Raw genomic sequence first — 44,131 nt, 5'->3', positions numbered from 1 at the left:
TCCACACGGTTCGGCTCAGGGACGGCCAACGATGTTCTCGAACGACCTGATCTGTCCGTGGTGCCATCGGGTGTCCGGCACGAAAAAGGAGCTGTCCCGCAAGGCGGTCCGAAAATCCCGCCGGTCGCGCATCAGCCACCGCGTCGATAGCAGGCAGATCGACCGGGACTACTGGATAGAAGCCATTGTCTTGTTTACCTCCTTGGGAGGCAGAAAATGAGCTCATTGGGTTTATATGTGTACACAAGACATTCGCGTTCCGTTTCGGATTTGCCGTAGAGGAGGGGGGCAAAAACACAAACCTCCCATTCACCGCCGTTTACCTGTCTCCATGCTCGGGGCCCTAGACGACGACATTTGCTGTGTACTAAGTGTGCAACATGGCCGCACGAAACCAGTTCGTGGACCATAGGAGACTTAAGAATGCCCAATAACGCAGCCACCCAGGCAGCGCGCCTCTCTTCTGCGCCGATGATGGATGGGACTGTTTCCCGTTTGATTGCAACAAGTTAAGCCGCTTCTTGTGCAGGCTGTGTGCAACCTGAAATCGCCTTCTGGCGCACTCTGTCGGGCGTTTGGCGATTTTGCGGACTTGGTCAAACTGAAGCGCATTTGAACCAGAACGGCAAATGGGCCTCCCCAAGCCTGCAATGAGACATGGCTATTTGGCCTCCAGTACAGCGATCAAGGGTTAAGTGAGTTGCAGGTCGGTTTGGGACAGGGCGCAACAGCGGGTTTTGCTCGTCGGTTTTGAACCACTGTTTGACACACGACTGATCGCGTCTCTTCAAAAGCCGACCATCGCTGCGCTCGACGCAGATGTCTCACATGCGGACGAAGGATGAATTCGCTGCGCCTGCGCGAATGTCTGCATTGATTGAACAAATCCATTTCAATTCTGTCCTTCGAAACATTGATTTTTATCTATCCGAACGGCGCTCGATAGAACATTTTGACTAACTGCCTGGATCCAAGCCCTTCATTAATTCGAAGACTTGGCTCCGCATCCAGGCCGCCATCGGGGCGTTGTCGGAACGCTTGTGCCAGATGCCGATGATCAACGCAGGTTCAATCTCCATTGGAGGTTTGAACACATGCAACCCAAATGCTTTAGCCACTTTCTCAGCAAGTTGCGCGGGTACAAGCGCAATGAGGTCGCTTTCGCTCACCGCGCGGCAGATGCCGCTGAACACAGGAACAGTCATCGCGACCTGCCGACGTTTGCCAACGCGTGTCAGCGCGGCATCACCCATCGCAGCGAGATTTCCTTCAGGAGAGAACAGAACGTGGTGAAGCGCGCAAAAGGTATCCATTGGCATCTGCGTCCCGTTCTTAAGCCCCACAACGCCCGGATTGCCTTTGCGGGCGATAACCTGGAACGGTGAGTGGAAGAGCGGTTCCCGATTGACCCAGTCCGGCAGTACCAAATCAGGGATCAGCGCTATGTCGGCCTTGCGTCGTTCTAAGCTGGCCACATAATCGTTCGGAACCAGATCAACGAGCTGTGCCCGCAGATTGGGCGCGGACTTTTGCAGGAGATCACCCAAAGGCGGCATCAGGAGTTCCGCGAAAAAATCGCTGGCTGCAATCCGGAAAGTCCCTTCAGCAGTTCGCGGCTCAAAGGTAGCCGATGGGGCGAGCAACGCCGCCAGACGTTCGAGTTCCTCGTGCAAACCGGTTTCGAGCCCCGCTGCATAATCCGTTGCAACCAATCGGTTTCCCTGCCGGACAAAAAGTGGGTCATGCAAGGCATAGCGAAGACGTGACAGGGCACCGGAGACAGCGGATTGCGACATGGCCAGCCGATCGGCCGCCTTTACGGTTGAGCCTTCGCGAAAGAGGGCGTCGAGCACGCGCAAAAGATTGAGATCGAGTGTTGCGAAATTCACTTGGCCGATACCCAATATCAGAAAATGCGGTTTGCCTGATAGGTTGGCTAGAATGTAGCTATCTGTCAACGAAAGCGCATTCGTTTCAATCCAATACCAAGGGAGCGAAACAATGGAAGATCTGGCCCAAATCGACGGAGCCATCGAATGGCTTGGCGTACAATACAAAACAATCCTCCGCCCAGAACAGACCGGTGGCGCGATGTCCATTGTGGACAGCTGGTCCCCCGCAGGCAGCGGCCCGCCGCGACATATGCATCAGAACGAAGACGAAACCTTTGTGATCGTTACCGGGACCTGCAAGTTCTGGCTGGAAGGCGAAGAGTTCACCGCCGGTGCGGGCGAAAGCGTGTTCATCCCGCGCGGCAATGAACATACATTCAAGGTGACCGATGACGGCCCTTGCCGCCACTTCGTGATCCTAACCCCCGGCGGTTTCGAAGGCTTCTTTGCAGACATGGCAGCCGGTCAATGCCGCATCCCCGAGGACATGCCCGCTATCGAAGAGAGCGCCAAGCGGCACAACATGGCCTTCACCGGCCCCCTGTTGGATTGATCCCATGACCGAAAAGCACATCGTCTATCACATCCCCGTCTGCCCATTCTCGCAGCGTCTGGAAATCCTGCTGGCTCTGCGGGGGCTAACAGATGCAGTAGAATTCCGGGTCGTAGACATCACCAAGCCGCGCGATCCTGATTTGCTCGCCAAAACCCGAGGAACCACTGCCCTGCCGGTGCTGGAAACCAGCGACGGGCAAATTTTGAAGGAAAGCCTCGTGATCCTGCGCTATCTTGACGAAGCCTTGCCGGGCGCCCCGTTGCGCCGCAGCGACCCGGTCGAACATGCCATTGAGTCGATGCTGATTGCCCGCGAGGGCCCGTTCACGATGGCAGGTTATCTCTTTGTCATGAATCAGGACCTGGCACAGCGGGACGTACATCAAGACAAGCTCTTGGCGCTGTATCGGGACATTGATGATTTCCTGGGGCATCACAGCCCAACCGGTCCATATCTGTTTGAGGATTTTGGTCTGGCTGAGGCCGTCTTCACCCCAATGTTCAAGCGGTTTTGGTTCCTTGACTACTACGAAGGTTTCAAGCTCCCCGAGGGCAAGGACTATGACCGTGTTCGAGCTTGGCATGGCGCATGTATGGCGCATCCGGCGACACAGCAGGTGACCGATGAAGAGATCGTCAAGCTGTACTACGATTACGCGCTTGGAGCAGGAAATGGTGCTTTGCCAGAGGGGCGCAGTGTTTCAAGCTTCACCTTCGAGCCGCCTTGGCAATCAAGACCCATGCCCCCAAGGGAAAAATATGCGGCAACAGCCACCGACAAAGAACTCGGCCTTGTCGCCTGACCATGGCGTCAAAAATCAGAACCGGACATTCGTGCGCCGCGCGGCATCGGACAAATTGGGCTCGTCCCGGTCATTCGCCGCGCGAAGTACGAACGTCCGCTACCCGGCTCCCGTCGGCGACGAGCATGATCAAGGTTTGGGACACGACCGAAACCAGTTTCAGAAGTGGGATTGAAGTCGGACCCTTCCAACGACCGCCGAACGCCTGTCTTTGCACGGGGTAGGGTAGCGGCATGTCTCACGTGTGCGTATGGTGTGCACTGAGCGTCCGTCCCACATGTTGGCGGCCCGAAGGAGACACTTGATGACCTTGAACGCTGCCACCGAGGCAGCGCGCCTCTCTTCTGCCCCTATGATGGATTGGACTGGGTCTTTATAGATTTCAGCGGCTTAAATGGCGCCGTGTGTACTGTGTGTGCAAATTGAAATCGCCTTCTGGAACTTCATAGCGAGCGTTCGGTGGTTGCGAAGTTTTGGGCAAATTGAAGCGCTGGAACTGGATCGACTTACGGTTTCCCGCACCCGGCACCGGGACGCGGTCATTCGCTCCAGACTGCGCCGATCAGCAGTTTGGAGCGATAAAGGATCGCTTGAAGCCGGGCGATATTGGTGGTCGATCCCATGACCGGTGAAACCCGACAATTGCGGTGCTCGCGGTCAAGGATCTAGTTGCGCACTTGGCTGCCGTAGGACGATTTGACCGGATTGTAGGTCCCTGACACAGAGCTGCCGCTCGAAACCACAAAATATCTTGGCTTGCAGCGTGCTCAGTTTCGGTCAGCGACACGCGCCTGGTATTGGTCGAGTTCTGAGATAAGAGATAGACCGTTTGCAACGCCCATCCGGTTGCAGAACTCGGCCCAAATGGTTGCGTAAGGCAAGTCCTTGATCTCTTCGGTCACAACCAGACGAGACGTGTAGTCGAGGTTGTTTTCCGCTGACTTCAATTCATCCCAAGGGGCCAATAGAGCGCGCAAAAGTGCCTTTTGCATGTTTCGTGTACCGATGACCCAGGCCGCCGTCCGGCTTATCGTGGCATCAAAGAAATCGAGGCCGATATGGGTGCGTCCTAATAAATCGGCGCTCACCAATTCTTGCGCTATTTGCAGGATTGCATCGTCGAGAAGGATTACGTGGTCGCTGTCCCAACGCATGGGACGGCTGACGTGGAGCAGGATTTCGCCAACTGATAAGGCAACCGAACTGAGTTTGTCGGCCACGTTTTCTGTTGGATGGAAATGGCCCATGTCGAGGCACAACAAGGTGCCTTTGCGGATTGCGTAGCCCATGTAGAATTCGTGGCTGCCGACAGTGCAGGCCTCGACCCCGATCCCGAACAGCTTGCTTTCGACGGCATCCAGCATCTTTGCCTTGTCATGTGGCGTTGCCATCATCGCGTCGAGCGAGGCCTCCAGCCGCCTGCGCGGTGCCATGCGGTCAACCGGCGTGTCTTTATACCCGTCTGGTACCCAGATGTTGTTGACGCAGGTCGTGCCTAGGGCCGCGCCCATCTGAGCCGCAATGTCGCGTGACCGTTTTCCGTGCTCGATCCAGAAATCGCGAATGCCCTGATCGGGATGGCTGAGCGTCAGATTGTCGTCTGCTTTTTCATGGGCAAAGAACGTCGGATTGAAATCAAGCCCGAGGCCCTGATCTTTCGCCCAGTCGACCCAAGGGGCAAAGTGGCTGAATTCGATTTCATCACGGTCAGGTTTCTGGTTGGTGTCTAGGTAGAAGGCATGCAGGTTAAGGCGGTGATTGCCGGGGATCTGGCGGTAGGAAAACTCAAGGTCCGCGCGTAATTCGTCCGGTGTGCGGGCGCGGCCGGGGTGGTTGCCCGTGGCCTGAATGCCGCCGCCCGAACTGCCAGATTTTTGCTCGAACCCAACGACGTCATCCCCTTGCCAGCAGTGCATGGAAATCGGGATGTCAGCCAGCCGCGTTAGGGCGGCTTCGGTGTCTACGCCCCAGTCAGCAAAGGCGGCTTTTGCGCTCTCGTAGCTCATGTTCTGTCCTCCCTGCGGCGTTCAGCGTGTGAACGCTTCTTTGTTGCCGGCATCGACGTTGATAATATTGCCTGTCGACTTGGCAGACAGATCGGAGGCGAGGAAATAGGCGGCCTCAGCGATGTCCTCTGGCAGCACAGAGCGTTTTAGCATGGAGCGATCGCGGTACATCTCTTCGAGTCCGTCCTTGTCAGTGCCATAGGTGCCAGCGCGCTGATCAAGCCATTCGCCTTGCCAGATCTTGGAGCCCTTCAACACCGCATCCGGGTTCACGACGTTGACGCGCACGCCCATGGGCGCACCTTCGAGGGCGAGGCAACGGGCAAGGTGAATCTCGGACGCTTTGGCGGTGCAATAGGCCGACGCATTGGGCGATGCCGCAAGGCCGTTTTTGGAGGCTACGAACACAATCGCGCCGCCCATGTTTTGAACCTTGAACAGTTTGAACGCCTCGCGGCTGACAAGGAAATAGCCCGTGGACAGGATCGACATGTTCTTGTTCCACAGATCGAGGCTCGTGTCCTCGATTGGGGCCGAGCTTGCGATCCCTGCGTTGGAGACGAGAATGTCGATGCCACCGAATTCTGCGGTGATATCACTGTAGGCAAATGCGACAGCGGCCTCATCGGTGACATTCATGTTTATGGTGCGCACCACATCGGCGGAGTATTTCGCGCTGAGGCTCTCGTGGGTTTCAGCAAGGGCTGCATCATCAATATCGGCCAGCATCACGCAGGCTCCTTCCCGCAAGTAGCGCTCAGCCGTGGCCGCCCCGATCCCGCCAGCGCCACCAGTGACCAAGGCCACGCGGCCCGCCATGGATTTCGGCGCGGGCATGCGTTGCAGTTTGGCTTCTTCAAGCAGCCAGTATTCGATGTCGAAGGCCTCTTGTTCGGGTAGCCCTTGGTATTCGGACACGGCGTCCGCACCGCGCATCACGTTGATGGCGTTGACGTAGAATTCACCCGAGATGCGGGCTGTCGCCTTGTCCTTGGCGAAGGTGATCATGCCGACGCCGGGGATCAGGTACACGACTGCATTGGGATCACGGATAGCAGGGCTGTCGTCGCGTTTGCAGCGATCGTAGTAGGCCTGATAGCCGACGCGGTATTCGGCGATGGCATCCGCAAGACCCGCGATGGTGGCATCAATGTCCGGCTTTGCGGGGTTGAAATCGACCACCAATGGGCAGATTTTGGTGCGCAGGAAATGGTCGGGACAAGACGTGCCAAGAGCGGCCAGACGTTCCATGTCTTTGGCGTTGACGAACTCCAGCACCGCATCGCTGTCGGTGAAATGGCCCACCATATGCTGCTGGCCAGACACATAGCCGCGAATAGCAGGCATCAGGCGTGCGGCTGTGGCGCGGCGTGCATCTGCATCAAGGCTGGTATGAACTGGACCGCCAAATGCATCCCTGCCAGCGGTCTCGGTGGCGAACCAGTCCATCGCCGTTTGGATCACATTCAGCGTCAGCTCGTAACAGTCCTTCGCGTCATCCGCCCAGGTGAACAACCCATGGCTTTCAAGCACGACACCTTTGGCGTCAGGGTTCTGTTTACAGAAATCCGACAACCAGAGACCCAATTCGTAGCCCGGTTTTTTCCATGGCAGCCAACCAATCCTGTTCCCGAAAATCTTTTGCGTCAGCGCTTTGCTGTCCTTGGCGGCTGCGATCGCAATTATTGCATCGGGGTGCATGTGATCGACGTGTTTGGCAGGCACATAGGCATGGAGCGGCGTATCGATTGAGGCTGCGCGCGGGTTCAGATTGAAGGTGCAGTGGGGAAGGTAGGCAACCATCTCATCCTCGAACTCGACCCCGCGATACAAGCCCCGCAGCGCGTTCAGTTTGTCCATATAGAGCGTTGAGAACCCATCCATTTTGATCGACCCAACGTCCCCACCAGAGCCCTTCACCCAAAGCACCTCGGTCACGTCACCCGTCAGCGGATCGTCTTGCATCACCTTCGCAGATGTATTGCCACCGCCGTAGTTCGTGATTCTCTTATCCGAGCCGAGCAAGTTGGAGCGATAGAGCAGCTTTTCAGGCTCGCTCATATCCTGAGCGCGGGCGTCATCCCATTTATTTTCAAGACGTTGGCTGGTTTGGGAAGGTGTCATCTGTCTCTCCGTGGGCGACGGTTGGGGCGTGGTGTTCTACTGCACCGTGACGCTGTGATCTTTGCAAGTCAATCAAATTCAATCATCTTCAATCATGCTGCGGCGCAGAATGATTGAAGATGACAAATAATGATTGACATGGCGACACGACTCGCTCCACGGTCGTCCCAGTCAAAGGGGCATTCCATGCACGAAAAAGATCGCCACAGAGTCATCCTATCCGCAGTTCAAGACCGGTCCCTGGTGACCGTCATAGACCTGTGTGCATTGACCGGCGCATCCGAAGCGACCGTGCGCCGCGACATCAATACGCTGGACGAACAGAAAAAACTTCGCCGCGTGCGCGGAGGGGCAGAGGCTTTGACCACGAAGCCGTTTGTTGGCCTCGCGGGTCGGCCGTTTTCCGTCAACGAAACGATGAACATCGCTGAAAAGCAGGCCATTGCTGCAGCTGCAGTGGAGCTGTGCGAGGATGGTGAACCAATCATCATCAACGGTGGCACCACGACGTTTCAGATGGTCCACCCACTGGCATCGCGCCGAATGCAGGTTTTTACCAATTCGTTTCCGATTGCCGAACATCTGCTGAAGAACACCCAAAATACGGTGATGCTGTCTGGTGGGATCATTTATCGCGAGCAGAACATTATCCTGTCCCCGTTCGATAATGACGTCACACGCAACTTCTACGCCAGACGCATGTTCATGGGTGCCCAGGGCGTCGGCCCGTTGGGCCTGATGGAAGGCGACCCGTTGCTGATCCAGGCCGAACAAAAGCTGATCGGGCAGGCCGAAGAGCTGATTGTTCTGGTCGACAGTACGAAGTTTGAAAATCGCTCCAGCCTTGTGCTGTGCCCACTTGAGCGGATCGACACAATCATCACCGACGAAAAGATCGATGACCGCACTGCGGCCATGTTGGAGTCGGCGGATGTGACGCTGATCGTAGTGCCTTCTGGCGCTGCGCAGAAAGAGGGGGTGGCGCATCTGCCAGCCTGACCGCAACCACTCCAGGGAGGAAAACCATGAGTGTACTGAAGAAACTGGCAGCATCCGCTGCGATGGCCGCCGCGATGATCGCGACCCCAGCATTTGCTCAAGACGATGTTCGTATAGCCCTTGTCGTTAAAGCGCTTGGCATTGGGTTCTTTGAAGCGGCCGCTGAAGGCGCTGAAGAAGCTGCCGCAGAACTCGGCAATGTGGAAATCATCTACACTGGCCCAACCGACACCACGGCTGAAGGCCAGATCGAAGTCATCAACTCGCTTATCGCACAGCAAGTCGATGCAATTGCGATTTCCGCGAACGACACCGACGCATTGGTTCCAGCTCTGCAGCGCGCCATGCAGCGTGGCATCACTGTTATCAGCTGGGATTCTGGTGTGGCACCTGAGGGCCGCCAGATGCATCTGAACCCGTCTTCTAACGCGCTGATCGGCAATATGATCATCAAGTTGGCTGCAGACCATCTGCCGGATGGTGGCGAGGTCGCACTGCTGTCCGCAACAACCACGTCGACCAACCAGAACATCTGGATGGAAGAGATGAACAAGGTGATGGGCGACTATCCCGGCATCGAAGTCGTCGCGACCGTATACGGCGACGACCTTGCGGACAAATCCTACCGTGAAGCCACGGGCCTGATGCAGACCTATCCTGATCTGGACGCAATCATTGCCCCGACATCTGTTGGGATCGTGGCTGCTGCGCAGGCTGTCGTGGACGCCGGAAAGGTTGGTCAGGTGAACGTGACCGGCCTTGGTTTGCCGTCGGAAATGGCTGGCGCGATCGAAAGTGGTGCGTCTCAGTCCTTCGCGATTTGGAACCCCATTGATCTGGGCTATTCCGCCACGATGCTGGCTTATGAGCTGAGCCAGAACGGTGTCGAAGCCGCCCCGGGTGCGGAAATCCCCATGGGCCGCATGGGCAGCCTGACGCTGGATGACAACAACGAAGGCGCAATGGCAGATCCATTTGTCTACGATGCCAGCAACATCGACGAGTTCAAGTCGATCTTCTAAGACAACTCCCTGATTAGGCCCGGTACATCACGCGCGCCGGGCCTAACTGCCCCAGCCCTAAATCCTGAGAGTGTGTTCGGATGTCGACCCGCCCTGCGCCCGCCGTATCGCCTGACGTGTCTCCCATGGTCTCCATGGACATGATCACCAAAACATTTCCCGGTGTGAAAGCGCTGGATGAGGTCAAACTGGACCTGTACCCGGGCCAAGTGACTGCCCTTGTCGGTGAGAACGGCGCAGGTAAATCGACGACCGTCAAAATCCTGACAGGCATTTACCAACCGAACGGTGGCACAATCCGTATAGACGGTGAACCGATTTCCTTTGCCTCACCAAATGACGCCGCGAAAGCAGGCATCACGGCCATTCACCAAGAGACCGTGCTGTTTGATGAACTTTCCGTGGCAGAAAACATCTATATCGGCCATGCGCCCCGCACACGGTTCGGCCTAATTGATACCGCGCAAATGCACCGCAACGCGGGCAAACTTCTGGCTGACATCGGTGCGCCCTTCAGTTCCCACACCCAACTGCGCGACCTTGGCATTGCCAGCAAACATCTCGTGGCGATTGCCCGCGCACTGTCGGTCGACGCTCGCGTGGTCATCATGGACGAGCCGACTGCGGCTCTGTCCCACAAAGAAATCGAAGAATTGTATGAACTGGTCGAAACCCTGAAGTCACAAGGCAAGGCGATCCTGTTCATCAGCCACAAGTTCGACGAGATTTTCCGTATCGCCGACCGCTATACCGTCTTTCGCGACGGGGCCTTTGTTGGAGACGGTCGTATCTCTGACATTTCCGAAGGGGAATTGGTGACGATGATGGTCGGGCGATCCGTCGACCAGATTTTCCCGCAAAGCGACCATGACATCGGCGAAGAAGTCCTCAGGGTCGTCGGCTACGATCACCCGACCGAATTCGCGGACATCGGTTTCACCCTGAACTGTGGCGAGATTCTCGGTTTCTACGGGCTTGTTGGCGCGGGCCGGTCCGAATTTATGCAAGCCCTGTTCGGGATCACCAAGCCCTCCAAGGGCGTCTGTCTGGTCAACGGCGACATCAAGGTCATCCGCTCCCCCGCTGACGCGGTCTCAAACGGGATCGTCTATGTCCCCGAGGATCGCGGCAAGCAGGGTGCGATCATCGGCTTGCCGATCTTCCAGAACATCACTTTGCCGTCCTTGGGTAAGACATCCCGCAGCGGGTTCTTGAAACTTGCCGAGGAATTCAAGCTGGCGCGTGAGTATTCGCAGCGGCTGGACCTTCGCGCAGCGGCGCTCGATCAAGACGTGGGCAATCTGTCGGGCGGCAACCAGCAAAAGGTTGTCATCGCCAAATGGCTGGCCACCCAGCCGCAGGTGATCATCCTCGACGAACCGACCAAAGGGATCGACATCGGTTCCAAGGCGGCGGTGCATGAGTTCATGTCTGAACTCGCCGCGCAGGGCCTGTCCGTCATCATGGTCAGCTCTGAAATACCGGAGATCATCGGGATGTCGGACCGAGTGATCGTCATGCGTGACGGTCGCATCGCCGCCGAACTGTCGAAGGGCGAATTGTCCCCCGAGACACTCGTGCGTCATGCGGCGGGGATCACATCATCGACGGAAGGGGCCGCAGCATGACCCGTCTTATTCCCGTGCGCGAAACCATTTTGGCCGGTGCGATCCTGGTGCTGCTCCTTCTCATTTCTTCCCGCTTTGCAGGCTTCGTTGCGCCCTCAAATCTGGCCAATGTGTTCAATGACACGGCCCCGCTGATCATCCTCGCGCTTGGACAGATGGTCGTGATCCTGACCCGTTGCATCGATCTTTCGGTGGCCGCGAACCTTGCTTTGACGGGCATGGCCGTGGCGATGATCAATGTTGCGATGCCCGGACTTCCAATCCCAGTTATCATCGCAATTGCCATCTTTCTGGGGGCGATCATGGGCGCGATCAACGGCGTGCTGGTCTGGAAACTGGCCATCCCACCGATCGTTGTTACCCTTGGCACGATGACCATCTTTCGCGGCATCATCTTCCTGATTTCAGACGGCAAGTGGGTAAATTCCCATGAAATGTCGCCCGCCTTCACGGGCTTTCCTCGCATGGAGTTATTGGGCCTGCCTGTGCTCTCATGGGCGGCCATTATCACAATCATCATCTTCGGGATCATGATGGCGCGCGCACCCTTCGGACGGTCCATTTTTGCAGTCGGCGGCAACCCACATGCCGCCGTCTACACCGGAATCGACGTAGGCAAAACGCAGTTCTGGGCCTTCGTCGTCTCGGGCGCGTTGGCCGGCCTGACCGGCTACCTCTGGGTGTCGCGCTTTGCGGTGGCTTATGTCGATATCGCGGGCGGCTTCGAACTTGAGGTGGTCGCCGCCTGCGTTATCGGCGGCATCTCCATTGCTGGAGGGGTCGGCTCTGTCGGGGGCGCAGTCCTGGGCGCGATCTTTCTTGGTGTCGTCAAGAACGCGCTTCCGGTCGTGAATATCTCACCTTTCTGGCAACTCGCCATCTCTGGCAGCGCGATCCTCATTGCCGTGGCCTTCAACGCCCGTTCTGGCCGCAACAAGGGTCGAATTATCCTAAAATCGGCGGAGGCCACCCAATGACGGACGCTACCCAAACCCGCCATGTCCCTGACCATCTGAACAGCCGCGCGACGCGGATCTTCAAAAGCTGGGAGGCTTTGCTGCTGGCCGTTGCCATTGCGATCTTCGTGATCAACAGCTTCGCCTCGCCCTATTTCCTGAGCGCTTGGAACCTGTCTGACGCAACATTCAACTTTACCGAAAAGGCCATGATCGCCTTCGCCATGGCGCTTCTGATCATCTCGGGTGAAATTGACCTTTCTGTCGCCTCCATCATAGCGCTGTCCAGTACGGCGATGGGGCTAGCATTGCAATACGGTGCTGGCACGCCGGAACTTGTCATGATCGGTCTGACGGTTGGTTTGCTTTGCGGAGCCTTCAACGGGTTCTTCGTCACGGTGCTTGGCCTGCCATCCATCGTCGTAACCATAGGCACAATGAGCCTGTTTCGTGGCATCAGCTACATAATTCTCGGCGATGATGCTTTCCGAGGGTATCCGGCCAGCTTTTCATGGTTCGGACAAGGCTACATCTACTGGGTCTTCACGGTCGAGATGCTGTTGTTTGTCATCATCGCGATCATCTACGGGGTGCTGCTCCACAAAACCAACTTCGGCCGCGCCGTCTATGCGATAGGCAATAACCCGACGGGAGCATTGTTTAGCGGTATCCGCGTAGCCCGCGTCAAGTTCATCCTGTTCCTGCTGACAGGCCTGATGTCTGGCATTGCCGCTGTCTGCCTTACGTCGCGCCTTGGCTCGACGCGGCCCAGCATCGCAACCGGGATGGAGCTTGAGGTGGTGACAATGGTCGTCCTTGGCGGGGTTAACATCCTCGGTGGGTCTGGAACGATCCCGGGTGTCGTGATCGCGGCCTTCGTGATGGGGCTCGTGACCTTCGGGCTGGGCCTGCTGAATGTCCCGGGCATCGTGATGTCGATCTTCATCGGCCTATTGCTGATCGGGGTGATTGCCCTGCCACGTCTATGGGCGATGGCTGCCGCAGGGCGCAAGGCATGAGCGAACGTTACGTCTTTCGCATGCGGCTGAACGACGGGATGGCCGAGGAATACAAGCGCCGCCATGATGCGATCTGGCCCGAACTTGTAGAACTGCTGCACGACGCCGGTGTCAGCGATTATTCGATCCATCTGGACGAGGAAACGGGCCACCTTATTGGGGTTCTGACGCGCGCAAACGATCACAGGATGGACGCCTTGCCCAAACATTCGGTGATGCAAAAATGGTGGGCTTACATGGGGGACATCATGGAAACAAACGAGGATAATTCGCCCGTCGCGATGCCGCTTACACCGCTGTTTCACATGCCATGACTTTACTGACCAAGACGGGGCCACGCCATATCGCTGTTATAGACATCGGTAAGACCAACGCGAAACTCGCGCTGGTTGATCTACCCACCCTGACAGAAATAGCGGTCGTCACGCGCCCGAACATCGTGCAAACCGCGCCCCCATATCCGCATTACGATGTGGAGGGACACTGGGCGTTCCTTCTGGATGCTCTGGCACAGTTCCATAGAGACCACCGTGTCGACGCGATTTCGATAACCACCCACGGCGCCTGTGCCGCATTACTTGATGCGACGGGCGCATTGGCGACACCTATCCTCGACTACGAACAGAATTATCCCGACGATATTATCGACGCCTACGATGCCCTTAAACCCGATTTTGCGCAGACCGGATCGCCCAAGCTTGCAGGTGGTCTGAACATTGGCGCGCAGCTGCACTGGCTTCTTGCCGGTGATCCAAGCCTCAAAGACCGCACCGCCCAGATCGTCACTTACCCGCAATACTGGGGGCATCGCCTGACAGGCGTGACCGCAACGGATGTCACATCCATCGGCTGCCACACCGATCTGTGGAATCCCTATGAAGGGAGGTTCTCTGACCTGACGGACAAGCTCGGCATTCGCGACAAGATCGCACCCGTGCGCCGCCCCGGCGACATTTTGGGGACGGTTTTGCCCGAGATAGCCAAGGCCACCGGCCTCACACCCGCAACGCCGGTTTGCGTGGGCATCCACGATTCAAACGCGTCGCTTTATCCCTATGTCACCTCGCAAAACGGCCCGGTGTCGGTGGTCTCAACAGGTACTTGGGTCATCGCTATGTCCTTGAATGGCGGCAATGCGGTTACGCTAGACCCGTCTCGTGACACCCTCGTCAACGTCAACGCGCACGATCAAGCGGTGGCAAGTGCGCGCTTTATGGGCGGACGAGAATTCGAACTGATTCAGCAAGGACAGCCGGTCGACCCAACGGAACGCGACGTGTCTGCAGTGCTGGAGGATTGCCGTATGCTCTTGCCATCGGTCGAACGCTGTTCGGGGCCGTTTCAGGGGCGGCAGATGCAGTGGCACGGCGGTGAGCCAAAGGTCGGAACGGGTCAACGGTCGGCCGCGCTTTCGTTCTACTTGGCTTTGATGACAGGCACCTGCCTGAGACTCGTCAAAGGCGCCGGCCCCACGATTGTGGAAGGCCCTTTCGCAAGAAATTCCGCATACCTCGCAATGCTGAATGCAGTAACTGCACGCCCCGTTCTCACGAATGCAGCCGTTACAGGTACAAGCATCGGCGCAGCCATGTTGCTTGCGGATGAAGCGTTCTCACTCGGGCTAGACACGGTAGAAACAAAATTACCTTTGAACAGACTCAGGGCTTATGCCGATCAGTGGTGCGGGTTGGCAGACGCCGACTAGCCGCGCGGGGCAGCAAGCGACGTCTCTGGTCAGAAACCATTGCCGGATTGATGTTTGACGTTTTGATTGTCGCGCCGCTGAAACCGTCGGCGACGTTGCGCAGAACATGTGCGCCTATGTGCGTGCCTTCTCAAAACTGGCCCAGAGGGCCTTGAAGGTTTCAAAATCAACGGGTCCTTCTTTCAAAGGGTCCAGAACCACGGCTTCGGCAGCGAAGAGCCGGTCGAGCGCGACGTTCATCTTTGGGATCACGTCTGCGGGGATGCAGACCGCGCCGTGGCGGTCCGCGTGGATCAAGTCGCCCTCGGTTACGGTCATGCCAAAGATGGTGACGGGCGTGCCAATGTCGCGAACGTGGACAAAGTCGTGGCTTGGGCCGACCGATCCGGCAAGGACCGGAAAGCCATCGGGCAAGTCACCCAGATCACGAACGACCCCGTTGGTCACCGCCCCGCTAAGGCCAAAGACGCCCTTGTGGACAAGCGCATGGACCTCACCCCACCAAGCGCCGATCGCGGCGTCGCCGTCAGTATCTTCGATGACGGCCACGCCAGGGCGGGGGCCTGCGTTCATCGCCTCAAAATAGGCCATGCGGCGGCGGCGGATTTCGTCGGGTGGTTCGGTGGGCGGGCGGGTCCCTGCGATGCGTGCTGTGCGGGCAAAGCCGACGATCCGCGCGTCTTTGTCGCCCGCCCATGTGATTGTGCGGTGGGTGAAGCCCGCGAAGCCGCGCTGGCCTTGGGCAGCTTCGATGGCGTTGCAGACGGTGGGCGTGTCGCAGTTGTGCAAACGATCTATGAGCGTGGAGATGTCAGAAGTGTTCATGATTTGCCTCCTACCAGTCTCGCATCACTTTGGCGCAGGCACTTGGGTCTTCCAGCGGGGCAAAATGCCCCAAGCCGTCCAGCCTGCGAAATTGCCCGTTGGGCGCATTTTGTGCGGCGGCCTGACCTTGCGGAGGCGGAGAGGCCTGATCCTGCGTGCCAGTTGCGGCCAGAACGGGCATTGCGGCCTGTGTCAAAGCAGGCAGCGCGCCCGGGCGGCTTAGCGCCAGCTGGGTTTGCGCGCCTATTAATGGCGCGGTCTCTTCGGCCATCTGGCAGATTGCAGCCCGTGTTGCATCAGGGGCGGGGCCAAAGATGTCCGCAAGGCGGGTCTTGAGAGCCGCTGCCCCGCCAAAGGTGCGGACATCCTGCAACAGAGCGTGGCGCAACGGGGCCTTGGCAGGGTCATCGGCGTAAGGGTTGAGCCCGAAAAGGATCAGGCGGTCTGCGGTCATGCTGTCTGCAAAATGGGCCGCCACGATTGCCCCTAGGGAAAAGCCGCAGACGATCGTATCGGTTGCAAGGCCATCGAAATCCACGCGGTAGTCTTCGATGGAAGGACGGTCCAGTGTTACAAAGGTCCGAGCGGTGTGTGCTACGCCAAGCCCATCCAGAAACCTGTCAAAGACCGCCCCGGTGCACAACGTGCCGGGCAAGAGCAACCAAGGTTTGTTTGACAATCCCTCAATAGCCATTTTGAACGGCGGTTCCGGGGCTCGTCTCTTCAAGGGTGACACGCACGGCCTCGCGCATGCTGCGGGTCAGATGGGCAAAGTCGTTGCCGGGTGTCACAAGGCGGAAGCCCTGTTCGATACGGGTGCGTGCTTCTTCGCCGGAACCGCAGAAAATTCCGGCAGGTATGCCGCGTTTGGTGGCTGCGGCCAGCACATGAAGCAAGCCAGCCTCGGATTTCGGGCGGGGATGGCCGGAATGACCATCCATTTCAAACGCCAGATCGTTGGGGCCGATATAGACCATATCGACGCCGTCGACATCTAGGATATCTTCAATACGCTCGACCGCTTCGGCGGTTTCGATCATCGGGATGGCCATCACAGTTTTATCCGCCTGCGCCACATAGTCAGGCCCGCCATAAAGCAGCCCGCGAGAGGGGCCGAAGCTGCGGTTGCCCAGGGGCGGGTAGCGGCAGGCATCGACCAGCGTTTTGGTTTGTTCCGGCGTCGAGATCATCGGGCAGATGATACCGTAGGCCCCTGCATCCAGAAGGTGCATGATGTTCGCTGGATTAAGCTCGGGCACGCGGACCATAGGCGTTGCAGGCGTTGCGGATAGCGCTTGCATGATCGCCAGTGCGTCCGAAAAGCCCAGCATGCCGTGTTGCAGATCGACGGTGACGGCGTGGACGCCGCTGTGGCCGACGCCTTCGGCGGAATAAGCTGAGGCAATCGAGAGCCAGCCGTTTACAACGATCTGCGAGGCCGCGAGGCGGGTTCTGATGGCGTTGGCGCGCATTATCCTGCCCGCCCGTAGCTGGGCAAAAGGCTAACCTTTGCAACAAACCCGCCTGCATCAAGCCCAAGCCCCGCATCCGTCGCGCCGTTGAGGGTTTCAGGGGTGAATACGGGCCGTTTGCGGTGATCACCGCTGAGAACGACAAGGGCTTCGACCGGCGTATCGCCGGTTGCCGTCAGGGTGCGGAAAACACTCGCAGGGACAGAGTAGGTGTCCCATGCATTCAGGATGACAGAGGCGTCGCCCTCGACATAGTCCAGCCGTGCTTGGCCCTCATGCATCATCAGGACCATCTTTTCATCTAGCAGGAACGGGCCGACGGACTGGCCCGGCTCGATCCGCAACCATTCGGCGGAGAACCCATGGGGATTGGTGATAGGGGCAGCGTGATTGCGGTTTTGCGTCATGCCATGACCGATCACAGGGGCGATTTGGGCGCCACCCGTCGGCAGGGCCTGATCGATGAAAGCGGGCCGGAAATCGCGGGCGTCCGCGGCGACGATCCGCGACATCATTTCATCGCGCGACACATCGCGAAGTGCTGCAACGTCTTCGTCCGGCATGGGTGGGATGCGGCCGCTTTCGGGGGGGACGGCGTCCCCGCGCGATGTGTCGATGAGGCGATTGTCGGACGAAATATAGAGGCCGTAGTCGGCGGCTTCCCGAATGATTTCGGGGTGAAAAATCACGCCGCCCGTGTTGTCGCCGCCCAGAATGGTGAACAGCCAGCCATCGTCAGGGCCTGCATTGGTGAAGCCCCGGAAAATCCATGTCGGCACGGATACGATATCACCCTTGGTGCCCTTGATTTCGTTTTCGCCATTCGACCCCCAACGGAAGGTCCATTCGCCCGCCTGCACGATGAACACCTCGGCGGTAAAATGGATGTGCAGGTTGTTGGTGATCCCGTGGGGCATGGCCGCCGCACCGATGTTGAAGCCATGCGCCTCGGGCAGATTGATGACCTGATCGTCCGAAGACGTCACGCCGGGCCCAATGATCGAATAGTTTTCCTTGGTGTCCGAACCGGGCTTTTTGCAGTCGATGAAGGCGACGGTGCAGGACACATAGTCGTCCCGCTTAATGTGGCGCGCGTCGGCGATGTCTTGGGTGATGGTCGTCATGATGTGTCCTCTTTTTATCTGAGACGCTCGCCGGTCGCGCGGTCAAACAGATGAATGCGCGCGCCATCCTTAGGTGCCAAATGACAGGGTGAATTGATCTCTGCTTCGAAATCGGCATGACCGCGTGCGCAAACTGAAGACGGCCCGTTGCGCAGGGTCACCAGCGTGGATTCCCCCGTCAGTTCAAGAGCGTAGAGCTTGCCGCTGATGGCCGCTCCTGCGTCCTCGGTAATATCGAGCTCTTCGGGGCGAATGCCCAACACAACCCCTTTGCAGCCCGCCAGATCGACGGGGAGTTCAACGCCGTCGGCACGGAACACGCCGCTCTGCACAGCGCCATCAATCAGGTTCATTGATGGCGATCCGATAAAGCCAGCCACAAACAGATCAGCCGGTTCGGCGTAGATTTTCTTGGGTGTGTCCAATTGTACGATCTTACCGTCACGCATGACAGCCACGCGTGTGGCAAGCGTCATCGCCTCCATTTGGTCGTGTGTCACGTATACTGTGGTGACGCCGAGTTCATGATGCAGGTGTTTGAGTTCAGCCCGCATGGTCACGCGGAGTTTGGCATCCAGATTGGATAGCGGCTCGTCCATCAGGAAGATGCTTGGCGTGCGCACGATAGCACGGGCAAGAGCCACGCGTTGACGCTGACCACCGGACAGTTCGGACGGGCGGCGTTCCAGCAGGGCGTCCAGTTCGACCTTTTCGGCGGTTTCCTGCACCCGTGCCTTGCGATCAACCTTGGACATGCCGCGCAGTTTCAGCGGATATTCGATGTTCTGGCGTACGGTCATATGCGGATAAAGACCGTAGTTCTGGAACACCATCGCGATGTCGCGGTCCTTGGGCGGCTTGTCGTTGACCCGCTCGCCCTTGATCATGATGTCGCCCGAGGTGATGTCCTCAAGCCCGGCGATCATGCGCATCGTCGTGGTCTTGCCACAGCCTGATGGCCCCAACAGCACCAGAAACTCACCGTCATGAATGGTCAGGCTTTGCTTCGGGACGGCAAGGAAATTGCCATACTTCTTTTCGATATCAACAAGACGGACTTCGGCCATGTTTCGTTTCCTTTTATTTGACCGCACCGGCCGTCATGCCGCGCGTAAAGTGTTTCTGGATGAACAGGGCCATGATAAAGATCGGCACGGTAATCATGACGCCGGCCGCGCTCATCAATTCCCAAAGATCGCCGCGTTCGGTGCGGAAACTGACAAGGCCGACGGGCAGGGTGACAGCATCGCGGCGCGACAGGATCAGCGCAAACAGAAATTCGTTCCACGTCAGGATAAAGCAGAAGATCGATGAGGTCATGATGCCGGGGGCGGCCATGGGCATGACGATGTCTTTGATCACCCGCAGGCGGGATGCACCGTCGATCATCGCCGCTTCTTCGCTGTCTGTCGGGATCGCGTCGATGAAGCCCTTGATCATCCAGATCACAAAGGGCGTCACAATGGCCAGGTTGACGATGATCAATGCGATACGCGTGTCCAGAAGGTCCAACTGCCGGAACATTAAGAAGAACGGTAGCACGATCACCACGGCAGGAATGAACTGTGTGGACAGGATGAGAAAGAACAGGAACTTGCGTCCTTTTACCCTAAACCGAGAGAACGAATAGGCCGCCAGCGCCGCGCAAGGCACCGCAATCGCAACCGTCACCGTGGCTACGATGACCGAGTTCAGAACCATCGACCCAAGGTTCCACGGCTCCGAGAACACGGTGACGAAGTTCTGCACCGTCGGTTCAAAAATCAGCGATAGGGAATAGGCGTCGCGGGGCTGTTTGAAGGCGGTCAGAAACATCCACGCGATCGGGAACAGGACCACAAACGAGATCAGGGCAAGAAGGGCGCGTTCGCCCAGATATGCGAGCGTCTTTCTCATGCGGTTGCCATCTTTCTTTCGCTCAGCAGCATGCGGACATACCAGATTGAGATGAACATCATGATCGCCGTCAGGATCCACGCCAGCGCCGAGGCATAGCCCATGTCGAACCAGCGGAAGCCTACGTTAAAGATGAAATAGGCCAGCGTTTCGGTCGATGTGCCTGGTCCACCCCCTGTCAGCGTGACGACCTGATCAAACATCTTCAGAGCAAAGATCGTTTTCAGAACCGCCATCACAAGGATTACACCGCGCATCTGCGGCAGAATGATGCCAAACACGATGCGCAGGTTGGATGCACCGTCGATGCGCGCCGCTTCCTCGGTTTCGCGCGGGATGGAGGCAAGGCCGCCCAGACACATGAAGGTCATATAAGGCGTCCAGTGCCAAACATCTGTCAGCACCAGAATGCCCATGGCCAGTTGCGGATCAGCCAGCCACGGCACGCCCTGCAACGCGGGGAACACAGCGCCCAAGCCATTGGCGATGACGCCGAATTCGGGGTTGAACATAAAGCGGTAGCTGACACCGATCAGCGCGGGGCTCATCGCGAAAGGCAGGATCAGGATGATGCGCGTGAAGGTATGCATCGGCCCCTTGCGGCGCAGCAGCAGCGCAAGCGCCATGGCCAGCACCACCGTCAGGATCACGCTGGTGATCACAAAGACAAACGTCACCCAAAGCGAGTTCAGAAATTGGCTTTCGCCAGCGGCATAAAGGTAATTATCGAGGCCGACGAAGCCTTCGGGGCGGCGGCTTTTGGTGAGGTCCCAGGCGCGAAACGACGTGATGAACGAATAGGCAAGAGGGTAGATCGTTGTCGCCAGCACGATGATGAAGGCCGGGATCAATAACCAATAGGGCAGTAGCCGATCTTTCACGGGGGCACCTCATCACGATCTAGGAAAAGAAAGGGGCCGGGCGACAGATGCCGCCCAGCCCTGGGGAGGCTAGCGGATTGCCGCGATATCCTCGGCGGCTTTGTCGAGTGTCGCCTGCACGTCGGTTGCTTCGCCGGACGCAAGGCTGGAGATCGCTGTCTCAAGGATCAGCACGATGCGCGGCCAGTTGTCGCCGAACTCCACACCGTCTGCCGTCGCCAGAGCGTCAGCCGCCGCCTGGTGCATGCCGCCCCAACGCGCGTTGACCTCAGGATCCGTCAAGTTGGACATGTGAACGGCAACAACCTCGGACAGATCAGGGTCCATCAGCACGTCACGCTCAAGTGCAGGATCGGTCAGCCAACCAAGGAATTCCGTAGCGGCGTCCTTGTTGTCGGATTCGGCCGTCACACCAAAGATCCAGGTGTTGGTGAAGGTTGTGCGGTCTGCACCGGCGACCGATGGCAGGGCCGTAAACCCGATCTGGTCGGCCGTCAGCGTGGATTGCTCAGGATCGCTCAGTTGCGAACGCACCCACCACCAAACAGGAAGCATCGCGGAGTTGCCCTGCTTAAAGCTGGTCACGGCATCCTGCTCAACAAACACGGCAGAACCTGCAGGAACGATTTCTTCCTCGGTCAGGTAGCTGACGTAGGTTTCAGTCGCCGCAACACCAGCATCGGAATTGAAGATCGCATTGCCGCCTGCATCAAACAGATCGCCACCATTGCCCCAAAGCAGGTTCATCCAAACCATCAGGTTCTGACCATTGAGCTTGCCATACGGCAGTGCCACGCCAGCGGCGTCGGTTTTCTCCTGAATGGTTTTCGCGGCTGTGACCATGTCTTCCCAGGTCTGTGGGGGCGTCACGCCAGCTTCTTCCAGAAGATCCGTCCGATAGAACATCAATTGAACGTGGCCGCGCACCGGCAGGCCGATCAATTCACCGTTCAGCATGCCATGACGAATGTGTGCCGCAGGGAAATCACTCAGGTCGGTGCCCTGTGCCTCAATGCCCGGCCCAATCGGCGCCAACAGCATTTGCAGCGATGACACCCACTGATCCATCACCGACACAACATCATAATCGCCGCCCGCAACCATTTCGGTTGTCAGGGCTTCTTTCATGTTCGGGAACGGCACGTAATCGTACACGACGTCGATGCCCGTGGCCTCTTCGAATTCGGCCAGCCGGGCTTCGTGCGCCTCGAACTGGCTGGATTTCACGGCCAATACATTCACGGTCTGACCGTCGAATGGCCGACCTTCTGTTGCCTCCCATGCGAAAGCCTGAGCGCCGCACAGTGAAGCTGCGATCGCAATCGCGCTGGTAAATAGTTTCATAGTTTCCTCCCTTGACTGTCCCCAGCGTAGACGGACGACGAAAGTTTCGTCAATAAGATTATTGATAATTTGGAATGGACAGATTTTCCTGACCTGCTAAGTTGGTTTTATTGAAGGAAACGGAGTGTCCAGTATGTCCGACCTGCTGACACAGGACCTAGAGAACGACGTTATTTTCGGTGTGTATCCGCCTGGCGCGAGAATCATCGAAGACCGGGTTATGGAGATCTATGGCGCCAAACGGCATGCGGTGCGCAACGCTTTTGCAGAGCTCGAAGCGCGTGGGCTTCTGGTACGACGGCCCAATCGCGGGGTTGAGGTGGTGGACTTCACCCCAGATGAGGTTGATGCGCTATATGACGTTCGGATCATCCTGGAAACGGCTGCCGCGGAACGTACGAACCTTCCCTGTAGCCAACAGATTGCGACGCGGTTGGAAGACATCGCACGTCGCCATGAAAAGGCGGTTAAGGAGCACGATTTTCGATCCGTCTTCTGGCTCAATCAAGAGTTTCACGAAGTGCAGTATTCGTGCTGTGGAAACCCGCGCCTTGCTGAATTGATCAGCAAACACGCCCGCGCAGCGCAGCCTATTCGCGTTGTCAAATACGACGATGAGACTCATATGGAACAAATCGTCAGCCAGCACTTTGACATCATCGCGGCCTTGCGCGGCACGTCAGAAGAGGCGCTTGTCGCAGCGGTTCGCGCCCATTTGCCTGCATCGGCCGAGGCTTACCGCACCCTTTACAACCGCCGGTTCGGAGCGCGAGCCCAAACCGCATAAGGCCACCATCGTACCCAAGGCACACCCGTTTGAGAATACTCGAACCAAGACACCCAGGATGCCCTATCGTGTGTTCAGATAAAACAATGCTAGGAATGACGATCACTTTGCATTCAAGGCTTCAAAGGTGGGCATCGGCGCAGTTGTAGCCAAAGAGTCGCTGTTCTCGCGAAGCGTAAATTTGGCTGCTGATCTATGCTGCGTCATAGACCAATGGCCGCATCATCCGCTGTGCGGCGGCATCGGATTTCTCGCTGACGTAGTATCGTCCAAGTAGCAAGCGCACGCCGCATAGAATTAGAATTCACAGAATGGGTTCGTTCCTGTCATTTCCCGCCTGGGCGGCGACGGTCGGCAGAGGCAAATTGATATGAGATCAATGCAGATCGGTTGATTGGAAAGCGCAGCCAAATCGGCTCTATTTGAAGAGCCACGCATTGTTTTACAGAAATGAGCCGCCCAAAGTGAGCTGCTTTCTTTGCCTTTGGAAGTCGCGTGCGGTTTTGGCTTTACGACTGAGCAGAGGCGCAAGAACACAAACCTACCTATTCACCGCCGTTTACCTGCCTTCCCTTTCGGGGGGCTGGACTGCCCCAATTCCCGTACAGTATGTGTGCAACATGGACGCGACGCGGACCATAGGAGAGCGATAATACCTTACAACGCAGCAACCTCGGCAGCGCGATTATCCTGTGCTCCCATGATGGGCGGTGGCGATTTTCAAGTTAATTCAAGTATTTAAAGTGCGTCGTGTGTAGTACGTGATCATGTGCTAATCGCTTGATTTCGCATGATTTTCGTAGCGGATATTTGAAATCCTACCCTGTCGGTCGACCCATTTGATCAAAATCGCACGCGACCTGTGTAAACAGAGGGTTGATCGTGCAGTGACAATTTTTTCCTTCGACTTTTGCCAGCTTTCAATCTGAGCGAGGTACTTATTGCTTGGAACCCGATGGCGCATAGCCGCGGGTTTGTTTTCGGTGGTTGCCCCAGGTTTGAGCATGCTCGCGTCGCGCGTCGGCATGCCCGCTGACTGCAAAAACGCGGTTGGCCTCTGCTTCAGCCTCGGCAAGAACATCGTTGGGCAATATCAGAAGCGGCTTTCGGTCATCCAACAGCACCCGGCCGTTGACGATTACAGTATTCACATCGGCCGCATTGGCAAAATGTGTGATCCGGTTCAAGGGCATGACAGGCGGCCATAGATGTGCGCGTCGCCCGTCCAGCAACACGATGTCCGCCTTTTTTCCAACCTCCAACGACCCGATTTCAGTCTCGAGGCCCAATGCGCGAGCAGCGTCGATCGTGCACATTTCCAGCGCCTTACCCTCGGGCAGAATGCCTGCATCTTGGAAGTGGCGGCGGTGGTAGTGCATCGCCTGTGCCATGTGGCGAAACATGTCGAACCCGCGATCTGGCGCGCCGGCATCAGAGCCAAGGCAGACAGTGATCCCTGCGTCGATCAGTTCCGGAACCGGGCATCTGCCGCGGATCGACATGATGGCCGACGGATTGTGTATAATTGCTGCCCCGGTGAGGGCGAGCGCCTCGAAGTCCGCAGGGCTAAGGTCAATGCTATGACTGAGCGCGGCTTTTGTTGACAGAAGACCAAGCTCGGCAGCTAGCGCGATTGTATCCGTTCGGTGACCATCTTGGGTGAAGAGAACGCCGCTGCGATCCTGCAGGTCGCGCATGGCCCGCGACATGGTTCGGATCTCGGGGGCATTCTCTTTCATGTGGTTAGGGGTATAGACTGGGAAGATTAGAGCGACTCCAGTGCCTTGCATAAGAACATCGTCATGGCGACTCATCAGGTCTTCACAAACAGCCATTTGCTCTTCGAAACTGACAGGTGCCCGATCCGGCCCAAACTGCCGTGGAAAGGGAAGGCGGCCCGGACCCACCGCCATGATGGTACGCAATCCAGATGCACGTGTCGCCGCGCAATGGGCATCGCCAGCCTCGGGCGTGTCGGTTCGATAAATGTCGGCACCACCGCCCAAGAGCGAAACTGCGGTGGTCACGCCACCCATTAGCCGCTCAAGCAGTGCCAGCTGCGCTTCGGCCCGCCAGAAAGCGGGTGTGGCCGCACCAGCGTAAATGTCTTCGCAGATGCGGAACCACAGTTCGCCGTCGCCATCGCCCGCGCCGCGCACAAGCCCGTGCCCTGCATGAGAATGCGCATCGATAAGACCGGGCAATGCAATCATGCCCGGTCGATCTATGACCGTTGTTGCTGCAGGTGGCTCGCCTGTGCCGATTGCCGCGATCCTGTCATCAGTGATCGCGATCCAGCTCTTTTCCAGAACCCTGCGGTCCACGTCCATGGTCACCATGGTGGCGCATGTCAAGATCAGGTCATATGGGGCATTCACGAGCGGTCCTCCTGAAATACGCATGTTTCACGCGTCCTCTCCAACCCTGCTTCTGTGCGGCGACAGGCGAGTGTCGGAAAATAACACTTCGCTAGTCTGGGTTAATCTTGCTCCCGACGTTCAGATCGGTTTGCGCCAAGCTGGCATGACCTTTTGCCATGACGTCTTCAACCGATGGTGTCGGTAGGTCGAAGGCGTTTCGTGTCATTGAATAGCCATCGCCACCCATGCGTCCGATTGCGTCAAGCTTCTCTGAGTTCGAGTAGTATGTTTCGAGGTCGATGATGTCTTCGCGTACATGCGCCATCTCGATCCGTCCGAGAATGATTTCGCGGGCACTGCTGACAGAGATTGAGGTATGTCGACGACATTCAAAGGCCACTGGCGCTTCGGCGATCCTTGGGCAGGCCACCATCGTGCCGTCCACTGCCGTAAGCCCGGCCATCTCCAACTCGTCGACCTCTGGACCAAAGGGTGCAGCCGTTGCTGCCATGGCTTCGACATTGGCGAAATCCACGATATTTACAGTGAATACCTCCGTGTGGCGGATATTGTAGGCCGTGTCCTTGAAGCTCAGGTCCGGTTTGTTTTCGACACCCAATGCAAGGATGGGCGGATCGGCCGACAGGCAATTGAAAAACGAATAGGGTGCTGCGTTCACGACGCCATCAGGCGAAATCGTAGTCACCCACGCGATGGGGCGGGGAACCACAGTTCCAATCATGACCTTGTAGGCCTGTCGAGCCGTTAATTCCGAGAACCGTATGGCGTGATGGATCAATGTGCCAATTCCTTGCCATATCGCGATAGAATAGATTCAACGGTATCCGGTGCTTTCTTGAACGCGGCGCGCTCTGCAACTGCTCCGAGGTGATGTTCCATCAATGAAACAGCGAGGTCGGCGTTGGCTGTGCGAAGTGCCTCGATGATTTGTGAGTGCTCGTCGACCGCACAGTCGGAAGAATGCGACTTCGCATACATGGCCATGATCAAAGAGCATCGCAGAACAACCTCTGTGACGTATCGCGCCAACACCTCATTGCCGCTCAACTGTGCAAGCAGGATATGGAACTCGCCTGAAAGTCGGATCGAGACGGGCCCGTCCTTGCCCCTAATGGCCTGTTCGCGGCGGACATGTGCGTCGAGCTGTTCAAAGTCCTCTTCGGACATCGTCTCGATGCCGATGCGGATGACTTCGGTTTCAAGACATCGGCGGACCTGAAATATCTGTTGCGCCTCTTCGATCGATGGCTCGGCGACGAATGCCCCGCGGTTGCGTCGCGAGACGACAAGACCCATAGTTTCCAGCCTGACAAGGGCGTGCCGGACGATTGTACGGCTCACGCCAAATTGCTCGCCTACAGTGTCTTCTGGCAGCCGCATGCCAGGCTGCAGGGCCTGCTCAATGATTGCCCTGCACAGCAGTTCATACACAGCATCGGTCGTGGTGCTTTGCTTTTGCTCTCTCATGTAAGTCCCTTGCCAGTTTTTCTGGCAGAAGTTCAAGCACGTATCCATAGAAGGTATCGATTGGATACAAAAAACTTGCCAAACCGCAATGTGATCCGCAATAGTTATCTCATAAAGTTGTATACGATCCGCATGCGCTTTCTTGCTCAAATCTACCTCAGGGGGTTTTCATGAATCTTAAATCTGTACTAATCGCATCCGTTGCAGTGGGCGCTCTTTCTCTGCCTGCGCATGCAGAAAATATCCTGAACTGGGGCTCCAGCCGCGACATCGGCTCACTGGATCCCTACTCGTACGGGGACAGCTTCACGATCAACGTCCTCAATCATGCTTATGAAGGCTTGGTGCGCTACAACCTCGACTTGAAGATCGAACCAGCGTTGGCGACCTCTTGGGAGATTCTCGAGGATAATGTGACTTGGCGGTTCAAGTTGCGGGAAGGCGTGTCCTTCCATAACGGCAACCCCTTCACGGCCAATGATGTTCAAGCGTCATTGGCTCGTGTCAGTCACGAGAATTCGCCTTTGAAAGGCAATCTTCCAGCCTATGTTTCGTCTTCCGTTGTGGACGACTACACCATCGACATCACCCTGAATGGAACATATCCGCTTCTTCTTAACGATCTGACAAATATACATATATTTGATGAGGAGTGGTTGGTTGAGAATGGTGCCGAGTTGCCGACCGACATCGGTGCGGGTGTCGAGGGCTTTGCGACTTATAATGCAAACGGAACTGGGCCTTTCATCGTTGAAAGCCGCCAACCGGATGCGCAAACGGTTTTTGTCGTTAACCCTGACTGGTGGGATGAGCCGGCACATAACCTTGACGGGTTCGTATTGAGCCCGATCAATTCGGCGGCCACCCGTGTTGCAGCGCTTCTCTCTGGCGAAATTCAGTTCACCGAAAGCGCGCCGGTGCAGGATCTGGATCGTCTCGCGGCGGCTCCGGGGGTCAATCTTCTAGAGGGTGTCGATCTTCGAACCATCATGCTTGGTTTCAACTTTGGTGAAACCCTTATGTCGGGCGCGCCAAATCCCTTTTCAAAGAATGAAGTCCGTGAGGCGATGTACAAGGCCATTGACCTGCAGCTGATCCACGAGCGCGTAATGCGTGGCAAAAGCCGCGTTGCCGGCGCTGTTGTCGCACCTCCGATCCCCGGATATGTGCCTGAATTGGATACAATTCCAGAGTACGATCCGGAAGCTGCCAAGGCAATGCTCGCAGCGGCGGGGGTGCCCGAGGGGCTGGAATTCGAATTCAATTGCATGTCCGACGGCTACGTGAACGAAGAACAGCTGTGCCAAGCCATCGCGTCAATGTGGAGCCGTGTCGGTTTGGCCCCGAAGCTGGATATCGCGCCCCGTGCGGTTCAATCGCCGAAACGTACGAACGGGCAGACCGATGTCTACACGTTGGGCTGGGCGACGTTGCCGATGCTGGATGCCTATTCGCCGCTCTTGCAGATCTTCCACACCAAGGAAGGCAATTCCGGCGTCTTCAATTGGGGCGGATGGTCGTTCCCCGAGCTCGATGCGCTGGTGCAGAAGGCGGGCAAGGAGCTCGATACGGAAACTCGTCTTGGCTATGAAACCGAGGCTCTGCAGATCGTGAAGGATGAGAATATAATGCTTCCACTGCATCAGCAGCCGATGGCTTGGGCGGTTTCGGATAAAGTGGCTGAAATGCCGCTGTTCCCTGACAACAAGCCGCGTCTCTGGTTCACCCAGATGTCCGAGTAATCTTTGGATTTTGAACTTCCACAAACAAGAGGACGCCTGACACAGTGCTTGCGTTTCTGATCAAGCGGACCGCCAATGCTTTTTTTGTGATGTTGGCGGTCGCCTTTCTTGCGTTCCTGATCTTCCGATCCTTCGGCGATCCCGTCGAAATGATGGTGAATGAACAGGCAACGCAAGAAGACCGCGCCGCACTCCGTGAACGGCTAGGACTGAATGATGGCTTCCTGACCCAATATGTCCGGTTCGTCACAAATGCGGCCCAAGGAGATTTCGGCATCTCCTACAGAAACCAGCAAGACGTGATGGTGCTGATTTCCGAACGGTTCCCTGCGACCATCGAACTGGTTTTGGTAGCGACGATCATTTCTCTGGTGGTTGGCATGCCGCTTGGCGTTTTGACAGCCGTTCACCGCAATAGTCGCCTTGCGAATTTTCTCCAGTTGGGCTCCATCGTCGGCGTATCACTTCCAAGTTTCGTGGTTGGCATCCTGCTTATACTTGCGTTTTCGGTTTCGCTTGGTTGGTTGCCTGCATTTGGCCGGGGGGAAACCGTAGATGTCGGGTGGTGGTCTACCGGGCTTTTGACGCCTTCTGGTCGACAGGCGCTCATTCTTCCCGCGATCTCGCTGTCGACGTTCCAGATCACACTTGTGATGCGGCTGGTCCGAGCCGAGATGCTCGAAACCCTGCGTACCGATTATGTCAAGTTTGCAAGGGCGCGGGGTGTGCCGCGCGCGCGGGTCCACTGGGTGCATGCGCTGCGGAATTGCCTGATGCCAGTGATCACGTTGACCGGCATGCAGATTGGAAATCTCATCGCCTTTGCCCTCGTGACCGAAACGGTTTTCCAATGGCCCGGAATGGGCTTGTTGTTTATCCAAGCCGTCACCTTCGTGGATATTCCCGTGATGGCAGCTTACCTGATGCTGGTGTCCCTGATCTTTGTGACGCTCAATACCATCGTCGATGTCACCTATGCTTGGGTCGATCCCCGATTGAAGGACGACAGCGCCAAAGCAGGAGCTGCAAATGGCTGAGCCTGAACAGACGGCGCCAGCAGCCAAAGATGACTTGCGTGCGCGTCAGGCGAACGGTGTCTGGTCACGATTGCGCGAAAGCGACCTTGGCTATTCCTTCGTGCGCCACCCGAGTGCGATCTTCGCGGCCGCTCTCTTGGGGCTGATCGCACTCAGCGCCCTTTTGGCGCCGTGGATCACACCGCAAAACCCGTATGATCTGGCAGCTCTAGAGCTGTGGAACTCCGAGATTCCGCCGATTTGGGACGAGCGGGGTCAGTTGCCCTACCTTTTGGGCACTGACGTTCAGGGTAGGGACATGCTGTCAGCGATCCTCTACGGGTCGCGGATCTCGCTTATCATCGGATTTGCGTCAGTCATCCTCGCTTTGTCGGTCGGCCTCACCCTTGGACTGATTGCTGGCTACTTCGGAGGCTGGATCGACAACGTCATCATGCGCATCGGTGACATCCTTTTGTCGATGCCTTTCATCCTGATTGCGATCCTGATCTCTGCCATGGCCACGGCTTCCTTGCCGCCGTCGTTGAAAAGTGCGTTGGCCGCACCGATCCTGATCTTCGCCATCGCGGTTCCGTCTTGGGTCCAATACGCTCGTACCGTGCGCGCATCGACCATGGTGGAACGGCGAAAGGAATACGTTCAGGCGGCCCGGCTGATCCGGGTGAAGTCGTGGCGGATCATGCTGCAGCACATCCTGCCAAACACGCTGACCCCGATCATGGTCGCCGCCACGTTGAATTTCGGCCTAGCGATCCTGTCGGAAGCAACGCTTTCGTTTCTCGGCGTTGGCATGCCGTCGGACCAGCCATCGCTTGGAACGCTGATCCGGTTTGGTAACGAATACCTGTTCTCGGGCCTGTGGTGGATCGTGGTGTTCCCGGCGGTCCAACTGTGCCTCATCGTGGTTTCGGTCAACATGATCGGCGACTGGCTGCGCGATGCCCTCAACCCCAAATTACAGTGATGACATGACAAACTTGCTTTTGAAGAATGTGCGCCCGATGGGGCAGACCGCGACAGACTTGGCGATCACCGACGGTCTTTTCGCCAAAATGGCCGCACCCGGTGCAGAAGAAATTGACTGCGGTGGGCGCATCCTGATCCCCGGTCTTGTCGAGGCGCATACCCATCTCGACAAATCGCTGCTTGGGCTGCCTTGGTATCGCAATGAGGTTGGCCCGAGGTTGATCGACAAGATCACCAATGAGCGCGAGGTGAAAGTCGCGCTTGGACTTGACCCAAGGGTGCAATCCGAACGCCAGTCGATCCAGTCTATGGGGTTCGGCACAACCCACATCCGCAGCCATGTGGACGTTGATACACATCACGGTTTGGCCGGGATCGAGGGTGTCATGGCCACCCGTGAAAAGCTTGCGGGCTATGTCGATATCGAAATCGTGGCGTTTCCGCAGTCGGGCATGATCACACGCCCCGGCACGGTCGAGATGATGGACGCGGCACTTGCGATGGGTGCAGAAGTTGTTGGGGGGCTGGACCCCTGTGGCATTGACCGCGATCCCCGTGCGCATCTCGATGCGATTTTCGGTCTGGCTGAAAAGCACGGCAAACCGATTGATATCCATCTGCATGAACGCGATTTGCTTGGCGGGTATTCTACCGAAGAGATCATCGCTCGCACCCTCGCGCATGGAATGCAAGGAAAGGTGACCATCAGCCATGCCTTTTGCCTTGGCGGAATGGATCGTTCCTATGTCGGCGCCCTACAGGAGCAATTGGCTGAAGCGCGCATCCACATCATCACGACGGCACCAGCCTCGGCGCCGGTGCCTGCAGTGAAGGAATTGAAAGAGCTGGGTATCCTGACAGGTTCGGGATCGGATGGGTTCCGCGATACTTGGGGACCCTATGGCAATGGCGACATGCTGGAACGCGCCATGTTCATTGGCCAGCGCAACAACTTGCGCCGGGATGACGAGGTGGAAATTGCCCTTGATATCTGCACCTTTGGTGGTGCTGCGATCATGGAGTTGAAGGGCTACGGGCTCGCCCCGGGCGACAAGGCCGACGCCGTGCTGGTTGAAGGCGAAACCCTCACAGACGCCGTGGTCAGCCGCGCACCCCGCAAACTTGTCCTGAAGGGCGGCAAGGTCACCGCCCGTGACGGCACATGTGTCCTTGAGGCGCCATGACACGAACGCTTCTGACAGCGCGGTGGGTGATCGGCTTTGACGGCGACTCCCATGTCATCCATGAAAATGGCAGCGTTCTGATCGAAGGGGACCGGGTGGCACATGTCGGCCCGGTGCCGGAATTAGATGCCGAGCGTGTTGACTATGGCGAAGCGATCCTGTCGCCCGGGTTCGTTGATCTGGATGCGCTGTCAGACCTCGACACCACGATTCTTGGCTTCGACAACTTTCCAGCATGGCGCAAGGGCCGTGTTTGGCCGGAAAGCTATGTCGAACGCGGTCCGTACGAGATGTACACACCTGAGGAACTGGCGTTCCAAAAACGCTTTGCCTTTGCCGAGTTGATCCGAAACGGGATCACCACAGCCTTGCCGATCGCGTCGCTGTTCTACCGTGAATGGGGCGAGACCGTCGCCGAATTCGAAGCGGCTGCAGATGCCGCCGAAGAACTGGGCCTCCGGGTTTACCTTGGTCCGGCCTACAGATCGGGCGGGCAGGTCACCGATGAGGCCGGAAACATCCGCGCTCTCTACGATGAAGCGCGTGGCCTTGCAGAACTGGACGCGGCTGCAGATTTTGCCACCCGCATCGAGGGACGGGCAGGGGGGCGCATCAAGGCGATGTTCGCACCGGACCGGATTGAAACTTGCACCCCGAACCTTGTCCGCCGGACTGCCGAACTAGCCCGCGAGATGGGTGCTCCTGTCCGTCAGCATTGTCTGCAGTCCGAAATTGAATTGCGTCTGGTCAAGGACCAGCACGGGATGACGCCAATCGAGTACCTGGCCGCGCAGGACGCGCTTGGGTCTAACTGGCTGTTGCCTCATGGGACACAGGCCACCCCACTCGATTTCGAGATGATCCGCGATGCGGGCGCAACCATCGTGCATTGCCCGCTGGTCTCGGGTCGCCATGGTGGGATGCTGCGCAGCCTGCCGCGCTGTTTGGCGATGGGAATAAACATCGGCATGGGAACCGACACTTGGCCCGCCGACATGATCCTGAACCTTCAGATCGGCATGATGACGGCTCGGTTGGCGGATGGCATGCCGGCGGCGACGTCAGACATGCTTTACGATGCGGCCACTCTTGGCGGTGCGCGAGCGCTTGGTCGCGATGATATCGGACGGCTTGCATGCGGCGCAAAGGCCGACATCGCAGTGATTGACCTGAGACAGGCACTGCAAGGGCCGGATCCGATCCAGACGCTGATGACGTCATGTAGCGGACGGGATGTGCGCGATGTCTGGATCGACGGACGCCGTGTAATGCAGGACCGGCAAATCCCCGGCGTCGACGACGTGGCAGACCACCGGCGTGCGCAGGCTCAGTTCAACGATCTGATTGCGAAATACCCTGACCGAACGGTTGGGCATCCGCCCGTGCGCGACATTTTCCGTCAGAGCTACCGGAGGACGTCCCATGACTGATACCGTTCTGGAAGTCCGCGACCTGCGCGTCGAGTTCCCCACGAGGACTGGTATACTGACGGCGCTGGACGGCGTTTCCCTTTCGATCCAGCGCGGCGAAATCCTTGGCGTCGTTGGGGAAAGCGGTGCTGGCAAGTCGATGACAGGCCTTGCCATTCTGGGCCTTCTGGAGCCGCCGGGCCGCATTGCGGGTGGTGAGATATGGCTGTCTGGCGATCGTATCGACACCCTTTCAGAGCGTGAAATGGAAAACGTGCGCGGCGGTCGGATCGGTGCAATCTTCCAAGACCCACTGACGTCGCTTAATCCCTTGTTCCGCGTGGGCGATCAACTGGTCGAGACCATTCGCCTGCACACGGACCTGGGCAAGGAACAGGCGCGTGCGCGGGCACTGGAGCTGTTGCGCGAGGTTGGCATCCCTGCACCGGAAAACCGTATCGACGCCTATCCGCACCAGTTCTCAGGTGGCATGAGGCAGCGCGTGGTCATCGCGTTGGCATTGTGCGCTGAGCCGGAACTGATTGTGGCGGATGAACCGACAACGGCGCTTGATGTCTCGATTCAGGCGCAGATCACGGCGCTTTTGCGCCAGTTGTGTCGCGAGCGTGGGACTGCGGTGATGCTGGTCACGCATGACATGGGGGTGATCGCCGAAACGGCTGACCGCGTCGCTGTGATGTATGCTGGGCGGATCGCCGAAATGGGTACAGTCGAAGACGTAGTGAGACGCCCACGTCACCCTTATACCGAGGGACTCATGGGCTCGATCCCCAGCATGCATGGTGACGTGGCGGAACTGCAGATGATCCCCGGGTCAATGCCCCGGTTGGACGCAATCCCACAGGGGTGTGCGTTCAATCCAAGATGCGCCCACGCTGGCACGCGGTGCCGCACCGAAGTTCCCCGGATCAACGGCACGGGGGCTGCCTGCTGGCTGGCACTGGAGGGAGCGACCGAATGAACCGGACCGATGCCATTCTCGAAGCTGTGGCGCTGGAACGCCGTTTTGATGTTTCCGCACCATGGCTGAACCGCGTCATCGAACGCAAACCCCGTCAAACGCTTCGGGCCGTTGACGGGGTCGATTTTCAGATCCGGCGGGGGCAGACCCTCGCCATCGTCGGCGAATCTGGGTGTGGCAAGAGCACCATCGCAAAGCTGGTGACCGGCCTCTATGAACCGTCTGGTGGGGCGATCCAGTTTCACGGTGATCCGAACCGCATGCAGATGATCTTTCAGGACCCATATGCCTCGCTCAATCCGCGCTGGAGGGTCGGGCGTATTATTGCCGAGCCTTTGCGGACCCTGCGGCCCGAGACCTCGGCGGTCGATCTGGGGGCCCGTGTCGACGAATTGTTGCGGACTGTTGGTTTGTCGCCTTCTGACGCTTCGAAGTATCCCCACGCGTTTTCAGGTGGCCAGCGACAGCGAATTTCGATTGCACGCGCATTGGCCGGAGACCCAGAGTTTCTTGTCTGTGACGAGCCGACATCGGCGCTGGACGTCAGCGTTCAAGCGCAGGTGCTTAACCTGATGAAACAGCTGCAAAGAGACTTCGGCTTGACCTATCTGTTCATCAGCCACGACCTATCCGTCGTGCGTCATATGGCCGATGAAATTGCTGTGATGTACTTGGGTCGCATTGTTGAAATACAACCGAAGGCCGATCTTTTTGAACGTCCCTTGCACCCGTATACGCGGATGCTGCTGGAGACGATCCCCGACCTGAAAGTGCCAAACAGGGACCGCAAGCCTATGGGCGGGGAGGTGCCGTCGCCCATTGCGCCGCCCAAGGGGTGCAGTTTCCATCCGCGCTGCCCCTTGGCCTTTGATCGCTGCATGTCAGAACGCCCAGTGCGCAACGCAGATGTCCATCAGGGGCGTGTCGCGTGCTTTGCCGCAGAGGAGACACGCAAATGAGTTATGTGGAAGCCTTGATGCGTCGCGCCATCGAGATTTCGGCCGAAGCCTTGGTAACGCCGGGAACAGAACCCTTCGGTGCCGTCGTCGTACGCGATGGTCAGATCATTGGCGAAGGCATCAACCGGTCGGTTCAAAACCATGACCCGACCTCGCATGGCGAAACTGAGGCAATCCGAGACGCCTGTCGCAAGCTTGGAACCGTCGATCTGCGGGGCTGTGAGCTTTATACCAGCTGCGAACCATGCGCGCTGTGCGTGGCTGCGATGGAAATTGCCGGAATTTCGCAATTGTATTACGCCGCAAGTATGGCGCAGGCGGGCTCCGCCTTGGGGGCCTTGCCCGAAGACGCCAGATTCCCAATCGATGTTGATCGATTGCGTCACGAATGTGCGCACTCAATCGACCAACGGCACCTTCCCGCGCAGCAGGCGCTGGACCAAGACGCGTCGACAGTTCTCAAGGAATGGGCCAACCAAGCGCTTGCGAGACGGAATGTGCCGTGATGCGTGGTCGCCAGGTGCATGACGGGCCTGACAGGACCTATGCTCTTCCTGATATCCTGCTGTTGAATGCGAACACCAATACAGCCATGACGGACAAAATGCTGGATGCCGCACGCGTCTTGCATCCAAACTGCCGCGGAGCAACGGTCGCGCGTGGCCACAAATACATTTCGGATCAGGATACTGCCTTGGTCGCAGCTGAAGCGGTCGTGGAATTTGCAGAGAAACTTGATGCCGAAACAATGCCAGATGCATTGGTGATTGCCTGTTTTGGTGATCCCGGACTGTGGACTGTGCGGGACCAATTGCCGATACCCGTAATCGGCATGGCAGAAGCGTCTTGCCATGTCGCTTGCCAGGTGGGACGCCGTTTCGCAATCGTGACGGGCGGGTCTGCTTGGGAGCCGATGCTGAGGGATTTCGTTGGAGTTACTGGACTCTCTTCACGCATGAGCGGGGTCTATACACTGGACCAAACAGGGGATGTCTTGGCAGCAGAACCTCAGAAAGCACTTCCCTTTATAGCCAAGAAGGTCGACCTGGCGCGCAAAGGCGGTGCCGACGTTGTCATCCTAGGTGGAGCAGGGATGGTAGGGTTTGCCGACCTTCTGAGGCCTTGTTTGGATTTTCCAGTTCTTGACTCGCTAACTTGTGCGATCTTGCAGTCTGTGGCTTTTGCTAACATGTAGCCGCGTGATTGATTGTGGCCAAAGTGACAGTTAACGCAGGTGGGTTAAACTTCGTGAGTGATTTCAGAGGCTTTTAGAATAGGCTTGGAACCCGTTTTCCATTGCCTACAGTTCCGGCCAAAATGGCATCAAGGTCGCACGACAGCTAAATCGCATTGCGGATGCCTTTCCAGTGCATCAGCTAGATCAAGCAGCATTGCCTCGCCGCCGTGATCGGCAACCAGTTGCATGCCGGCCGGCATTCCTCCAGCCAGTCCAGCCGGAAAGGCGAGGGCGGGCAGGCCAGTTGCGTTGACCCATCCGGTATAGACTGCGTGACCGCGCGGGCCGACCTGTTGGCCGTCGATCACTGAGGGATAGGCTTCCTCGGCAAGCCACGGCTGGGCAGCGGCCGTGGGTAGGAGAACTGCATCAAAGCCCCACAAGCCGCGCACGGCCTCCCGCATGGCAAAGACGCGTGTCATCGCGTCGTAAAGACCTACCGCGCCATGCTCGGCTCCTCGCGCCGCCATGTCGCGGTATTTCCGTGCGGCGGACGCCATGACCCGCGGATCGGCCTGCGCCAGATGCGCAAGTCCGATTTCGACGATCTGCGGCCAGAGTTTGCCCAGTGGAACGAGGTCGATCGGGAGTTCTCCGGTCTCGACGCTGTGACCCAGCGATTGTAACCGCGACGTCGTGCGGGCAAAAGCCGCGCGTATTCCCGGGTCGCACGGAGCTGCGGGCATGCGTTCCACAGCGAGAATGCGCAGCGTGCGCGATGGTGTGGATACCGGGCTGTCCGACAAGGCAGAAAAGAAGAGTGAAAGATCCCGGGCCGAGCGGGTGACCGGTCCCACGGTTTCGAAATCCAGCAACACCTGTGGAAGACCGCCACCACGGGGCACGCTATTGATACCAGGCTTCAGCCCCCAAAGACCGGTATAGCCCACGGGCCGCCGGATCGAGCCTCCGCCATCTGTGGCGAGTCCTGCCAGCGCCATACCAGAGGCCACTGCCGCCACGACGCCGCCTGAAGAGCCACCGGGCGTCAACGATGGATTGAACGGATTGCGTGTTGTGCCAAAGGTCTGGTTGCCGGTGTAGCCGTCAACGGCGAATTCCGGCGTGTTACCTTTGCCCAGCACGATGGCGCCCGCTTTGCGCAAGGCGGCGACCGGACGTTCGTCTTGGATACAGACGCGCTTGCTCAGTTCCGCATTGCCCCAGGCGGCGGGCAGACCTGCGGACATCAGGTTGTCTTTGATGATGATCGGCACGCCGTCGAGCGGTCCAAGAGGCGTGCCGTCCTGCCACCGCGCGCGCGAAGCCTGAGCCTCTTCCTGCGCGCCTGCGTTGTGGGCAGAAAACGCGTTGAGTTTGGGTTGCAGCCGGTCGATGCGTTCCAAACAGGCCTGCATTTGAGTTACGGGATCATAAAGACGTGTGCGATAGCCCTCCAACAAAGCGGAGACATCGGGGATAGCGTTCTTTTGTTCACTTGGCGTCATCGTCCCAACGCCTCTGGCAGCCACGTCGCGATGCCCGGCCAGAAGATAAGTGCAGAAGTAAATAGCAACATCAGCCCGGTATATGGGACCGCACCCGCGATCACGTCGGTGAACGGGCCCTTGTCGTTGCGTACGCCCTGTACAACGTAAAGGTTCATACCAACGGGCGGAGTGATCATGCCCACCTCGCACATCAGCACCACGAAGATGCCAAACCAGATCGGGTCTATACCGGCGGCAACAATGATCGGGACGACAATGGGGATTGTCAGCACCTGCATCGATAGCACGTCCATGAACATGCCAAGCACCAGGTAGAAAATCATCAGCGTGAACAGCAGTTCAACCGCGCTCAACCCCAGCCCGTTGACCCAAGCTGACATTACCCCGGTGATCCCGCCCAGGGCCAGCGTCACGTTCAGCGTGAAGGCGGCAACGATGATCAGCAGGATCATGCCCGTTGTCCGTGCAGTCTTGCGAAAACAGATGTCGAGAAAGGCGAGACTTAGCTTGCCCTCGAACCAGACAAAGCCAAGTGCAACGATCACCGCGAGTGCGGCGCTTTCCGTCGGTGTCGCAATGCCAAGATAGATCGAACCCATAACAATCAGGAACACGGTGGCGGCTGGTACGAGGTTTTTCAGCGCGTTCAGCTTGACCGACCACGGAACGTCTGCGTCCTGAAAGGCACCGCCGGGCGACAGGATGTCCTGTGCTGCGATGAACGCCATGAAAAGCAGCGTCAGCAGGATACCGGGGATGACCCCGGCGATGAACAGCTGGCCGACTGAAACGCTGGCCAACGAGCCGTAGACCAGTAGGTTCACCGATGGTGGGATAAGGATACCCAGCGTGCCGCCTGCCGCCAGTGAACCGAGCGCGCGTGAGGCGCGGTATTTGCGCTCCATTAAAGTAGGTAGGGCAACAGTACCAACCGTGGCTGCGGTGGCGACGGAAGAACCGGACGTTGCGGCAAAGAGCGCGCAGCAGCCGATATTGGTGTGCAAGAGGCCACCGGGGAGCCGCCCGAGCCACAACGCCAGCGTGGCATACATGCGGTCGGCCAGACCAGAGCGCAGCAGCAGCTCTCCCAGCAGGATGAAGAGCGGAATCGCGGTCAGCACTGGCTCGTTCGAGGTGCCCCAAAGCACTGGGCCCATGCTGGTCAGAAGCACCGGGCCGTAGAGGATCATGCCGCCCGCAACGCCCATGGCAACCATCACGCTGGCGACGGGAAGGCCCGACAACAGCAAGCCCATCATGATGGAAAACCCGATGAGAACGTCTAGAATGCCCATATCAACGCTCCTTGAGCTGGTCGAGCTCTTCACTCAACTCTTCCTCGGCGGACACCGGGTTGAACTCTTGCGCCAATTGGTCGTGGCGGCCTGAGAAGAAAAGCCTGCTGGCCCGAACCACCATCACGAAACTGCACAGCGCAAAGATCGCCAGTCCCGCATACCAAGCTGATTGCGGCCAGATCAGTGGCGTGCGCCATGGTGTGGCAGCGGTGGAGCCATAGGCCAGCGTGTCTGAGATGACGAACCAGCCAACGTATAGGAAAAACAGTCCCAGGACCCCCAGCGAGATGACAGACAGCCAGTCGATGGCCGCCTGTAGCCAGACCGGGAAACGTGCATGCAGCACATCTATGCGGATATGTGCACGGTCGATCATCGCGACGATGAAGGCGAGCGATGCGCCAAAGGCCAGCGTGTAGCCCGCCAGTTCGTCGGCACCTTGTAAAGAGGTGTTGAAAAGTTTGCGCATCACAGTCTCTAGCGCAACAAAGCCCGAAAGGAACAACATGGACACGCCGAAGATGCGGCTGACCCATTTTCCGAGAATATCCATTATGGGGCTCCGTGTTGGTTGGTGAGCGATCAGTGCTGCCCAGGACTGAATGCCGCCCGAGCAAGAGAAAGCCCCGGGCACAAGGCCCGGAGCAGCATGGGTCACATGTTCTTGTCTGCGCCCACAGTTTCCATCCAGGCATCAGAGCAGCCTTGATTGGTGGCATCGCAGACCTCTTTCCAAGCCGGGAATGAGACGTTGGGCACGGCTGTACCGACCAGCTGCTTGTCGGCGGCGGTCGGCTCTACCAGCACCAGATCGTATTTCGTTCCAGTCTCACACGGTTCGGAGCCCGTATTGCAGTTCACCGCGTCGATGAACAGTTCCTCGGAATAGGTCCAGACCCGTTCGCTCAACGTGTCGAAGCCAGCCTGCAACTTTTCCTGCTGATCTGTCGAAAGGTTGTTCCAGGTGTCGAGGTTGATGCCATAACCGTTCATCGCAAGCTGGAAAGCGATGGGCATCGTGAATGAACTGACCTCGGGCCAACCCGCCGAATTGGCAGAGGACGGACCGGTGATGGCGCAATCCACCACGCCGCGCGCCAGCGATTGCTGCACTTCGGGGAAGCCGATCGGCACGGGCGTGCCGCCAAGAAGGCTGACAAATTCTGCTAGGTTCTGGTCGTAAACCCGAACCTTAAGGCCTTTGAGATCGGCCAGTGAGGCGATTTCGGGTTCGCAGAAAAGCACCTGCGGACCAAATGGCCAGACGCCCAAAAGCTTCGTATTGAACGTTTCCTGCAACCGGGCGTCCACCACCGGTGCAAAGGCTTCGACGGTCTTGCGACCGGTTTCGTAATCGGGGTTCAGGCCCACCAGATCGAGGCCAAGGATGGTTGGCTCGTCGCGCGATACCTGGCTCAGACGAAGCGACACGATGTCGAACAGTCCGCTTTTGAGGATGCGTAACTGCTCTGTATCCTTGATGCCAGTGACATCGACTGGCTGGTAGTCGGCGATAAAGCCTTCAAGCCCAGTTTCCTCGGCGAAGTTTTCAAAGAATGGCTGTTCAATGTTTTTCTGGATCAGTCCGGTGGCAACGGGCTGGCCCATGACGCGCAGGGTTTCGGACGCGGCGGGCACAGCCAGAACGGCCAGTGCAGTGGCGCCGATTGCGATCTTGCGAAACATGGTTGGTCTCCTTCAGATTTCTCGGTGTAAGGTTTCAGACAGTCTCTCGTGTTCAGGGTGGATTGGTTGCTATCTTTAGGGATGCCGCCCGAAAGACGCTGCCCCAGCCAGTAACCTCCGCGGGGTCGAGCCCGACCTCGCGGAGACAATGCGCCGCCGTAACAGCGACGGAATCCAGCACCGGAATTCCGGTTGCTTTCTCGAGCTGCTCGGCGATGGGCGCACCTCGAAAATTCGTGCAGACGATGGCGATAGCGTCGGGCTTTGCCTCGGCCACCTGTTCGACAATCGATCCGACTTGTTCGGGCGGGTAGGTGGCAAAGCTGTAATTGCCCTTGTCGTCAAGGCGCGCGGCGCTGATCACCGCGATGCCCTGCGCTTTGTAGTTGGCGATCATTCGGGTTTCGATGTCCTCGATATATGGCGTGACAAGACCAAGCCGTTTGACGCGCATCGACGTGAACAGCGCGTCATAGGCAAGAATGGTCGATGTGGCCGGAACCCCAGTGCGCTCGGTAATCGCGGCACAGAGAGCCTTGTCCTTTTCAAGTCCAAGCCAGCTCGCGGAGGTACCGTTCCAGGCGATCAGGTGGGGGTTCGCTTCGGCCAGCCGTTCCGCGGCTTCAAGGATCGGTTCGAGTGTGAACTGAGATTGCGAGGCCTCAGACATAGAAATCTCGACCACCCGAAAGCGCCCGAAATGGGCGCTGGCCCGGTCGCCGAACGGTGCAAGCATCGCCGAAGTATAAGGCTCCAGGACCGTGTTCGAAGATGGCGTCAACATGCCGATGCGACGGCCGTCTATGGGATAGAAACTCATGCTGTCACCTCCGGTTTTGAACGGGCGACATGCATGCCTCGTGGATCGCCTGCGGGATGTCCGTCAAGCATCACGGTCTTGCCTCGCAGGATCGTGCGAACCGGCCAGCCAGTCACTTCGAAGCCCTCCCACGGTGTGTAATCAGAACCGTGATGTAGTTCGTCCTGCGTGATGGTGCGCGTCATCGCGGGGTCCCACAGAACGATATCGGCGTCCTTGCCGACAGCGATGGCGCCCTTGTCGTCGAGGCCGTAGATCCGCGCGTGGTTGGTGGCGGTCAACGCGGCGAACGTCTCGAGGCTCATACGCCCTTTGCCGATCCCTTCCGAAAACAGGATCGGGAGACGGGTTTCGACACCCGGAATGCCATTGGGAATGTTGCGGAACGACGCCCGCGCACCGGGTGCGTCCTTCCCTGCCGTGTCCTCGAACCGGAATGGACAATGGTCAGATGAGAAGACGTCGAATGCGCCTTGTTCCAGACCGGCCCAGATCGCGGCCTGTTCGTCAGTGTCGCGCGGCGGAGGAGAGCAAACCCACTTGGCCCCTTCAAATCCTGCGCGATCAAGGTCGTCCGCCGTGAGAGTGATGTACTGCGGGCAGGTCTCAGCGAAGACGCGGACACCCCGCGCCCTTGCGCGCTGGATTTCCTCCAGGGCCGCTCCGTTCGAGACATGCACGATCATCACCGGCACACCCGCGACCTCGGCCAGTGTGGTGGCACGGTGCGTGGCTTCGCGTTCGACCGGCACCGGGCGGCTGCGCGCGTGGTGCACTGGCTGGATATGCCCGTTTCGTTCTGCCTTGTCGCGCAGGAACTCGATGGCATCCTCGTTCTCCGCGTGCACCATGGTCAGCGCACCCTGCTGCCGCGCCACATCCATCACCTGAAGTATTTCGGCATCTGTCAGGCGCATTCCTTGGTAGGTCATGAACACCTTCAAGCTGGTCATGCCTTGCGCAATCAGCGCAGGCAGATCCTGGCCCAGCGTCACCGGATCGACCGAATTGACGATGAGGTGGAAAGAAACGTCGGTTAGGCACTGCCCGTCGGCCTTGGCCAGATAGGAGGCAACGGCCTCACGCAGGGTCTGGCCGTCTTCGGGCAGGCAGAATGGCATTATGGTCGTGTTACCGCCACAGGCTGCTGCGCGGGTGGCGGACGCAAAATCATCCGCCATCTCGATACCTGGCCCGGACGGTTGCGAGATGTGTACGTGGCTGTCGATGCCACCTGGCATGGCGATCAGGCCCTCCGCGTCGATGATTTCCACACCTTCCAAGTCTGTGCCCAATGCAGCGATGCGTCCTTCGGAGATGCCGACCTCGCAGAGAGATGTCTCGCTGGACGACACCACGCGTGCGCCGCGAATGACGGTGTCAAAAAGCATGCTGATCCTGTGAACAGTGGGTGGATTGGTAGACGGTTATCATCGGTTGCTCGTTGGTGGCTGAGTCTGTTGCCATGAGCCTAGCGACCGAATGGATTGCCAAATATGGCAAAATAGGCAATTCTGCGTTCTCGAAATTAGAATGCCCAAAAAGGTGTCGTTGCATGAAATTTCACCTTGTTCCAAGGCCTCTGCTTTATGTTCAAGCGGTTGCCGAACACGGATCGGTTCAGGCCGCATCCCGCGCACTCGGAATTGCGGCCTCGGCGATTGACAGGCACATTAAGGCGCTGGAAGAAGTGAACCGATCCCCGCTTTTCGAACGCCACCCACGGGGTATGCGCCCCACGGCCGCAGGCGAAGCGGTGGTTGTGATGGCGCGGCGCTGGAACACCGATGCCGAGCGGCTCGCAACAGAACTGCAGGAGATTCGCGGTCAGGACGGCGGTAGCGTACGGCTCGCGGCGATGGATAGTCTGGCCAATGGGATGCTCGAGGAGTTGCATGAATGGCTGCTCGACGCGCATCCCAACATCCGGTTGGCTGTAGAGATCATGACCCCATCAGAGGCCGCGCGGCAACTGGATGAAGGCACGGTGGAAGTGGTGATGGCCTTCAACATGCCGCGGCTGCGGCACCAGCATGTGGTCTGGTCGGATAAGTTGCGCTTTGGATGTATTGTGGCACCAAGTCATCCGTTGGCCGGGGCCTCCTCCACGTCTCTTGCTCAGGTCAACGGCCACGCGCTGGTCGCGCAAAGCACACTCTTGCCGACACGCCAATATCTGGACGATCGCTTCGCCTGGTTCTTCGATGAAAACGCGCCTGTGATGGCGTCGAATTCGATCCAGTTACTCAAAGGTGCGTTGCGCAAGGGTGCGGTCGCAATGATCACCTCAGAGCTGGATGCGCTTCCGGAATTGGCGCGTGGAGAGCTGTTGTTTCTTCCGCTCGCGGACAAGGGGCTTGCTGCGCCGACGATCTCGGTCGTGATTGATGCGCGCAGGTCGTTGTCCCGCGCGGCTCGGCGGATTTCTGAATTCCTGGTGTCGCGCACGCAGGAAAGGCTGGCCGACGCCCGGG

At 58.0% G+C, this 44,131-nt stretch carries 41 protein-coding genes; 21 read left to right on the top strand and 20 right to left on the bottom strand.

The features are described 5' to 3' along the window. The coding region (locus MCRY_RS23005) for a hypothetical protein (protein ID WP_217808245.1) at nt 1-220 on the top strand (220 nt) is incomplete at its 5' end. Between the two features lie 736 nt (nt 221-956). On the opposite strand, the gene MCRY_RS19755 is transcribed toward MCRY_RS23005, so the two are convergent. After that, nucleotides 957-1,958, bottom strand: coding sequence for a LysR family transcriptional regulator (locus MCRY_RS19755; protein WP_238939670.1), 1,002 nt, complete (start codon nt 1,956-1,958; stop codon nt 957-959). Between the two features lie 43 nt (nt 1,959-2,001). Between MCRY_RS19755 and MCRY_RS19750 the strand changes: the two genes are divergently transcribed. Next, a complete protein-coding gene (locus tag MCRY_RS19750) occupies nt 2,002-2,445 on the top strand; it encodes a cupin domain-containing protein (protein ID WP_085633099.1) in 444 nt (147 codons plus the stop codon). A gap of 4 nt (nt 2,446-2,449) precedes the next feature. Then, nucleotides 2,450-3,250, top strand: coding sequence for a glutathione S-transferase family protein (locus MCRY_RS19745; RefSeq protein WP_085633097.1), 801 nt, complete (start codon nt 2,450-2,452; stop codon nt 3,248-3,250). Between the two features lie 767 nt (nt 3,251-4,017). Here MCRY_RS19745 and MCRY_RS19740 read toward each other — a convergent pair. After that, on the bottom strand, nt 4,018-5,256 hold the full coding sequence (locus MCRY_RS19740) for an L-rhamnose isomerase (RefSeq protein WP_085633095.1): 1,239 nt from the start codon (nt 5,254-5,256) through the stop codon (nt 4,018-4,020). 21 nt (nt 5,257-5,277) lie between these two features. Further along, nucleotides 5,278-7,380, bottom strand: a complete 2,103-nt coding sequence (locus tag MCRY_RS19735) for a bifunctional rhamnulose-1-phosphate aldolase/short-chain dehydrogenase (RefSeq protein ID WP_085633093.1) — start codon at nt 7,378-7,380, stop codon at nt 5,278-5,280. Nucleotides 7,381-7,566: 186 nt separating this feature from the next. Between MCRY_RS19735 and MCRY_RS19730 the strand changes: the two genes are divergently transcribed. From MCRY_RS19730 to MCRY_RS19700, 7 genes are all read left to right on the top strand, one after another. Continuing rightward, a complete protein-coding gene (locus MCRY_RS19730; RefSeq protein WP_085633091.1) occupies nt 7,567-8,379 on the top strand; it encodes a DeoR/GlpR family DNA-binding transcription regulator in 813 nt (270 codons plus the stop codon). A gap of 26 nt (nt 8,380-8,405) precedes the next feature. After that, nucleotides 8,406-9,401, top strand: coding sequence for a rhamnose ABC transporter substrate-binding protein (gene rhaS / locus MCRY_RS19725; protein WP_085633089.1), 996 nt, complete (start codon nt 8,406-8,408; stop codon nt 9,399-9,401). Between the two features lie 80 nt (nt 9,402-9,481). Beyond that, nucleotides 9,482-11,029, top strand: a complete 1,548-nt coding sequence (locus MCRY_RS19720) for a sugar ABC transporter ATP-binding protein (RefSeq protein WP_085633087.1) — start codon at nt 9,482-9,484, stop codon at nt 11,027-11,029. Beyond that, nucleotides 11,026-12,006 carry an ABC transporter permease gene (locus MCRY_RS19715; RefSeq protein ID WP_085633085.1) on the top strand — a complete coding sequence of 327 codons (981 nt, stop codon included), beginning with the start codon at nt 11,026-11,028 and terminating at the stop codon, nt 12,004-12,006. The genes MCRY_RS19720 and MCRY_RS19715 overlap by 4 nt, the downstream gene beginning before the upstream one ends. Further along, entirely contained in the window at nt 12,003-13,004 is a 1,002-nt protein-coding gene (locus MCRY_RS19710) for an ABC transporter permease (protein ID WP_085633083.1), read from the top strand. The genes MCRY_RS19715 and MCRY_RS19710 overlap by 4 nt, the downstream gene beginning before the upstream one ends. Further along, nucleotides 13,001-13,318 (top strand): L-rhamnose mutarotase, encoded by a 318-nt coding sequence (gene rhaM, locus MCRY_RS19705; RefSeq protein ID WP_085633081.1) that lies wholly within the window; start codon nt 13,001-13,003, stop codon nt 13,316-13,318. Before MCRY_RS19710 ends, rhaM begins: the two co-directional genes overlap by 4 nt. Next, complete coding sequence (locus MCRY_RS19700; protein WP_085633079.1) at nt 13,315-14,709, top strand: FGGY-family carbohydrate kinase; 1,395 nt, start codon at nt 13,315-13,317, stop codon at nt 14,707-14,709. The genes rhaM and MCRY_RS19700 overlap by 4 nt, the downstream gene beginning before the upstream one ends. A 114-nt stretch (nt 14,710-14,823) precedes the next feature. Here the strand turns inward: MCRY_RS19700 and MCRY_RS19695 are convergent, their stop codons facing one another. The 8 genes from MCRY_RS19695 to MCRY_RS19660 form a co-directional block, all read right to left on the bottom strand. Beyond that, entirely contained in the window at nt 14,824-15,534 is a 711-nt protein-coding gene (locus tag MCRY_RS19695) for an RraA family protein (protein ID WP_085633077.1), read from the bottom strand. 10 nt (nt 15,535-15,544) lie between these two features. Continuing rightward, complete coding sequence (locus MCRY_RS19690; protein ID WP_085633075.1) at nt 15,545-16,228, bottom strand: alpha/beta fold hydrolase; 684 nt, start codon at nt 16,226-16,228, stop codon at nt 15,545-15,547. Continuing rightward, nucleotides 16,218-17,006, bottom strand: coding sequence for an HpcH/HpaI aldolase family protein (locus MCRY_RS19685; RefSeq protein ID WP_085633073.1), 789 nt, complete (start codon nt 17,004-17,006; stop codon nt 16,218-16,220). Before MCRY_RS19685 ends, MCRY_RS19690 begins: the two co-directional genes overlap by 11 nt. Beyond that, on the bottom strand, nt 17,006-18,130 hold the full coding sequence (locus tag MCRY_RS19680) for a cupin domain-containing protein (protein ID WP_085633071.1): 1,125 nt from the start codon (nt 18,128-18,130) through the stop codon (nt 17,006-17,008). Before MCRY_RS19680 ends, MCRY_RS19685 begins: the two co-directional genes overlap by 1 nt. A 14-nt stretch (nt 18,131-18,144) precedes the next feature. Then, entirely contained in the window at nt 18,145-19,197 is a 1,053-nt protein-coding gene (locus MCRY_RS19675; protein WP_085633069.1) for an ABC transporter ATP-binding protein, read from the bottom strand. A 13-nt stretch (nt 19,198-19,210) separates the two neighbouring features. Continuing rightward, the gene (locus MCRY_RS19670) at nt 19,211-20,026 is read right to left on the bottom strand and encodes a carbohydrate ABC transporter permease (protein ID WP_085633068.1); all 816 of its coding nucleotides are present in this window, start codon (nt 20,024-20,026) and stop codon (nt 19,211-19,213) included. After that, nucleotides 20,023-20,907 carry a carbohydrate ABC transporter permease gene (locus tag MCRY_RS19665; RefSeq protein ID WP_138487911.1) on the bottom strand — a complete coding sequence of 295 codons (885 nt, stop codon included), beginning with the start codon at nt 20,905-20,907 and terminating at the stop codon, nt 20,023-20,025. The genes MCRY_RS19670 and MCRY_RS19665 overlap by 4 nt, the downstream gene beginning before the upstream one ends. 69 nt (nt 20,908-20,976) lie before the next feature. Further along, a complete protein-coding gene (locus MCRY_RS19660) occupies nt 20,977-22,251 on the bottom strand; it encodes an ABC transporter substrate-binding protein (protein ID WP_085633064.1) in 1,275 nt (424 codons plus the stop codon). Between the two features lie 133 nt (nt 22,252-22,384). Between MCRY_RS19660 and MCRY_RS19655 the strand changes: the two genes are divergently transcribed. Beyond that, the gene (locus MCRY_RS19655; RefSeq protein ID WP_085633062.1) at nt 22,385-23,038 is read left to right on the top strand and encodes a GntR family transcriptional regulator; all 654 of its coding nucleotides are present in this window, start codon (nt 22,385-22,387) and stop codon (nt 23,036-23,038) included. Nucleotides 23,039-23,976: 938 nt separating this feature from the next. Here the strand turns inward: MCRY_RS19655 and MCRY_RS19650 are convergent. The 3 genes from MCRY_RS19650 to MCRY_RS19640 all read right to left on the bottom strand — a co-directional run bounded on the left by MCRY_RS19650 (nt 23,977) and on the right by MCRY_RS19640 (nt 27,036). Beyond that, nucleotides 23,977-25,416, bottom strand: coding sequence for an amidohydrolase family protein (locus MCRY_RS19650; RefSeq protein WP_203276027.1), 1,440 nt, complete (start codon nt 25,414-25,416; stop codon nt 23,977-23,979). 91 nt (nt 25,417-25,507) lie between these two features. Further along, complete coding sequence (locus MCRY_RS19645) at nt 25,508-26,197, bottom strand: flavin reductase family protein (protein WP_238939857.1); 690 nt, start codon at nt 26,195-26,197, stop codon at nt 25,508-25,510. Beyond that, entirely contained in the window at nt 26,194-27,036 is an 843-nt protein-coding gene (locus MCRY_RS19640; RefSeq protein ID WP_238939669.1) for a GntR family transcriptional regulator, read from the bottom strand. Before MCRY_RS19640 ends, MCRY_RS19645 begins: the two co-directional genes overlap by 4 nt. Before the next feature lie 20 nt (nt 27,037-27,056). Between MCRY_RS19640 and MCRY_RS19635 the strand changes: the two genes are divergently transcribed. The 9 genes from MCRY_RS19635 to MCRY_RS19595 are packed head-to-tail and all read left to right on the top strand — an operon-like array spanning nt 27,057 to nt 36,360. Then, nucleotides 27,057-28,628, top strand: coding sequence for an ABC transporter substrate-binding protein (locus MCRY_RS19635; RefSeq protein WP_085633054.1), 1,572 nt, complete (start codon nt 27,057-27,059; stop codon nt 28,626-28,628). Nucleotides 28,629-28,672: 44 nt separating this feature from the next. Then, a complete protein-coding gene (locus MCRY_RS19630) occupies nt 28,673-29,665 on the top strand; it encodes an ABC transporter permease (protein WP_085633053.1) in 993 nt (330 codons plus the stop codon). Next, nucleotides 29,658-30,629 (top strand): ABC transporter permease, encoded by a 972-nt coding sequence (locus MCRY_RS19625; protein WP_085633051.1) that lies wholly within the window; start codon nt 29,658-29,660, stop codon nt 30,627-30,629. The genes MCRY_RS19630 and MCRY_RS19625 overlap by 8 nt, the downstream gene beginning before the upstream one ends. A 4-nt stretch (nt 30,630-30,633) precedes the next feature. Beyond that, nucleotides 30,634-31,815, top strand: a complete 1,182-nt coding sequence (locus MCRY_RS19620) for an amidohydrolase family protein (RefSeq protein WP_085633049.1) — start codon at nt 30,634-30,636, stop codon at nt 31,813-31,815. Beyond that, nucleotides 31,812-33,245 (top strand): chlorohydrolase family protein, encoded by a 1,434-nt coding sequence (locus MCRY_RS19615; protein ID WP_085633047.1) that lies wholly within the window; start codon nt 31,812-31,814, stop codon nt 33,243-33,245. Before MCRY_RS19620 ends, MCRY_RS19615 begins: the two co-directional genes overlap by 4 nt. Beyond that, a complete protein-coding gene (locus MCRY_RS19610) occupies nt 33,238-34,206 on the top strand; it encodes an ABC transporter ATP-binding protein (protein WP_085633045.1) in 969 nt (322 codons plus the stop codon). The genes MCRY_RS19615 and MCRY_RS19610 overlap by 8 nt, the downstream gene beginning before the upstream one ends. Beyond that, entirely contained in the window at nt 34,203-35,165 is a 963-nt protein-coding gene (locus tag MCRY_RS19605; RefSeq protein WP_085633043.1) for an ABC transporter ATP-binding protein, read from the top strand. The genes MCRY_RS19610 and MCRY_RS19605 overlap by 4 nt, the downstream gene beginning before the upstream one ends. After that, complete coding sequence (locus MCRY_RS19600; RefSeq protein WP_085633041.1) at nt 35,162-35,671, top strand: nucleoside deaminase; 510 nt, start codon at nt 35,162-35,164, stop codon at nt 35,669-35,671. The genes MCRY_RS19605 and MCRY_RS19600 overlap by 4 nt, the downstream gene beginning before the upstream one ends. Further along, nucleotides 35,671-36,360: an aspartate/glutamate racemase family protein gene (locus MCRY_RS19595; protein ID WP_203298682.1), complete on the top strand. Its 690-nt coding sequence runs from the start codon at nt 35,671-35,673 to the stop codon at nt 36,358-36,360. The genes MCRY_RS19600 and MCRY_RS19595 overlap by 1 nt, the downstream gene beginning before the upstream one ends. 128 nt (nt 36,361-36,488) lie before the next feature. On the opposite strand, the gene MCRY_RS19590 is transcribed toward MCRY_RS19595, so the two are convergent. From MCRY_RS19590 to hydA, 6 genes are all read right to left on the bottom strand, one after another. Further along, a complete protein-coding gene (locus MCRY_RS19590; RefSeq protein ID WP_085633037.1) occupies nt 36,489-37,850 on the bottom strand; it encodes an amidase in 1,362 nt (453 codons plus the stop codon). Then, the gene (locus tag MCRY_RS19585) at nt 37,847-39,148 is read right to left on the bottom strand and encodes a TRAP transporter large permease (RefSeq protein WP_085633035.1); all 1,302 of its coding nucleotides are present in this window, start codon (nt 39,146-39,148) and stop codon (nt 37,847-37,849) included. The genes MCRY_RS19590 and MCRY_RS19585 overlap by 4 nt, the downstream gene beginning before the upstream one ends. Before the next feature lies 1 nt (nt 39,149). Further along, complete coding sequence (locus tag MCRY_RS19580; RefSeq protein ID WP_085633033.1) at nt 39,150-39,704, bottom strand: TRAP transporter small permease subunit; 555 nt, start codon at nt 39,702-39,704, stop codon at nt 39,150-39,152. Nucleotides 39,705-39,805: 101 nt separating this feature from the next. Beyond that, nucleotides 39,806-40,837, bottom strand: coding sequence for a TRAP transporter substrate-binding protein (locus MCRY_RS19575; protein ID WP_085633031.1), 1,032 nt, complete (start codon nt 40,835-40,837; stop codon nt 39,806-39,808). Nucleotides 40,838-40,889: 52 nt separating this feature from the next. Then, the gene (locus tag MCRY_RS19570) at nt 40,890-41,657 is read right to left on the bottom strand and encodes a maleate cis-trans isomerase family protein (RefSeq protein ID WP_085633029.1); all 768 of its coding nucleotides are present in this window, start codon (nt 41,655-41,657) and stop codon (nt 40,890-40,892) included. Further along, the gene (gene hydA / locus MCRY_RS19565) at nt 41,654-43,048 is read right to left on the bottom strand and encodes a dihydropyrimidinase (protein ID WP_085633027.1); all 1,395 of its coding nucleotides are present in this window, start codon (nt 43,046-43,048) and stop codon (nt 41,654-41,656) included. The genes MCRY_RS19570 and hydA overlap by 4 nt, the downstream gene beginning before the upstream one ends. A 164-nt stretch (nt 43,049-43,212) precedes the next feature. Between hydA and MCRY_RS19560 the strand changes: the two genes are divergently transcribed. Next, nucleotides 43,213-44,131 (top strand): LysR family transcriptional regulator (locus tag MCRY_RS19560; protein ID WP_085633025.1); only part of this gene is annotated, 919 nt, incomplete at its 3' end.

The sequence above is a fragment of the Marivita cryptomonadis genome (assembly GCF_002115725.1).
Classification (GTDB): domain Bacteria; phylum Pseudomonadota; class Alphaproteobacteria; order Rhodobacterales; family Rhodobacteraceae; genus Marivita; species Marivita cryptomonadis.
The sequence above is the reverse complement of the archived record's forward strand: the minus strand, read 5'-3'. Positions and strand labels throughout refer to the sequence as shown.

Bases quoted from the DNA above. Each gene is read 5' to 3' on its own strand.
- MCRY_RS19750 (WP_085633099.1), top strand. From the start codon at position 2,002: ATGGAAGATCTGGCCCAAATCGACGGAGCCATCGAATGGCTTGGCGTA.
- MCRY_RS19745 (WP_085633097.1), top strand. From the start codon at position 2,450: ATGACCGAAAAGCACATCGTCTATCACATCCCCGTCTGCCCATTCTCG.
- MCRY_RS19740 (WP_085633095.1), bottom strand. From the start codon at position 5,256: ATGAGCTACGAGAGCGCAAAAGCCGCCTTTGCTGACTGGGGCGTAGAC.
- MCRY_RS19735 (WP_085633093.1), bottom strand. From the start codon at position 7,380: ATGACACCTTCCCAAACCAGCCAACGTCTTGAAAATAAATGGGATGAC.
- MCRY_RS19730 (WP_085633091.1), top strand. From the start codon at position 7,567: ATGCACGAAAAAGATCGCCACAGAGTCATCCTATCCGCAGTTCAAGAC.
- rhaS (WP_085633089.1), top strand. From the start codon at position 8,406: ATGAGTGTACTGAAGAAACTGGCAGCATCCGCTGCGATGGCCGCCGCG.
- MCRY_RS19720 (WP_085633087.1), top strand. From the start codon at position 9,482: ATGTCGACCCGCCCTGCGCCCGCCGTATCGCCTGACGTGTCTCCCATG.
- MCRY_RS19715 (WP_085633085.1), top strand. From the start codon at position 11,026: ATGACCCGTCTTATTCCCGTGCGCGAAACCATTTTGGCCGGTGCGATC.
- MCRY_RS19710 (WP_085633083.1), top strand. From the start codon at position 12,003: ATGACGGACGCTACCCAAACCCGCCATGTCCCTGACCATCTGAACAGC.
- rhaM (WP_085633081.1), top strand. From the start codon at position 13,001: ATGAGCGAACGTTACGTCTTTCGCATGCGGCTGAACGACGGGATGGCC.
- MCRY_RS19700 (WP_085633079.1), top strand. From the start codon at position 13,315: ATGACTTTACTGACCAAGACGGGGCCACGCCATATCGCTGTTATAGAC.
- MCRY_RS19695 (WP_085633077.1), bottom strand. From the start codon at position 15,534: ATGAACACTTCTGACATCTCCACGCTCATAGATCGTTTGCACAACTGC.
- MCRY_RS19690 (WP_085633075.1), bottom strand. From the start codon at position 16,228: ATGGCTATTGAGGGATTGTCAAACAAACCTTGGTTGCTCTTGCCCGGC.
- MCRY_RS19685 (WP_085633073.1), bottom strand. From the start codon at position 17,006: ATGCGCGCCAACGCCATCAGAACCCGCCTCGCGGCCTCGCAGATCGTT.
- MCRY_RS19680 (WP_085633071.1), bottom strand. From the start codon at position 18,130: ATGACGACCATCACCCAAGACATCGCCGACGCGCGCCACATTAAGCGG.
- MCRY_RS19675 (WP_085633069.1), bottom strand. From the start codon at position 19,197: ATGGCCGAAGTCCGTCTTGTTGATATCGAAAAGAAGTATGGCAATTTC.
- MCRY_RS19670 (WP_085633068.1), bottom strand. From the start codon at position 20,026: ATGAGAAAGACGCTCGCATATCTGGGCGAACGCGCCCTTCTTGCCCTG.
- MCRY_RS19660 (WP_085633064.1), bottom strand. From the start codon at position 22,251: ATGAAACTATTTACCAGCGCGATTGCGATCGCAGCTTCACTGTGCGGC.
- MCRY_RS19655 (WP_085633062.1), top strand. From the start codon at position 22,385: ATGTCCGACCTGCTGACACAGGACCTAGAGAACGACGTTATTTTCGGT.
- MCRY_RS19635 (WP_085633054.1), top strand. From the start codon at position 27,057: ATGAATCTTAAATCTGTACTAATCGCATCCGTTGCAGTGGGCGCTCTT.
- MCRY_RS19625 (WP_085633051.1), top strand. From the start codon at position 29,658: ATGGCTGAGCCTGAACAGACGGCGCCAGCAGCCAAAGATGACTTGCGT.
- MCRY_RS19620 (WP_085633049.1), top strand. From the start codon at position 30,634: ATGACAAACTTGCTTTTGAAGAATGTGCGCCCGATGGGGCAGACCGCG.
- MCRY_RS19615 (WP_085633047.1), top strand. From the start codon at position 31,812: ATGACACGAACGCTTCTGACAGCGCGGTGGGTGATCGGCTTTGACGGC.
- MCRY_RS19610 (WP_085633045.1), top strand. From the start codon at position 33,238: ATGACTGATACCGTTCTGGAAGTCCGCGACCTGCGCGTCGAGTTCCCC.
- MCRY_RS19605 (WP_085633043.1), top strand. From the start codon at position 34,203: ATGAACCGGACCGATGCCATTCTCGAAGCTGTGGCGCTGGAACGCCGT.
- MCRY_RS19600 (WP_085633041.1), top strand. From the start codon at position 35,162: ATGAGTTATGTGGAAGCCTTGATGCGTCGCGCCATCGAGATTTCGGCC.
- MCRY_RS19595 (WP_203298682.1), top strand. From the start codon at position 35,671: ATGCGTGGTCGCCAGGTGCATGACGGGCCTGACAGGACCTATGCTCTT.
- MCRY_RS19590 (WP_085633037.1), bottom strand. From the start codon at position 37,850: ATGACGCCAAGTGAACAAAAGAACGCTATCCCCGATGTCTCCGCTTTG.
- MCRY_RS19585 (WP_085633035.1), bottom strand. From the start codon at position 39,148: ATGGGCATTCTAGACGTTCTCATCGGGTTTTCCATCATGATGGGCTTG.
- MCRY_RS19580 (WP_085633033.1), bottom strand. From the start codon at position 39,704: ATGGATATTCTCGGAAAATGGGTCAGCCGCATCTTCGGCGTGTCCATG.
- MCRY_RS19575 (WP_085633031.1), bottom strand. From the start codon at position 40,837: ATGTTTCGCAAGATCGCAATCGGCGCCACTGCACTGGCCGTTCTGGCT.
- MCRY_RS19570 (WP_085633029.1), bottom strand. From the start codon at position 41,657: ATGAGTTTCTATCCCATAGACGGCCGTCGCATCGGCATGTTGACGCCA.
- hydA (WP_085633027.1), bottom strand. From the start codon at position 43,048: ATGCTTTTTGACACCGTCATTCGCGGCGCACGCGTGGTGTCGTCCAGC.